General features: G+C 57.8%; 47 protein-coding genes and 1 pseudogene (2 of these 48 only partly in view). 32 read left to right on the forward strand and 16 right to left on the reverse strand.

The genetic code is table 11. The features are described 5' to 3' along the window. From phnA to psrA, 3 genes are all read right to left on the reverse strand, one after another. A protein-coding gene (phnA, locus tag E4P32_RS18985; protein ID WP_116435851.1) for a phosphonoacetate hydrolase crosses the window boundary here: on the reverse strand, positions 1-480 show its 5' end (the start). Its footprint begins 750 nt before the window's first position; 480 of the gene's 1230 nt are visible here — the first part of the coding sequence; the start codon lies at positions 478-480; the stop codon falls past the left edge of the window. 168 nt (positions 481-648) lie between these two features. Continuing rightward, entirely contained in the window at positions 649-1947 is a 1299-nt protein-coding gene (locus E4P32_RS18990) for an MFS transporter (RefSeq protein ID WP_116435852.1), read from the reverse strand. Positions 1948-2247: 300 nt separating this feature from the next. Continuing rightward, positions 2248-3351, reverse strand: coding sequence for an iron-containing alcohol dehydrogenase PsrA (psrA, locus tag E4P32_RS18995; protein WP_116435853.1), 1104 nt, complete (start codon positions 3349-3351; stop codon positions 2248-2250). Between the two features lie 292 nt (positions 3352-3643). On the opposite strand from psrA, the gene E4P32_RS19000 reads away from it, so the two are divergent. Then, positions 3644-4528 (forward strand): LysR substrate-binding domain-containing protein, encoded by an 885-nt coding sequence (locus E4P32_RS19000; RefSeq protein ID WP_116435854.1) that lies wholly within the window; start codon positions 3644-3646, stop codon positions 4526-4528. A 76-nt stretch (positions 4529-4604) separates the two neighbouring features. Here the strand turns inward: E4P32_RS19000 and E4P32_RS19005 are convergent, their stop codons facing one another. Further along, positions 4605-5381, reverse strand: coding sequence for a transporter substrate-binding domain-containing protein (locus E4P32_RS19005; protein ID WP_116435855.1), 777 nt, complete (start codon positions 5379-5381; stop codon positions 4605-4607). Positions 5382-5462: 81 nt separating this feature from the next. Between E4P32_RS19005 and E4P32_RS24315 the strand changes: the two are divergent. From E4P32_RS24315 to E4P32_RS19060, 11 genes and pseudogenes are all read left to right on the forward strand, one after another. After that, positions 5463-5783, forward strand: a pseudogene (locus E4P32_RS24315) (IS21 family transposase); the annotation flags it as partial. 162 nt (positions 5784-5945) lie between these two features. Next, positions 5946-6326, forward strand: coding sequence for a hypothetical protein (locus E4P32_RS19015; RefSeq protein WP_135008764.1), 381 nt, complete (start codon positions 5946-5948; stop codon positions 6324-6326). A 158-nt stretch (positions 6327-6484) separates the two neighbouring features. Then, a complete protein-coding gene (locus E4P32_RS19020; protein ID WP_135008765.1) occupies positions 6485-7039 on the forward strand; it encodes a hypothetical protein in 555 nt (184 codons plus the stop codon). 176 nt (positions 7040-7215) lie between these two features. Further along, a complete protein-coding gene (locus E4P32_RS19025; protein ID WP_348533519.1) occupies positions 7216-7476 on the forward strand; it encodes a hypothetical protein in 261 nt (86 codons plus the stop codon). A gap of 394 nt (positions 7477-7870) precedes the next feature. After that, on the forward strand, positions 7871-9034 hold the full coding sequence (locus tag E4P32_RS19030; protein WP_116435857.1) for a two-component system response regulator: 1164 nt from the start codon (positions 7871-7873) through the stop codon (positions 9032-9034). Between the two features lie 33 nt (positions 9035-9067). Further along, a complete protein-coding gene (locus E4P32_RS19035; RefSeq protein WP_116435858.1) occupies positions 9068-13456 on the forward strand; it encodes a response regulator in 4389 nt (1462 codons plus the stop codon). 63 nt (positions 13457-13519) lie between these two features. Further along, a complete protein-coding gene (locus E4P32_RS19040) occupies positions 13520-15250 on the forward strand; it encodes a methyl-accepting chemotaxis protein (protein WP_116436038.1) in 1731 nt (576 codons plus the stop codon). Positions 15251-15326: 76 nt separating this feature from the next. After that, positions 15327-15899, forward strand: coding sequence for an adenylyl-sulfate kinase (gene cysC / locus E4P32_RS19045; RefSeq protein WP_116435859.1), 573 nt, complete (start codon positions 15327-15329; stop codon positions 15897-15899). 189 nt (positions 15900-16088) lie between these two features. After that, positions 16089-19652, forward strand: a complete 3564-nt coding sequence (locus tag E4P32_RS19050) for an autotransporter domain-containing protein (RefSeq protein WP_116435860.1) — start codon at positions 16089-16091, stop codon at positions 19650-19652. 17 nt (positions 19653-19669) lie between these two features. Then, a complete protein-coding gene (locus E4P32_RS19055; RefSeq protein ID WP_116435861.1) occupies positions 19670-21766 on the forward strand; it encodes a tetratricopeptide repeat-containing sulfotransferase family protein in 2097 nt (698 codons plus the stop codon). Next, the gene (locus E4P32_RS19060) at positions 21763-22947 is read left to right on the forward strand and encodes a branched-chain amino acid ABC transporter substrate-binding protein (protein WP_233526726.1); all 1185 of its coding nucleotides are present in this window, start codon (positions 21763-21765) and stop codon (positions 22945-22947) included. Before E4P32_RS19055 ends, E4P32_RS19060 begins: the two co-directional genes overlap by 4 nt. A 395-nt stretch (positions 22948-23342) precedes the next feature. Here E4P32_RS19060 and E4P32_RS24385 read toward each other — a convergent pair whose 3' ends face one another. After that, the gene (locus E4P32_RS24385) at positions 23343-26399 is read right to left on the reverse strand and encodes an autotransporter outer membrane beta-barrel domain-containing protein (RefSeq protein ID WP_158559744.1); all 3057 of its coding nucleotides are present in this window, start codon (positions 26397-26399) and stop codon (positions 23343-23345) included. A gap of 197 nt (positions 26400-26596) precedes the next feature. Here E4P32_RS24385 and E4P32_RS19070 point away from each other — a divergent pair, with 197 nt between their 5' ends. The 4 genes from E4P32_RS19070 (at position 26597) to E4P32_RS19085 (ending at position 31599) form a co-directional block, all read left to right on the forward strand. Continuing rightward, complete coding sequence (locus tag E4P32_RS19070; protein ID WP_116435863.1) at positions 26597-27430, forward strand: response regulator transcription factor; 834 nt, start codon at positions 26597-26599, stop codon at positions 27428-27430. Further along, a complete protein-coding gene (locus tag E4P32_RS19075) occupies positions 27340-29259 on the forward strand; it encodes a 7TM diverse intracellular signaling domain-containing protein (RefSeq protein ID WP_116435864.1) in 1920 nt (639 codons plus the stop codon). The genes E4P32_RS19070 and E4P32_RS19075 overlap by 91 nt, the downstream gene beginning before the upstream one ends. A gap of 128 nt (positions 29260-29387) precedes the next feature. Continuing rightward, positions 29388-30383, forward strand: a complete 996-nt coding sequence (locus E4P32_RS19080; protein ID WP_116435865.1) for a GNAT family N-acetyltransferase — start codon at positions 29388-29390, stop codon at positions 30381-30383. A 142-nt stretch (positions 30384-30525) separates the two neighbouring features. Next, positions 30526-31599, forward strand: a complete 1074-nt coding sequence (locus E4P32_RS19085; protein WP_116435866.1) for an AI-2E family transporter — start codon at positions 30526-30528, stop codon at positions 31597-31599. Positions 31600-31734: 135 nt separating this feature from the next. On the opposite strand, the gene E4P32_RS19090 is transcribed toward E4P32_RS19085, so the two are convergent. Next, positions 31735-31974: a hypothetical protein gene (locus tag E4P32_RS19090; protein ID WP_116435867.1), complete on the reverse strand. Its 240-nt coding sequence runs from the start codon at positions 31972-31974 to the stop codon at positions 31735-31737. Between the two features lie 112 nt (positions 31975-32086). Between E4P32_RS19090 and E4P32_RS19095 the strand changes: the two genes are divergently transcribed. Continuing rightward, on the forward strand, positions 32087-33493 hold the full coding sequence (locus E4P32_RS19095) for a PLP-dependent aminotransferase family protein (RefSeq protein ID WP_199525676.1): 1407 nt from the start codon (positions 32087-32089) through the stop codon (positions 33491-33493). A gap of 38 nt (positions 33494-33531) precedes the next feature. On the opposite strand, the gene E4P32_RS24230 is transcribed toward E4P32_RS19095, so the two are convergent. Both E4P32_RS24230 and E4P32_RS19105 read right to left on the reverse strand, forming a co-directional pair. Then, the gene (locus tag E4P32_RS24230) at positions 33532-34362 is read right to left on the reverse strand and encodes a nuclear transport factor 2 family protein (protein WP_199525677.1); all 831 of its coding nucleotides are present in this window, start codon (positions 34360-34362) and stop codon (positions 33532-33534) included. A gap of 77 nt (positions 34363-34439) precedes the next feature. Next, positions 34440-35093, reverse strand: coding sequence for a hydrolase (locus tag E4P32_RS19105; RefSeq protein WP_116435868.1), 654 nt, complete (start codon positions 35091-35093; stop codon positions 34440-34442). Between the two features lie 222 nt (positions 35094-35315). On the opposite strand from E4P32_RS19105, the gene E4P32_RS19110 reads away from it, so the two are divergent. The 4 genes from E4P32_RS19110 to E4P32_RS19125 all read left to right on the forward strand — a co-directional run bounded on the left by E4P32_RS19110 (position 35316) and on the right by E4P32_RS19125 (position 39569). Further along, positions 35316-36212 carry a LysR family transcriptional regulator gene (locus E4P32_RS19110; protein ID WP_116435869.1) on the forward strand — a complete coding sequence of 299 codons (897 nt, stop codon included), beginning with the start codon at positions 35316-35318 and terminating at the stop codon, positions 36210-36212. Positions 36213-36224: 12 nt separating this feature from the next. Then, positions 36225-36764 carry a hypothetical protein gene (locus E4P32_RS19115; RefSeq protein ID WP_135008767.1) on the forward strand — a complete coding sequence of 180 codons (540 nt, stop codon included), beginning with the start codon at positions 36225-36227 and terminating at the stop codon, positions 36762-36764. A 184-nt stretch (positions 36765-36948) separates the two neighbouring features. After that, positions 36949-38040, forward strand: a complete 1092-nt coding sequence (locus E4P32_RS19120; protein WP_116435871.1) for an alkene reductase — start codon at positions 36949-36951, stop codon at positions 38038-38040. A gap of 140 nt (positions 38041-38180) precedes the next feature. Continuing rightward, entirely contained in the window at positions 38181-39569 is a 1389-nt protein-coding gene (locus E4P32_RS19125; RefSeq protein ID WP_233526727.1) for a hypothetical protein, read from the forward strand. Positions 39570-39677: 108 nt separating this feature from the next. Here the strand turns inward: E4P32_RS19125 and E4P32_RS19130 are convergent, their stop codons facing one another. Together E4P32_RS19130 and E4P32_RS19135 are read right to left on the reverse strand one after the other, a co-directional pair. Next, entirely contained in the window at positions 39678-39926 is a 249-nt protein-coding gene (locus tag E4P32_RS19130) for a DUF3297 family protein (protein ID WP_116435872.1), read from the reverse strand. A gap of 87 nt (positions 39927-40013) precedes the next feature. Beyond that, positions 40014-41336, reverse strand: a complete 1323-nt coding sequence (locus E4P32_RS19135) for a 2-hydroxycarboxylate transporter family protein (RefSeq protein WP_116435873.1) — start codon at positions 41334-41336, stop codon at positions 40014-40016. 171 nt (positions 41337-41507) lie between these two features. On the opposite strand from E4P32_RS19135, the gene E4P32_RS19140 reads away from it, so the two are divergent. Further along, positions 41508-42428 carry a LysR substrate-binding domain-containing protein gene (locus E4P32_RS19140; protein WP_116435874.1) on the forward strand — a complete coding sequence of 307 codons (921 nt, stop codon included), beginning with the start codon at positions 41508-41510 and terminating at the stop codon, positions 42426-42428. A 40-nt stretch (positions 42429-42468) separates the two neighbouring features. Here E4P32_RS19140 and E4P32_RS19145 read toward each other — a convergent pair whose 3' ends face one another. Next, positions 42469-43350, reverse strand: coding sequence for an aldo/keto reductase family oxidoreductase (locus tag E4P32_RS19145; RefSeq protein ID WP_116435875.1), 882 nt, complete (start codon positions 43348-43350; stop codon positions 42469-42471). 139 nt (positions 43351-43489) lie between these two features. Here E4P32_RS19145 and E4P32_RS19150 point away from each other — a divergent pair, with 139 nt between their 5' ends. Both E4P32_RS19150 and E4P32_RS19155 read left to right on the forward strand, forming a co-directional pair. Further along, positions 43490-44416, forward strand: coding sequence for a LysR family transcriptional regulator (locus E4P32_RS19150; RefSeq protein WP_116435876.1), 927 nt, complete (start codon positions 43490-43492; stop codon positions 44414-44416). Between the two features lie 30 nt (positions 44417-44446). Beyond that, complete coding sequence (locus E4P32_RS19155) at positions 44447-44890, forward strand: hypothetical protein (RefSeq protein ID WP_116435877.1); 444 nt, start codon at positions 44447-44449, stop codon at positions 44888-44890. 9 nt (positions 44891-44899) lie between these two features. Here the strand turns inward: E4P32_RS19155 and E4P32_RS19160 are convergent, their stop codons facing one another. Together E4P32_RS19160 and E4P32_RS19165 are read right to left on the reverse strand one after the other, a co-directional pair. After that, a complete protein-coding gene (locus tag E4P32_RS19160; protein ID WP_233526728.1) occupies positions 44900-45949 on the reverse strand; it encodes a TRAP transporter substrate-binding protein in 1050 nt (349 codons plus the stop codon). Between the two features lie 21 nt (positions 45950-45970). Continuing rightward, positions 45971-46819 (reverse strand): alpha/beta fold hydrolase, encoded by an 849-nt coding sequence (locus E4P32_RS19165; protein ID WP_116435878.1) that lies wholly within the window; start codon positions 46817-46819, stop codon positions 45971-45973. Positions 46820-47008: 189 nt separating this feature from the next. Between E4P32_RS19165 and E4P32_RS19170 the strand changes: the two genes are divergently transcribed. Continuing rightward, positions 47009-47935: a LysR family transcriptional regulator gene (locus E4P32_RS19170; RefSeq protein ID WP_116435879.1), complete on the forward strand. Its 927-nt coding sequence runs from the start codon at positions 47009-47011 to the stop codon at positions 47933-47935. 18 nt (positions 47936-47953) lie between these two features. On the opposite strand, the gene E4P32_RS19175 is transcribed toward E4P32_RS19170, so the two are convergent. Beyond that, a complete protein-coding gene (locus E4P32_RS19175; RefSeq protein WP_116435880.1) occupies positions 47954-48514 on the reverse strand; it encodes a hypothetical protein in 561 nt (186 codons plus the stop codon). 206 nt (positions 48515-48720) lie between these two features. On the opposite strand from E4P32_RS19175, the gene E4P32_RS19180 reads away from it, so the two are divergent. Beyond that, positions 48721-49239: a YgjP-like metallopeptidase domain-containing protein gene (locus E4P32_RS19180; RefSeq protein ID WP_116435881.1), complete on the forward strand. Its 519-nt coding sequence runs from the start codon at positions 48721-48723 to the stop codon at positions 49237-49239. Between the two features lie 170 nt (positions 49240-49409). On the opposite strand, the gene E4P32_RS19185 is transcribed toward E4P32_RS19180, so the two are convergent. After that, a complete protein-coding gene (locus E4P32_RS19185) occupies positions 49410-49628 on the reverse strand; it encodes a hypothetical protein (RefSeq protein WP_135008768.1) in 219 nt (72 codons plus the stop codon). Between the two features lie 343 nt (positions 49629-49971). Here E4P32_RS19185 and E4P32_RS19190 point away from each other — a divergent pair, with 343 nt between their 5' ends. The 4 genes from E4P32_RS19190 to E4P32_RS24150 all read left to right on the forward strand — a co-directional run bounded on the left by E4P32_RS19190 (position 49972) and on the right by E4P32_RS24150 (position 53521). Further along, on the forward strand, positions 49972-51105 hold the full coding sequence (locus E4P32_RS19190; RefSeq protein ID WP_233526729.1) for a sensor histidine kinase: 1134 nt from the start codon (positions 49972-49974) through the stop codon (positions 51103-51105). 79 nt (positions 51106-51184) lie between these two features. Next, entirely contained in the window at positions 51185-51535 is a 351-nt protein-coding gene (locus E4P32_RS19195) for a response regulator (protein ID WP_158559745.1), read from the forward strand. Between the two features lie 463 nt (positions 51536-51998). Then, entirely contained in the window at positions 51999-53195 is a 1197-nt protein-coding gene (locus E4P32_RS19200; RefSeq protein ID WP_116435884.1) for a CocE/NonD family hydrolase, read from the forward strand. Between the two features lie 158 nt (positions 53196-53353). Further along, positions 53354-53521 carry a hypothetical protein gene (locus E4P32_RS24150; RefSeq protein WP_167735769.1) on the forward strand — a complete coding sequence of 56 codons (168 nt, stop codon included), beginning with the start codon at positions 53354-53356 and terminating at the stop codon, positions 53519-53521. A 94-nt stretch (positions 53522-53615) separates the two neighbouring features. Here the strand turns inward: E4P32_RS24150 and E4P32_RS19205 are convergent, their stop codons facing one another. Further along, the gene (locus E4P32_RS19205) at positions 53616-54017 is read right to left on the reverse strand and encodes a VOC family protein (protein ID WP_116436045.1); all 402 of its coding nucleotides are present in this window, start codon (positions 54015-54017) and stop codon (positions 53616-53618) included. A 369-nt stretch (positions 54018-54386) separates the two neighbouring features. On the opposite strand from E4P32_RS19205, the gene E4P32_RS19210 reads away from it, so the two are divergent. Both E4P32_RS19210 and E4P32_RS19215 read left to right on the forward strand, forming a co-directional pair. After that, positions 54387-54857, forward strand: coding sequence for a cupin domain-containing protein (locus E4P32_RS19210; protein WP_116435885.1), 471 nt, complete (start codon positions 54387-54389; stop codon positions 54855-54857). A gap of 596 nt (positions 54858-55453) precedes the next feature. Next, positions 55454-57671, forward strand: partial view of a glycoside hydrolase family 94 protein gene (locus E4P32_RS19215; protein ID WP_233526730.1) — the beginning only. Its footprint extends 6572 nt past the window's final position; the window shows 2218 of its 8790 coding nt (coding positions 1-2218); its start codon is at positions 55454-55456; its stop codon lies beyond the right edge, outside the window.

Raw genomic sequence — 57671 nt, forward strand, 5'->3', positions numbered from 1 at the left:
CTCCACGCCGTTGCTCTCCAGCGTGGCCTGATCCGCTTTTTCCGCCGAAAAGCAAATCCCGCGCATCTTGTTGCCCAGCAGGCTGCGCAACTTGTCCTTGGCGGTGATCACGGCCACCCGAGCGCCGGCATCGGAGAATGCGGCAAAGATGGTCCCGGCGCGCAGATATTTGGCGTCGTTCATCATCACTTCCTGATTCGCTTCGCGATCCAGAAAATAGTTGCCGCAGATGCCGTGAACGGAAGGAGGAACGCCGGTGACGATCGACAGATTGTTTGGATTGGTGAAACTCGGCACGACGCAATCACCAGTCAGTACGGTCCCCTGCTGAGCCATTTTTTTGAGGAACGGCGTGACACCGGCCTGAATGGCCTGATTGATGTATTCCTGCTCACAGCCGTCGACGCAGACGACAACGACAGGTTTCTTCATCCATGGATAGCTGCGTCCATTGACTTGCAGGTTTTGAGGGGTCGACATACATCATCCTTTCGGTTTTGGAAGTAATCAGACGAGGATCAGCGGTGGCGGCATATACATGCTGCGGTCGCTAGCGCACAGTGACGTCATCGCGCCCGCAATGAGCCGATCCTCTTGGGTGTTGAACTAAGTTTTAAAAAAGCCGGCGGCGGGCGCCGGCTTGTATCGTCAGCGTTTGATGAAAAAGGCAACCACCGCGCTGATTGCACAGCTCACCGCGACAATCGGGAAGACAAGCGACGTGTCTCCGGACGTATCCAGCATCCGCCCGATGAGCGGTTCGCCGAGGCCGGCAAACAGATACGATGAGAAATTCATGATGCCGGTCGCCGTACCCGCACGACGCGAGCCGACCAGATCAGGACACAGCGCCCAGAATGATGATGCCGGACCATACACAAAGAAACCGCAGAGAAACAGGGCGACGACGCCCATGATCGAGTTGCCTGGAATCGTGAACATCCACATGGTCGTAATCGCACCCAGCACCATGTAGAGCATGATCGCCTTGTACCGCTTTGATCCGAACAATTTATCCGAGATCCAGCCGTTGCTCAGCGCACCAATCGCCATCCCGACGGGAAGCGCGATGCTGATCCACTTGGGATTGATGAATGCGTCCGGCGACTTGGCCCAGTTCGATCCAAAGAAATGCACCGGTACCCAGACGATCAGGCCGTATCGCGCTGCATTCTGAAAGCCGAGAGAAAGAGCCGCGATGTCCAGGCGCCAGTTTTTCAACACCGCCTTGTAGCGGCTCCAGGATGATTCGGTCTGATCGTCCTGGACGGCATGCGCCTTGTCAACTTCATCGGCGACACCGGTATCCAGCGGCTTGAAGCCCATGTCTTCCGGCCGTTCGCGCGCCACCAGGTAAAAGAATATGCCGCCGGCCAGCATCAGCAAGACCGGGATGCGGAAGATCCAACGCCAGTCGAGATGGAAGACATCAAGTACGGCAATCGATGTGACGTAGGACAGTACCGAGGCGCAGCCTGCGGCAAAGACGTAGAAGCCATAGACCTTTCCGCGTTCACCGATACCCCACCAATTCGACAACAGGCGGCTGCCGGGCGCCCAGCCCAGGGCCTGGAAGTAGCCGTTCACGGCCCATGGAAAGACGAGAGTCACAAAGCCGCTGGAAAAGCTGACAACCCAATTGGCGAAGCAGGAAAGAACTGCGCCCAGACTCATGATCCGCCGGCCGCCGTATTTGTCCGCCAGATTGCCGTTGATGGCCTGACCGATGGCATAAGACCACAGCATGGCGCTGGAGACCCAGCCCAGCATTTCCTTCGAGAGCCCAAACTCTTTCTGGATACCTGGAATCGCAAAACCAAAGGTCTGTCTGCCGGTATAAAAGAACAGATAGCAGAGCATCGCAGCAAACAGCATGCGCCATTGGGCGCGACGAAAGCTCGTAGTACCTGCCACGAACGCAGTTGACGACGTATGTACATAACTCATTGCATGTCTCCTTTTTAGAGGATAGCCGAGTTAAGCCCGGCAACCTCCCTCCTGCTTAGTTGGAAAAGGGTATTTTTTATTTGTATAAATTATTCAGACACTAAGATCCTGCCGGTTCCAGGCCTCCAACCCGGAAGAGTGAACATGACTTGATTTGAAAAATTGCTGATTCCTTTTTGCGCCAGAATTTCCTCTTGCTCTTGCACATCAGGCAATGGTGTTGATTCGGTCACCGGGATGGACCGGAGGCCCCACGATGCAAAGATCCTCAGTGCAGAGACGATTGGCGCGCGCTGGTGCTCAAGGCAAGGCGGCGATGCTTTTTGCGCCGATGAAGTTTTTCCCGCGTGCGCCCTGCATTGCGCCTTGCACCATTTCCAGCGCTTCCGGCGATGAGACGCCGTAGTCGGAAAACTCGGTCTTCACATCCAGCTGATGCAGGAAATTTCGCAAGCGCGCGACAGCTGTCTGGCAGTCACTGTTGAAGACTTTTTGCAATACCGCATCCCGCTCGGGCGTTTCGCCCCAGGCCATCTTCAGCACCAACGGCAACGTGAACGAGCAGGCGATGCCGTGCGGCAGACCGTGACGCAAGGTCATCTCGTAAGAGATCGAATGCGCCAGCGCGGTTTTTGTATTGGAAAATGCCAGGCCGGCCTTCATCGCCGCCAACGCCATGGAAGAGCGCAGGGCTTTGTTGTTCAGATCTTTCGCCAGCAAGGGAAGGCAAGTCATGATGTCGTTGATTGCCGAGATGGCGAAAGCATCGGAGACTGGATTGGCGTTGACGTTCCAGATCGACTCCAACGCATGCGACAGGGCATCCAGCCCAGTCGAAATGGTGACATGGCGCGGCAGGCTCAGCATCAGGTCAGGATCGACAATCGCGGCCTTGGGCCAGGTGCAATCCAGGTGCAGTGAATATTTTTTTTGTTTCTCCGCATCCCAGATGGTGGCCCAGGGAGTCACCTCGCTGCCGGTACCGGCCGTGGTCGGAATGGCGATGAGCGTCTTCACCCGATGCGGCGTAAATGGCTTGCCGTCCGCCAGCAAAGCCAGCAATTCTTCGAAGCGTCCACTTTGGGTGCCGACGATCAGGGCCTTGGCGGTATCGATTGCACTGCCGCCGCCCAGCGCCACGACGGTATCGCATGCATCATCGTTTTGCCAGAAGCGGTCATACATGCCGGCCAGGAGCGCGACATCGGGATTCGGACTCACGTCCTCGATGACGTATGCCAGTTGATCCCCCAGCAACTGCTCGATTTTCTGAATCAGTCCCAAGCCGCGTGCTTCGGGAAAAGCCACCACTACCACCCTGGCGCCACCAACGATGCCGGGTAATTCCGCAAGGCTGCCCGGGCCGAAATGCGTCGCGACAGGATTAAAGAATCGCTGCGTCATGCGTGTCTCCTTTTTGTGGTCATCCGTTTTGTTTGGAGCGATTGTCAGCGTGGCGGCGATAGCGGGCAAATCGAATATTTCGCGTCTTCTATCGGTTGAGCCGATAATGCAAGAAGCGTCATTTATTGTTATTGCCTGCATCGCAGCGCTGAAGTAAGGTAGCAACGCCTGTTGCAATCAGGCTGCCATCACAGTGCTCTGGCCAGCAAAAAGAAGAACCGGGAATCGTTCACCGATCGGGCCAGCGGCAAGCTGATGGATATAAAGGAGAAGGCGTTCTTGGGGAGACTTTATGTACCAGTACCACAAATGGATACGGTCGTTTCACGCGGTCGCAAAGACGCGCAGCTTTACTGCCGCTGCGACGTATTTGCAAATCGGCCAGCCGACCATCAGTGAACAGGTCAAGGCATTGGAAGACCGATTCGCCGTGGAGTTGCTATACCGCAGCGGTCGCCACGTCGAACTGACTGATGCCGGCCGGCGTTTGTATGAAATTACGGAAGGAATTTTTGGCCAGGAGGATGAGGCCGTTCAGCTGCTACAGAGTCTGCACTCTCAAAAAACCGGGTTGTTGCGCATCGGCGCGGTTTCTCCGCCGGTGGTCATGAATCTGACTTACGATCTGATGCACAGACACCCTGGCATCGAGTTCGCGATTTCGATCAATTCGGAAAAGGAGACGCTTTCCCGGCTTTATGATTTTACGATCGACATTGCGATATTGGCGTACGTAGATCCGGATAAACGCTTGCATGTGACTCCTTATCGCACCTACCCGATCGTTGCCGTAGTGCGAGACGACCACGCCTGGGCAAACAAGGCGTCCGTACCGCTGAAACAGATTCAGCATGAAGCGATCATCATGCGGGAATCCGGCTCCAAAACGCGCGAGTTGCTGGAACAGGCATGCAGCAAGCAAGACATCCGGATCAACTGCGTCATGGAACTCAACAGCCGTGAAGCCATCATGCATGCCATTGCCGAAGGCCTTGGCATAGGATTCGTGGCGGAGATCGAATACACCGCCATACCGGGGACGAAAGCGATTCGACTGCGGGACGCGGAGGTCAATATCAATTACTACATGTGCGCGCTTGCAGTTCGCAAGAATCGTCCTCTGATAAAAGACGTACTTGACAGGGGATACGAACAAAAGAGCGGTCGCAAAAAATGATATCCGAATAGATGTTTTGACAAATCGATCTTTCGGATAGAGGTAGTCGCATGCGTTTCTACGGAACCAGGCATTGTCAATTCGTTCGCTTGGGGAGGAGTGCTATATGCTTGTCTAGTATCAACTTCAGTTTGCCTTCGCGACGCATGCTATCCAATTGAAGATTCAGGGCCTTCAGGTGTTTGATACATGGACTTGACTTAATGATTGCGATGAAATTGTCAGACTCCGAGACATACGGCTTCAGGGCAACGAAACTGTCATTCTGACCAGACGCGGCTAAGTAGACTAATCCGCTGTAATACCCTGTAATCAAGTAATCGATACGGCGTAGTTCGAGTTTTTTAAAATTCATATAGGCCTTTTGCTCGGCCTCCACCTGTAAATGCCCTCTCAGAAATTCATCGAAGCCATTCCCGAACTGATTGCCAAGCGTAACTCCTCCTTTTTTTCCGATCAGGTCGCTCCATCCCGAGTAACTGAAGCTTCGCTCCCTTGCAACGAATACGGCAATGGGATTGGGAAATAGCGCGACGTTTGTGTAGGTCAGATACTCGCGTCTTTCGGGCGTGTCTTTGAGGGATGAGATCATATCGATCTCACCTTCCTCTGCGCTTTTCAGCACGCGATGGAAAGGACCGACGTAGCGAACCTCGTAAGGGATGCCGAGGGCGCTCAAGGCGCTCGTCGCGATTTCGATACTGGCGCCGGTAAGATTTTTTCCGTCGTACCATTGCAGGGGAGCATAGTCGGAGTCAGCCGAAATAACCACTTTTCGACATTCCTTTTCCTGCGACCATGCGACCAAGGGGGCGAGCGCAATGAGCAAGGCGCATCGGATGAGAATAGGCATGAGCGGTCTCCCAGCGAATTTTATGTAATATTCTGCCGTATGGTTTCTGCACTATAAACCGAATAAAACCTATTGTGGAAGCTGAATCCCCTCCCCAATTGTTGGGGGCTGATTTTTCCCTTGCCGATTGCTCTCTTGCAAGAGATCGCCAGACGTTTAGGCATCTCACGCGACACCGTCAGGCGGTACATTTGCGCTGAATCCATCGAGCCAGCCTATGCAGATAGGCGTCCCTGGAGCTCTCTAGATAGATACACACTAAAACTCTCAGCGTGGTTAAAGACCGAGGAGGTCAAATCACGCAAGCAGCGCCGTACCTTAAAGCAGCTGCACTTAGAGCTGCGATCCTTGGGTTATGAGGGGTCGTACGATCGCGTCGCAGCCTTCGCAAGACGCTGGAAGGTGGATCAATTGGAGGGGGTCAATTCCACGAGCAAATCAACAAACAAAGCTTGCAAAGTCGTTTTCATAAGCAATAGTGGGGCTGCAATTGTATTATTCGAAAGTCCGCAACCGGCCAGAAGCGGACCTTGGATATCCTGTTGAATATACGAAAGTCTCGGCATGGAAAAATTGACCGTTATCTCAGTTGAACCATTTACACCAGGTGATGAAAGTGCCTCCGTCACGGTAAGTAGCGGCAGTCATGAAATCGTAGCGTTTTGTTGGCCCTGCAGCCTTAGTGTCGGTGACATCATTGAAAATCGACTATCTATTCTAGACGGAAATGCCGTAGCTACTTACCTTGCAGATTGGCCGGAAGATGAAAAAACGGCTTTATCGTCGGAATGGATTGAGCGTACCGAAAATTATTCTTACCGGGGACGTGGACGTGTGATTGACGAGTCAGACGGCCTCGTCGAAGTGAGGGGATTTGTGATTGATTTTGGGGATATTTTAGGTCAAGGGCATGTCGATTTCGAGATTAACCGCCTTGATATCTGACGTTAGTCTGCCCTTGCACAGGAAACTGTCCTTGCCCTTCTCGGACGGCCGCTACCGGCCAGAAGCAGACTTTGGTCGTGGTCGTGTATTGTTCTGGCACTTGTTCTAAGAATTCCTCTTTTTAATCATTCTGTTTTGACACTCATTTTTATTTAACGATGAAACTTATTTTCTCCATCGCGCTTACCGCTGCGGTAATCACATCGATTGTTGCGACCGCTTCGGCGGCCCAGCCTTCTTCGCAAGTTTTGTCCTCAAACGAAATTGCAGCTAAGGCGGCGGTCACGCCTCCATTTTCAGAAGAACGAAATGCGGCAGTCGGTTTTGTCGCAACCCAGAATTTTTATATAGGACGTATGGCGTTGACATGTAAGCCACTACTGGGACAGCCAGATTCGTTTCCTTCGGATATGGTCGCCAAATGGCGGACAGCAAACGGGCAATACGTCCGTGCTATGACAGTTTATTTATCCGATTTAGTCAAATCCATTCCCGACCCCACAGGCGCCAAGGACTTCGTGAATTACATCAACAATACTGTCCAACGCAACGGTCAGGGTGCGGTCAATGACGCTATTAAGGGGACAGATGAAGAACGGAAAACGGCTTGCATGCAGTTCGTCATAAATTTTGCAGATGGCCGTTTAAACATTACAGAAAAATCCCCATTTTTTGCAACTTTGCAAAACTTGGCTAGCGAATACGGCCGATGAGAGCGTCCCTATGGGTGTTAAAGGGCCTCTGTTTCGACTTCGTGAGAGCACTCGCGATTCTTTGCATGCGTCAGTTTTCGCAAATAATCCGTTGCCCCCAATCGGCCAAGCGCGGACGCTCACGATAAACCGGGTATGCCAATATTCAGGGGGCTTTGTTGGAAAAGTACATAAGGGTGCAGTGGCTACACGATTTCGAATCGGAGCCTGTGATGATATACGTCGAACTCGACGAAAATCGTAATGAACTCCGCAAGGTTGAAGTCTACCGCGACGGCCATCATGATTTTTCCGATGGTTCTAGGTCAACAGGGAATACTAAGCTCAGTGAAGAGCCAATCCCTCCTATCCTGGATATCAATCAGGATGCGCAGTTTGAAGCCTCTCCGATACAACAGGAAGAGTTCGAAGCTGTATGGAAAAACGCTTTGGTTTAATGAAGTCGAAATGGTCCGCTATCGGCCAATAGCGGACGTCTAGGCCTCGTAAAAATCCGTCTTCATGAAAAAAACGAGTTCGAGCGTGCGGGGGAGATCATGTTTTTCATGGGAAATTATTTTGTTTGCCTCCATGAGATAGCGCTAAGAATGCAGCTACAGCGGGTTGCGGAGATCAGAAGACACCCAAACATCCGACACACATAAATAAAATTTTCAGATATGTCGCTGAACAAGCTATGAAGCAACTGTTGTTCTGCTACATTACTTGTAACCAAGCTTGCAATAATCAACCTCAGCGGTTAACAGCCAGTAACGTAGGTGATGAAGGATGCTGGCGAAACACGCAACATCAACATAACAAATAACAGCCGCCCCTGTACCGGAGCAAGCCATGGAACCTGCACTCGAGTTTTCCCGCAAGCCGATCATTCTAATTGTCGACGACAGCCCGGACAATCTGTTGCTGATGGCCAATCTGCTCAAAGAGGGCGACCGGTACGTCGTCAAGATCGCCAACAATGGCGAGAAGGCCTTGCGCATCGTACAGTCCAATCCATTGCCTGACCTGATCCTGCTCGACATCATGATGCCCGGCCTGTCGGGGCACGAAGTGGCGCAGGTCCTGAAGAGCGACCCGCACACACGGGACATCCCCATCATCTTCCTGACCGCGATGGCATCGACTGCCGACGAGACGCGTGGACTTACGATGGGTGCTGCGGACTACATCACTAAACCCATCAGTCCACCGGTCGTGCTGGCGCGCGTGGAGACGCAACTCAAGGTCAAGGCGGCGGCAGATTTCCTGAAAGACAAGAGCGACTATCTGGAGCAGGAAGTCGCCCGGCGCACACTCGAAGTCCTGGCCATTCAGGATGTGACCATCCACGCGATGGCCTCGCTGGCCGAAACACGCGACAACGAAACGGGCAACCACATCCGCCGCACTCAGTACTACATGAAGATATTGGCCGAGCATCTGCGCGACCATCCGCGCTTCCGTCATTTTCTCGATGATGAAACGATCAAGCTGCTGTTCAAGTCGGCGCCTTTGCACGACATCGGCAAGATCGGCATTCCCGACCGGATTCTGCTCAAACCGGGCAAGTTCACGCCGGAAGAATTCGAAATCATGAAGACGCACACCACCCTTGGGCGCGATGCGATCGCGCATGCCGAGCAACAACTGGGCATGAATGTCGAATTTCTGCATCTCGCAAAGGAAATCGCCTACGGCCATCAGGAAAAATGGGACGGCTCCGGCTATCCCGAAGGCAAAGCGGGAGACGACATCCCCATTTCCGCGCGGCTCATGGCGGTGGCGGATGTCTACGATGCCCTGATCAGCCGGCGCGTTTATAAAAATGGCATGTCGCACGACGAAGCCGCACGCATCATGCGCGAAGGACACGGCAAGCATTTCGATCCCGACGTCTGCGATGCTTTCTTCGCCTGCGTGGATCAATTTCGGGCGGTCGCGGCACAATTCGCCGATTCCGATCACGACATGGCGCAAAAAGCCGCCGCCCTGCAATTCATTTCCGGTGCCGAATGAATTTTCCGCTGACTGCATGACATGGGAGCTCGCATGAGTTCGGCTTTTCAGATCCTGGAGCGCTTGCCGCTTCGTCATAAGCTGGTAGTTGGTTTTGTGTCGCTGTTGCTGTTTTCCCTTGCCCTCGGCATTCAAAGTCTGCAAACGCAGGCCGACCTGAGCAGGGACCTGAAGCGGCTGCAGGAAGAAGGCATCATCGGCATCGCCAGGGTGCAGGAGGGCAGAATCCATTTTGCACACATGGTGCTTGCGGCCCATCGCATCGTCAGTGCGGAATCGGTGGGAGAACGCGACGAGGCCGTGCAGGAAATGGACGATGCATACCAGTACGTCCAGCAAGCTATTCAGTCGACCCGCCCGACGCTATTCAAGTCGGACAATGTCGAACGTCTGGACCAGTTCGAGATACTCCTCTCCCGCATGCGGCGGACCATGTCGGAGGCGCTGGATCTCTCCAAGCAAGGCATGCGACGCGAAGCCGCATCGCTGGTCGAGAGCATCAGCTTCAAGGAAGTCAACCGCAGCGCCGATAGGCTGCTGGCGGAAATTGCCACCGTCAAAGAGTTTGGCGTGCGCGACACGGCGGTGAATGTCCAGACTTTCGCCTTTACCCGCAACGTATTGACGTACGCCCTGCTGCTCGGAGGACTGGTCCTGGCGCTGGCCTTTTCCTGGTTGATCAGCAGATCCATCAGGCGCCCCATCAACCGGGTCAGAATCGCGGTGGAAGAGCTGGCCGCCGGCAAGCTGCACCTGGATATCCCGCATACGGATTATCAGAACGAGACCGGCGATCTGGCCCGTGCCATCGCTTCCTTGCAGACCGAATCAATCCAGCTCGAGGCCCAGCGCTGGATCAAGTCGCAGGAAGCCATGATTCAGTCAGCACTGCAGCAGGCGGACTCACCGGAAGAACTGGCGGCACTGTTCTTCCAGCATCTGGCCCCGCTGCTGCATATCGGCCAGGGCCTGCTCTACCGCTGGGACAGCGCACGCGAAGTACTGACCCTGGCGGGCGGCTACGCCGTCAGCGGCGATCACGCACCAGCCGGAAAAATCGAACCGGGCGTCGGCCTGCTCGGCCAATGCGCCAGAGACCGGTTGCCCAGAACAATGCAGCAGGGTGGCGACGGCGCTTGGCACATCCACTCGGCGCTTGGCGAGATTGCCCACAGCGAGATCATGGTGCGACCAATTCTTAATGGCGACAAGCTGGCAGGCGTGCTGGAGCTCGCCTGCTTCGAGACGGCAGACGACAGCGCCAGGTCCTTGCTGGAAGAAGTGTTGCCGCGTCTCGCCATCAGCATGGAGATACTCGATCGCTCCCTGACCGTACAACATCTGCTGACGCAGTCACAGGAGCAGGCATCGCGTCTGGAAGAGCAGGCGACCGAACTGGAAGCTCAGCAAGCCGCTCTCAAAGAGACGGAAGCCTGGTTTCGCGGTGTGGTGGAGTCGGCCCCGGACGGCATGCTGGTGGTCGATGAACACGGCAAGATCATTCTCGCCAATACTCAGCTTGACGGTTTGTTTGGCTATGAGACCGGCGAACTGCTCGGCCTGTCCGTGGAACAATTGGTGCCGGCCTCGGTTCGTCCCCGTCATGCCGGGCTGCGTAAAGGTTTCACTAGAGAAGAGGGCACCCGACAGATGGGCGGAGGCCTGATGGATCTGCAGGGTGTTCGCAAGGACGGCAGCCTGTTCTCTGTCGAAATCGGTTTGGCTTCGTTGCCAGCAGTGGGCGAATACGGTCAGTGCGTTTGTGCGTCGGTGCGTGACACGAGTGAGCGCCGCGCCATGGAGGCCAAGGTTCAGGAAAGTGAAAAACGCATGCGCCGGGTGCTCGACAGCAGCCCCGTGGCCATGTCCATCGAACGGCAAGACGACCGTTCGCTGATCTATTGCAACCGGCAGCTGGAAATCCTCACGGGCATGAGCGCGGATGAATTGTTTTCCCGGGACAAGGCATCCGGCTTGTGGGCCGATGACGGATGCAGGCAGCGCTACGCGCAGGCGATTTCCGCCGGCGATGTTCTCAATTTTGAAGCCGGCTTCCTCCGCCCTGACGGTTCGGTCGTGGAGGTTCTGCTGAGCGCCATCCAGGTGCCGCTGGCGTCCGGCGACATTACGGTCGAATGGTATTACGACATCACCGATCGCAAGCGCGCCGAGGAAGAGGTCCGCCGCGCCAAGGAGATTGCCGAGGGCGCCACCCGCGCCAAGAGTGAATTCCTCGCGAACATGAGCCACGAAATCCGTACGCCGATGAACGCCATCATCGGCATGAGCCATCTGGCGCTGTCCACGCAGCTGGACAAGAAACAGCGCAACTATATCGAGAAGGTCCATCGTTCTGCAGAAAATCTGCTGGGAATCATCAACGACATTCTTGACTTTTCAAAGATCGAAGCCGGCAAGATGACTGTGGAGCGCATCGATTTCCGGCTCGAAGACGTGATGGACAACTTTGCCAGCATGGTCGGTCTCAAGGCCGACGACAAAGGGCTTGAATTGCTGTTTGACAGCCCGTCGGATATACCGACTGCCCTGATCGGCGACCCCTTGCGACTGGGTCAGGTGCTGATCAACCTCGGCAACAATGCCACCAAGTTCACCGAAAACGGAGAGATCGTCGTCGGCATCAAGCAAGTTTCCGTGACGCCGGATGAGGTGGAGTTGCATTTCTGGGTACGAGATACCGGGATCGGCATGACGCCGGAACAATGCAGTCGCATGTTCGAGTCATTCAGCCAGGCCGATAGCTCGACGACCCGCAAATACGGTGGGACGGGACTGGGTCTGGCCATCTCCAAGCGTCTGGTCGAGATGATGGACGGCCGCGTCTGGGTGGAGAGCGAACATGGAAAGGGCTCGACTTTCCACTTTCATGCGCGCTTCGGCCTTCAGCGCAATGCTGCGCCGCGTCGCATGTTCAAGGCGGAAGAGCTGCTCGGTCTGCGTGTTCTCGTGGTGGATGACAACGCCAGCGCGCGCGAGATCCTCTCGACCATGGCGCGCAGCTTTGGGCTGGAAGTGGACATGGCCAGCAGCGGCAGCAAGGCACTACATCTTCTGAAGGATGCCGAGCGCAGGGAGCTGCCTTACGATCTTGTCTTGATGGACTGGAAAATGCCGGGAATGGATGGCGTGGAAACGGTACTCCAGATGAACGCGGGCGAGATTCGTTCGGTACCTTCGGTCATCATGGTTACGGCTTTCGGCCGCGATGAGGCACAGGAAGAAGCTGCGCGCATGCAGGTTCGGCTGTCGTCGGTGCTGACCAAACCGGTCACGCCGTCCACCTTGCTCGAGGCAATCGGCGAGGCGCTGGGCAAAGGGGTCGTGACCGAGACCCGCTCCACCGAACGGCATGATCAAAGCGCCGGCAATGTCGCGCTCCTGGCCGGCGCTCGCGTACTGCTGGTGGAAGACAATGAAATGAATCAGGAGCTGGCCGGCGAGTTGCTGACGGCCGCCGGCATCTCCTTCATGCTTGCAGAAAACGGCCAGCAAGCGCTCGATATTCTTGCCGGCGACGAAACCTTCGATGGCGTGCTGATGGATTGCCAGATGCCTGTCATGGATGGATATACGGCGACGCGCGAGATCCGTCAACAGCCCCGGTTCTCCCGATTGCCCGTCATTGCAATGACCGCCAACGCGATGGCCGGCGACCGAGAACAGGCAATTGACTGCGGCATGAACGACCATATCTCCAAGCCGCTGCATGTCGCGACGATGTTTACAACGATGGCGAAGTGGATACGTCCATCCTCTCCTCGATCGACGACGCCGCAAACGGAACGGCCGGAAAATAAGACCGCAGAGTTTCCATCGCTTGCCGGAATTGATCAGGCGGCCGGCTTGGCTACCTGCATGGGAAAACCGGATCTGTATCGTCGCATGCTGCTTAAGTTTCAGGAATCGCAGCAAGGCTTCCCGCAGTCCTTCGCCGATGCGTTGGCGGCCGGCGATCTGACAGTCGCCACCAGGCTCGCCCATACCTTGCGGGGTACCGCCGGAAATATCGGCGCGATGACGCTTGCCCAGTCTGCCGCAGACCTGGAGGCCGCCCTCCAGCAGACGGGGGGCGATGTCACATGGGCGCCTTTGTCGGCGACCGTCAACGATAAGCTGCGTACCGTTTTAGCGGGGATCACGCAACTCGGATCTGCTCCGGATTCTGGCGCGGCGCTGGTCGCAACTACGATCTCCGGACCGCGATTCCAGCAATGCCTTGATGAGCTCAAACGTCTGCTGGCCGACAGCGACGCAGCTTCGCTGGATTCGCTGAGCGAACTGGAAGGCATTGTTGCCGGAAGCAGCGAGGCAATTCAGTTGCGCGAGGTCGCGGCGAAGATTGAAACCTTCGACTTCGATGAAGCTTTGGCCTTGCTTAACACCGTGTCTTTCGTGCGATGAACATGCTTTGTCATCGACCAGAAATGATCCGATAAATATATTTTTAATCAACAGGGGATGGTCATGACAATTTCAAAAAAGCTTCACCTTCTGATTTTTTCCGTGCTTCTGGGATTGGTTATTCTGACGGGGATCAGCGTATACCAGATCGACAGAGTCAATCGGGCCGCCAGTTATGCAACGGTCAAAACGGTTCCCAGCATCCTCACCATACAGGATGCCTCTGACGCCGCATATTCCATTCGGGTAGCGCTGTGGAAGTACATTGCCGATGCCGATCCTGCGGTAAGAAGCTCGACGGAAAAGGCGATGAGTGCGGCACACGTCAAAGTCATCGAGGCATTGAACAAGTACGAAAAAGAAAATATCGCAGACAAGAACGATGCCGAACTGCTGCGCGCTGCCCGTGAGACGTTTGCCGTTTATGAAAAGCAGCGAGAAATCGTCATGGCTGTGGCTGCAGCCGGGAAGATAGAAGAAGCGATGAATTCGATGCTGGCGTCACAAGGCGCCGTCGACAAGATGATGAACGCCTTCGCAGAACAAAAAAAGTACAACGAAAAACTCGGAAAGCAAGGCGCTGAGACGGCGACAGCAACCATGCAGAACGCCAATATTCTCGCGGTTCTCGTCAGCGTGATAGTCGCTTTGGTGGTGGCAATAACCGGCTTGATGCTGTCCCGGAAAATAGTGAGATCGCTTCTTGAAGCCGTCAACGTCGCAAAGGCAGTTGCCGACGGCAATTTGACGATGAATATCCGGGTGACCTCCAAAGACGAGATAGGTCAGCTGATGCAAGCCATTGATCAGATGAATAGCAGTCTTGTCGCCATCGTCAGCGATGTCCGTCTTAGCGTGAACACGATCACTGCAGCCTCCAGTGGGATTGCGTCCGGCAATATGAATCTTTCCGTTAGAACAGAACAGCAAGCAGGGTCACTGGAAGAAACAGCGTCCGCGATGGAAGAACTGACTTCCACTGTTAAGCAAAATGCCGACAATGCCCGTCAAGCCAATGAGTTGGCGGTTTCCGCTTCCGAGGTGGCCACCGAAGGGGGTAATGTCGTCAGCCAGGTAATCACCACCATGGACACGATCAATACTTCTTCACGCAAGATCGTGGACATCATCAGCGTCATCGACGGCATCGCCTTCCAGACCAACATCCTCGCACTCAATGCGGCGGTAGAAGCTGCCCGTGCCGGCGAGCAGGGCCGCGGCTTTGCAGTGGTCGCATCCGAAGTGCGCAACCTTGCGCAACGCAGCGCGACTGCAGCCAAGGAAATCAAGACGCTGATTGATGACTCGGTCTCGACCGTCGAGAACGGTAGCAATCTGGTTGCGCAGGCCGGCGCCACCATGGAGCAAGTAGTCACCAGCGTGCGCCGAGTTACCGATATTGTCGGTGAAATCAGTTCCGCCAGTGCCGAACAAAGCAGTGGTATCGAGCAGGTGAACCAGGCTATTACCTCGATGGATCAAGCGACCCAACAAAATGGGGCGTTGGTCGAACAAGCTGCCGCCGCCGCGCAGTCGTTGCGGGATCAGGCGCAACATCTCGAAAAGACGGTCAGCGTGTTCAAACTTGACCCTGAACGTGGATCCGCCAATGGCTTCGCTCACGCCGCCGCGCCCACGACCCCGACTGCCGCGATCCGCAAGACAACCGTGGATATCACGCCCAAGCCTGCACCGATCCAGAAAAACACTGCACCCAAGCCTGCGCTTCCGAAATCTTCCGCTCAGAAGGACATCGCCGAAAAAGACGGCAGCGGATCCTGGGAGGAATTCTAAGGCGCGCGATGTTGGCAAAGTGGAATGAACAACTTACGCGTGCACTCTGATTGATCTTTTACGAGATATCCTGCCCATGGATACCACCGCTCAAAAGTCCTGCTGTTACTGGCTCACAGGTTTGTCCGGGGCTGGAAAATCAACGATCGCAAACCTGATCGATGAAACTTTGCGCGCTCAGGGCTATCGATCCTTTGTGCTGGACGGCGATCAATTGCGGCTTGGGCTGAACAATAATTTGTCGTTCACCAAAGCTGACCGATCAGAAAACGTGCGTCGCATCAGCGAAGTCGCCAAGCTGATGGTAGAGGCCGGCCTGGTTGTTGTTGTAAGTGCAATTTCCCCATATGAAGATGATCGCCAGGCGGCCAGGCGGCGTTTTCGCAATGACGAATTCTTCGAGGTGTTCATCGATACGGATATCGAGGTCTGCATGGAGCGAGATCCGAAAGGATTGTATCGGCGGGCCAAGGCAAAGGAGATTACACACTTTACAGGCGTAGATGATCCCTACGAACGACCGACTCATCCTGAATTTCTGATCGGTACCGACCTGCTTTCAGCCAGGGCGGCAACTGATCAAATCGTTAAGCATTACCTCGCGCTGAACACATCAACGGGAGTACAGCCGGGTCGCAACGTTCGTTAACGGCAGGGCGTGAATCAGCGGGATGACATCGTTTTTGCAGCAAATCAATAAATGATGGTAATACTCCACGCAATTCATTGGTTTAGGGTATGTGTCTTCTGCGTAACATGCCTATATCGCGGATGACTGTTGGGATACAACGAATTCGCTGCGGAGACGTAATTAACTCCCTCGTAGAAGGGTATCGATATGAAATATCCCGGATCCATGAACCATGTATACCGCCTGGTCTGGAGTGAAGTTCAGGATGAATGGGTTGCGGTCGCCGAGGTTTCGCGCGGAGGCGGCAAAGGACGCAAGCGTGTTCTCACCATCCTGATTGCGGCGACGCTGGCAAATACAGCCGTGGCTGCTCCTCCGGCCGGAGTGACCGTCAACGGGGGCACCGAAGGTGTGGAATACACATTCGACGCGAGCTCGCCGCAGAACATGACGGTGTCAGCGCCTATCAACACGAGCGGCGTCACCGCCATTGTCACCGACGGCACAGCCACACTTGGCACGCTGACCAATGATGGCGTCATCAACAGCACCGGCAATGTCTACGGCGTCAGCCAAGGTGGCGCGCTGGGGACACTGACCAACAACGGCACCCTCAGCGGCGGCAACACTTCGGGAGGGGGGGCGCTCAACAACACCGCCGGCATCGGCACGCTGACCAATAGCGGCGCCATCAGCGGCACTTACTATGGCATCAACAACTCCGGCACGATCACGACACTGACCAACGACAGCGGCAAGACCATCAGTGCCACCGACGGTTCAAACGGGGTGGCAGTCAACAACAGCGGCACCATCAGCACGCTGAACAACAGCGGCACCATCAGCGCAACTCAATCCGGTATTGTCAATGCTGGCACCATTACTACGCTGCTCAATAACGCCAGCGGTGCTATCAACGCGAGCAACAATGCCATTGTAAATACCTTCGGCGGCAGGATAGATGCCCTGACCAACGACGGCACCGTCGATGGCGGTAGTAACGCCATCTTCAACCACGGCTCCACCGGCGGACCGAGCAACGCCGTGATCGGTACGCTGACCAACAATGGCACCATCAATTCGGCCGGGACCGCCATCACCAACGACGGTATGATCACTACCCTGGTCAACAACAGGACTATTTCGGGTGGATTTGTCGGCATTTCCAACGACCTGTCAGGGACGATAGGCTCGCTGATCAACAATGACACCATCAGCGGTTCGCCCAGCGGGCTGAGAGGCGCGGGCATCGTTACTGGCGGCAGCATTGGCAGCCTGCTCAATAACGGCGCCATCAGCGCCGATGCAATCGGCATTCTCGTCAATTCCGGCGGCGCGATAACCGGACTCACCAACAACGGCACCATCAGCGCCAGCGAAACAAACCTCAGCAATGCCAGCACCACATTTGTATTAACTCGTTTCGGTATCAGTAACGGCGGCACGATCAGCACGCTGACAAATTTGAATACCCGGGTCATCAGCGGCAGCGACACAGGGCTCAGCAACACCAGTACGATCACCGCGTTAGGCCATATCGGCCTGAACAATACCAGTGCGATCGGTACCGTGACCAATAGCGGCATCATCAGCGGCAGCAATACCGGCTTCGTCAACAGTGGAACGGTCACCACGCTGAACAATACCGGCCTCGACAACTCGGGGACGATCACTGTGCTGACCAATGACGGCACCATCAGCGGCAGCGACTCCGGTCTCAACAACACCGGAGCAATCGGTACGCTGACAACTGCTGGCATCAACAACACCGGGACGATCACCGCGCTGAACAATAACGGCACAATCAGCGGCAGCAATACGGGTCTCACCAACACGGGAACAATTACCACGCTAACCCCTACTGCCGGTATCAACAACGCCGGCGCCATCAATGCGCTGACCAATGCCGGTACCATCAGCGGCGGCGATATCGGCATCAATAACACCGGCACGATAGGGCCGCTGACCAACAGCGGCACCATTACCGGTGCCGTCAATGCTATCTACAATGACACTGCCGGCGCGATCGGTCCGATTACGAACTCCGGTGTGGTTGCCGGCAATATCCAGAACCTCAGTACGCAGAATCTGACCTTCAATGGCGGCACCGGTACGACCTTCGGCACCCTGACGGGTTTTGGCGGCGGCAGCACGATCGGCACGATCACCAACGTCAACTCGAATATCATATTCGGCTCAGGCAACCTGCTGCTGAACGACAACATCAACGTCGGCGTCAACGCGGTGAACAATACCGGCACCGCTGTGCTGCAGGTCAATCAGCCGGTGATCATCACCGGCAACTACAACCAGGGGGCCGGTGCAAGCCTGCAGATCGGCGTCGCCGCTGGCGCCACAACGTTGGGCGCGATCACCGACACGGGCTACGGCAGATTGATCGTGACCGGCGACACCACAATTGCCGCAGGCTCATCAATACGACTGCAGTCAAACGGCTATGCCTTCGCCGCCGGACAGCGTTACGTGGTGGTGGATACCGCCGGCACCGCCAACTACAATGCGGACACGCTGCGTTACTCGATCAATGGCAATTCAGGCACCGTGACCGGCTCGGTCGTCGCCAACGGCGCCAATAGCGATCTGGTGCTCAACGTACAGGGCGTCGCGCCAACGCCAGAATTTGCGACTGCACCGAATGCCATTGCGTCTCTCCGCGGTTTGTTGCGCTACACCGGTATCAGCAATGCCGGGCTGCTGAATCTATACAACGCCACACTGGGTTCGCTAAGCCAAGGTTCGGTGGCGAGCGCCAATCGCATCGGCAAACAATTGGCGCCTGCCCAGGCCAACTGGGCGCCAGACGCGCCTTTCTTTCATGCTCTGGACATGGTGGGCGAACACGTTGACGGACTTCGGCGCGCGGAGGACGGCGGCGACGACGGTGTCGCAACCGGCGAAAGTGCAGTTCAGCGGACCATATGGGGCCAGGCCTATGGCGGCCATGCGCGCCAGAGTGAGCGCGATCAGGTGGATGGCTATGGTGCCAATTACAGCGGTCTGCTATTTGGGGTGGATCAGGCGATCAACGACGGTTGGCGCGCCGGCGGCGCGTTCAGCTACAGCAATACCGCGATCAACAATACGGGGGACACCTCCGGCAGCGACACGCGCGTCGACGGCTACGGTTTGATTGCTTACGCGAGTTATGACGGTAATCCTTGGTACGTGAAATACTCCGGCGCAGCGGTGCAGCAGCGCTACAAGACTCGCCGGGCGATCAGCCTCCCGGGATTTTCAGACTCGGCTTCGGGTAGTTTCAACGGCCGGCTGTATGTGGCGCGTGCCGAGGCCGGCTATCCGCTGGCACTGGGCAATGCAACACTCACGCCGCTTGCCGGCCTCATGTATAGCTACCGGACGCAGGCCGGCTACACGGAGAACAGCAGCAACGGCGCGGCCCTGGCGGTGAGCTCCGCGCATGCCGGCTCTCTGAAAAGCGCACTGGGCGCAAAACTGGAGCAGGACTTCACTACCAGCTACGGCAAACTTGTATTGAGTGGCCGTGCGCAGTGGATCCATGAATATCGCGACACCCGGCAGACGGTGGGCGCCAGCTTTGTCGGCGACGCCACCGGACAGACAGCGTTCACGACGGTGAGTGCATCGTCGGTGTCGAACCTCGCAGATATTTCACTTGGCGCCACGCTGCAGCGTTCCGACAATCTGAGCCTGGCGCTGCGCTACGATCTGCAGGCCGGCCGCGGCTTTTTGTCGCAGACAGCGTGGCTGCGCCTGCGCAAGCTGTTCTGAGCTGTTCTAAGCTGTTTATGCCTCTTATGTCCACCTTACCCGATCAGACAATCCTGACTATTGCAGAAGCAGTCAGCCATGCCCATGCCCACTGGAACGCCGGTCGTGCGGATCAGGCTGGCCAGCTCTGCCGCCAGGTGCTGGTCGTCTGGCCGGGTCATGCCGATGCGCTGCATCTGCTGGGCTTGATGGCGCTCGCGCAGGGGCAGCTCGATACGGCAATTACGCATCTGCAGCAGGCGTGCATGGATTCCAGGGCACCTGCGATCTATTTCAGCAATCTCGCAGAAATGTACCGCCGCAAAGGACTGCTGGCCGATGGCGAGGCAGCGGCCCGTCAGGCCGTGACGATGGACCCGGAGCAGACGTCCGGTTGGAACAACCTGGGTATCCTTCTGCAGGAGGCGGGCAAGTTTGAAGAGAGTCTCGACTGCCTTGAGCGAGCGATCGCGCTCCGGCCCGACTGGGCGCAGGCGCATAACAATCTGGCCAACACTTACCGCCGTCTGGGCCGGATGGATCGCGCTGCGCAGCACTATCGGCAGGCGCTTGCGCTGCTTCCTTCCTATGCAGAGGCGCATAGCAACCTGGCCTTCCTGTTGTCCGCGCAGGGCGTTCACGATGAAGCCGTTGCGCATGCTCAGCAAGCCATTGCCATCGAACCCCATTTCATCGATGCCTATCTGAACCTGGCTGACGCGGAAATTTCTCGCTGTCGTCATGACGCGGCATTGCGCGCACTCGACCTGCTTTCCGCCTTTGCGCCTCAACATCCTGCCTCGCTGATTGCACGCGCTAAGGCGCTCAACCGGAGCGAGCGCCTTGACGAGGCGCTCGGTTTTGCGCGCCAGGCGGTGGCCTTGGCGCCTGGTAACGCCGAAGCGCACCACACGCTCGCCATGGTGCTTCAATCTTTGGGACAGACTGAAGAGGCGCTCACGCAATTCGACCAGGCGGCGCAACTGCCGGGTACGGTCGCCGAGGCGGCGCTGGTCGGACGCGCCGTTCTGCTCACTGAAGCCGGCCGCAACGACGAAGCAGGCGCAGCCTTTGAACAGGCGCTCAAAGCCTTCCCGAGGTCGGTAAAGGTGCTGGCCGGAAGGGCCGACGCCAGGACATTCAGAGCCGGCGACCCTGATATCGGTACCCTGGAAGATTGTGTCGCCGAAGGCGAGCGCAGCTCTTTGTCCGATCGGATCTCGGCCCATTTCGCACTCGGAAAGGCCTATCTTGACACCGGGGATGCGGCACGGGCGTTCCATCATCTCGACCAGGGCAACCGACTCAAGCGCGCGACGTTTTCCTATGATGCCGATGCGATCAGTCGCTGGGTGTCGGACATTGAAAAAATCTTCACGCCCGAACTGTTCGAGAGAGCAAGCGACAGTCATGCAGGGTCGGCATTGCCAGTTTTCATCGTCGGCATGCCACGCTCAGGGACCACGCTCATCGAGCAGATCCTGTCGTCGCACTCGCAGGTGACTGGCGCCGGCGAGTTGTCGGCGCTACGCTTGGTCACAGAGAGCGCCGGGGCGTTCCCGGCCAGCGTTGTCAACATGACAGAAGCGGACTTTGCCGGGCTGGGACAGGCATACCTGCAACGTACCGAAGTGCTGGCGCAAGGGCGTGCGCGTCTGGTGGACAAGATGCCGGGGAATTTCATGTATGCAGGATTGATTCCGCTGATACTGCCGGGCGCACGTATCATTCACGCCCGGCGCAATCCGGTCGACACCTGCCTGTCGTGCTACACCAAGCTGTTCGCCGGCGAGCAGCCATTCGCCTATGACCAGTCCGAGCTGGGGCGATTCCATAGCGACTATGAGCGCCTGATGACGCACTGGCGCGCGGTGCTGCCTCCCGAGCGTTTCATCGAAGTCGACTATGAGGCCGTAGTTGACGACCTGGACGGCGAGGCGCGCCGTCTGATCGCCTTCCTTGGTTTGCCCTGGGAAGATGCCTGCCTGAGTTTCCATGACAATCGCCGGGTCGTGCGCACGGCCAGCGTCAATCAGGTGCGCCAACGGATCTACAAAACTTCGAAGGGGCGCTGGCATGCTTACGCAGCCCATCTTGAACCGCTGCTCAAGGCGTTGGAGATCGATACGCCATGAATAAGTTGAGCAATCATTTGGGGGAATACATGCGCAAAGAAAAAGCCAGATCCATTTTATTTCACGCGACGATCATTTTTCTCTCGATCACCCTCGGCATGACAACGATCGCATCGGCAACAGAGCCTGAGCAAACTGCGCTGGTTGGCGTGATTGGTCCTGTCAGCCAGCCACGCTGGAAATCCACGCTCGATGGCGTGCAGTTTGCCGTCGAGCGGATCAATCAGCAGGGGCTGCGCATCGACGGCAAGAACACCATCCTCAAACTGCTCATCATTGACGACAAGAACGACAAGAACCTCGCCGTTCTTGGCGCCCATGCCGCCGTGAAAGCAGGCGTCGTTGGCGTGATCGGACACCTGACCACCGATACAAGCATCGCGGCTTATCCGGTCTACAATGCCGCCGGAATTCCTCAGTTGTCACCGACGGCGGCAGGACGGGAATTCACCCAGAAAGCTTACGGCAACGTGTTTCAGATGCTCGGACACAGCGGCCACACCGGTCAGTATCTGGCTCTGGAAGCGACCAAGACCCTGCATGCGCAGCGCATCATGCTGGTCGATAACAATACTGTTCTCGGACGAGAGCTTACGGCCAGCTTCGGAGCTGCCGTGACCAGCGGAGGTGGAGTGATCGTCGACAGTGATCGGATCAGCGCCAAGACCTCTGATTTCAACGCAACCATCGCCAAGATCCAGCAGGCCAAGCCCGACCTGATTTTTTTTGCGGGAGTCAACCCGCAAAGTACCGCCTTTGCCGTCCGTTTGCAGCAAGTCGGTGTGCGTGCAAATCTGTTGTTGGCAGGCGGCGCGACCAATCCGGAATTTCCCGACAATACCGGCGACTACCCTGAAGGAACGTTGATGTTGGCAGGAGGGAGGCCCGTCGATAAAGCTCCTGATTTCAAGCGTCTGGAGAAAAGCTACAAAGAGAAATTCAGCTCCCCGTTGATTCCTTTCACTTGGTTCTCCTACGATTCGGTGAGCGCCTTGATCGAAGCCATGAAGCTTGCAAACTCAATTGAGCCAAGCCAGCTTTCAGTCGCCTTGCACAAGATTCAATTCAAGGGCATGTCAGGGACCGTTGCCTTCACTTCTGACGGCAGCGCGCAGTATCAGGCATACACGCTATATCTTGCCCAGCAACGCCGTTGGAAAGTTATCAATACTTTGCCATGAATTAATTTGATCGTCCTCTGTGCGGTCGCTGATTGTCACGTCAACGCATACGTCATGGATTCGATAGAAATCCAGATGAATTTTACGGACGTCGTGGATGGGGATGTCCGCAATCGGCCAAAAGCGGACGTTCCCGCCCAAAGAAAAAGCCTGCTAAAGCGGTTTTTTTCATGTGCAGACCTCCTGATAACAAGTCAGAACTAGATTTCATTAAAAGCAAATATCTGGATCTTTTTTTGCTCTGCAATCAATGAAAAGACACACCTCTCACGAAATAAAAAAGATTGCGTTTTGGTTCGCGGGTGTCACCTCGCTGTGACATGAACCCTCAAGAACGAGCAACTCCAAGAGCAGCCTAGTTCTGCGTCAAGGTCCGATCGTTACGCTCGCCTCACTTACCACCACCAACGCACGCCCACGGAAGCACTATAGCTGGCATACGCTTTGCCGGTGACCACCGATAGTTGTCCGAAGGCGCTGGTGGTGTCGTTGATCGCATAGTTCAAGCCGCCGCTGACGACAGCTTCATCGCGTGCCTGGGCGACACCGCGTACAGTGAAGTCGAACGCGCTGGCATTGGCGAAAGCAAGCTGCATCGTTTCGGCGTTGTTGCCCAGACGATGGCGCCATGCCAGATCGGTTTGCCATCCCAGCGGTGATCCGGCGACAGGCATGCGGCGCAAGCGAACGCCGAGGCTCGCAGAGGTTTGGGTGCTGTTGCTTGCACGATAAGCCAGCGCCAAGGCGTCGTTGCCGCTTTCAGTGGTCTCCGTATAGGCAGGACGATGCAAGCGCGCCACCGAAATGGCTGCGTAGGGTTCTACGGTCAGCGTCGCCATTGGTAGCGCCATACCCGTTTCGGCATACATGGCAAGACTTTGCACGTTGAATTGTCCGCGCGTCTGGCTGCTGAGAGCACCAGCCGATACCTGGCGATACTGCACGTTTTTCCACCAGCCGTAGCTGACAACGCCTTTGAAGAAGACATTCGACGCGTCCGGCCGATAGCGCACATACATCGCAGCCTGGCCACCGTCGCTACGTCCGCCGCCGCCGGCATCGGTATAAGACAGCGAGTCCGCATTGGCAGTGAAGGCAAGACCCAGCAACCAGTTCGACGACAATGCATGATCGTGGCCGAATGCAAAAGCAGTTGAATGGTTGCGATAGCCACTGGCGCCCGAGCTGCTGCTCGACTGGTTTTGCTGACTGATTGAGGTACTGATCCAGGGATCTGCATCAACCGTGGTTGCCGACCCGGCCACGGTTGCGTCAACCGCTGCCAGGCGTTGCCCGATGGCCGCGTTCCCCTGATTTATATTGGCAACGGCATTCACGGAAGCGGCGCCGGCTGTATCGCCGCTCAGACTCGCCAGGTTGCGTTGGGCCTGCGCATCGGAAGCACCCAGCAGATTGGCAGTGACACGATTGCCACCGGCAGCATAGATGCGGTCCAGGGCGTTGGCCACCGCCTGCTGATTGGAGGAGCCTGCATACGAACCAAAGCCCTGCGACTGGAATCCGGCATTGCCGACCAGTTGCACGTTAACGGTATTGCTGCCGTAACTGACGACGGGGACCAGATAGGCAAAATTGTTGGTGATCGTACTGAAGGTCCCGCTGCGCGTGCCGCTGTAGCTGGCGACGGTGTAGCTGCTGCCATCGCTGTAATTGCCGCTGCCGGCGACCAGTCTGAGCGCGCTGCCGCTGGCGAGGTTGAGATTGCCGTTGACCGTCAATTGACCTGAATTCCCCGGTGCGACTCCCAGCGCCACAGCGTAGGTGGCCCCGGCGCCGATACCGAGGTTGCCATTGACGTGCAGACCGCTGCCGAGGGTAGTGGACGCGAGCGTGGCGCCGCTGCCCAAGGTCACTGCACCTACTGTGCCGCTGCCGAGCAAGGTGGCGCCGTTCAGTACAGATATTGTTCCCGCAACCGTGCCATCAACCTGCAGCGCTCCGCCATTGATTGTTGTCGTGCCGGTGTAGGTATTGGTGCCGCTCAGGATCTGGGTGCCACTGCCGGTTTTAGTGAAGCCGCCGGCGCCGCTGATAGTTCCGCCGAAAATCGTGTTGCTGTTGTCACCGCCCGCAGTCAGCGTGCCCGTGCCCAGCGTGACCGTACCGGTCCCAGCCAGCGAAGCGACGCTCTGGTCGTATCCGTTCAGATCAAGCGTTCCGAACGATAAGACCGTCATCGCGCTGTTGGCTGAAAAGGTATTTGCACCGCCAGCCCTTAAGACTATTGATTGCACTTCAGTGGCCCCACTGTAAGTGTTCGCGCCGGTCAAAGAAACCACGTTCGAGCCGTCGAAGCTGACTGATCCGCTGCCGGAAATATTTCCGGCAAGGGCGAATGGAGTTGATGCAACGAAGGATAATTGCGCGCCGCTTCCAACGATGAAGTTATTGCTCAAGCTGACGATGCCGCTGTTGACAAGGATGTTCGCCGCAGTTCCTCCCGTTAATTCGATATTGCCCGTGATGATGGTGCCGCTGGACAGTATTAGCTGGGCGCTGGATCCGGTAAAAAGAATGGCGTTGGCGCGCGTCGTTCCGTCCCCTGACATACCCCCGGTGATTGCACCGGAATTCTGGATCAATACACCCGTGTCCGCTATGATGCCGGCGCCACCGAGGGCGTTCCCGCCGCCACTTCCACCGGTGATTTGTGCCCCAGCCCCGTTGTTGATGATGACGAAGGGACCGGCCCTGACGCCGGCGCCGCCGCTACCGCCAGAGCCACCCGAGCCCGAGCCCGCATCGCCACCGGTTCCGCCAGTGATCGTTCCGAAGTTGAGGAGGAGACCCGACGTCGACAATACGGCGCCATCGCCACCGCCACCGCCACCGCCGGCGACAGTGCCGCTGCCGCCATTGCCGCCAGCCCCGCCGCGGACAATCCCTCCGGTGCGAACACTGACAGTACCCCATCCGGTGTTCGATAACAGACCGGCACCGCCGCCGCCGCCGCCGCCTGCCGTGGGGTTGTCCCCGCCGTTACCACCAGCACCACCGCTCACGCTCATCAGGTTCGAAGCCGTCCCCCCCGCCCCCCCAATCAGGTACAGCCCGGCGCCGCCGCCGCCTCCACCGCTCCCCCCTGGTCCACCATTTTGCCCCGCGCCACCGCTAATCGGCGTAGCCGAGTTCATGCCAAGCCACACCGTTGCTCCGAGAGCGCCGCCACCACCGCCGCTTCCTCCCCCTCCGGAACCGCCCGTGCCGTCGGAGGCCGAATCCGCCCCTCCATTGCCGCCACTGCCATTGCCAGCGCCGCCGTTTGGCAAACCACCGTCTGCCCCCGCCGCCCAGACGCCTTGCGAGCCCAGTAAGTTGATTGTCAAGGTGCTCAATACAGCGAGCAGGAGAGGCGCCATGCGCCATTCATCAGGACCTCGTTTCGACTGACTTTTTGTATTGTTGCGTGAAGGTGTGACGCGCGCGTTCATAGTTGTCATTCCGTTTATTATCCTGACAAGGGTATGCCGGCGACAAACTGGGATAACGGCGCGTGTCGCAGCGATCCAGCCAAGCAGACGTAAAAACGTGATGCTGACATCCTGTCTGCGCGCCCACAATCCTTGAAAATAGGTAGATTGCGACAGTGTCCTGGACACCAGAAGCCCCCAGAAGCTCCTGCGGTGGCATGAAAGACAACATCCTTAGAATTGGGTATTGCGGCGCCGGCCGCGATTGGCTAACTTGTAGCGGTTCGGGCAAGGCGTCGATAAAGCTTGCCCTCTTCAGTCCCCATTTACGGTATCCATTCTTGACTCAGCCATTGCCTTCCGCCGGCATCGAGCCGGCATCGATTCTCCCCAGTCCTCTGCTGATCGTGGAGGACGAAAACGCCATGCAGTTGCGACTGCGCGGCATCCTCAGCATCCTTGGCTACGACGACGGAGCAATGTCGTTTGCCGCCAGCATTGCCGACGCCAATGCGCTGTTGGCGTTGCAACCCTTCGCGATGGTGCTGGTCGATGTCGGTCTTCCCGACGGCAATGGCATTGACCTGATCCGCGCCCTGCATGCGGTCGACGCTGCTTTGCCCATTCTGGTAATCTCCACGTGGAGCACTGAACAGACCATCGTCAGTGCGCTGCAGGCTGGCGCCACCGGTTATATGCTCAAGGATCGCGACGACTTCGAGATCGGTTTATCCATACGCAGCGTTTTGCGCGGTGGTGCGCCGATTGATCCGTTTGTCGCGAAGCACATCCTTCAACTGATCGATCCGGGCGCGGGGAAAGCGCAACAACATGCGCCGTCGCCGATGCCTTTGCGGTCTCCTTTGAGCAAACGCGAAATCGAAATTCTCGAACTGGTCAGCAAGGGGCTGGCCAATCTGGAGATATCCGGCTTGCTGTCACTTTCACGATCGACTGTCGAATGCCACATCAAAAACATTTACAAGAAGCTGGCCGTGAACTCCCGCACCCAGGCCATCTTCGAAGCGCGCGCCCATGGTTTGCTGCCCTGATCTCCGTCCTGTCCGGCGTCGTTCTGTTCCTGTTTTCTGGAATGACGATTGCCGCCGCTGCGTCGGCACCGTCATTTCAGCGCATTGAAGCCGTGCGCGCGAACTGGGATGCGCAGATGCCTCCCGATGCCGGTTGGACCGACGTTGCGTTGCCCGACGACTGGAGCTTGCGCTGGCCTGGCTTTGACGGCGTGGTGTGGTATCGCCTGACCTGGGAACAGACCGATGCGACAGCGCCGGTCGGACTCATGATGGATTATCTGAACATGGCCGGCGTGGTCTCGCTCAACGGTGTCCAGCTCAGCCGCGACCAGAATCTGACCGAACCGTTGACGCGTGCCTGGAATACCCCGCGCTATTGGCAGGCTTCGCCGCCCTTGCTCAGGAGCGGACAAAACATTCTGCTCATCCGCGTATCCGGTCTTGCCGCCTATCAGCCGGGCCTTGGCCCGGTGACGCTCGGCGCGCCAGCCGACATCGGCATCCGCTACACGCACGAATATTGGCTGCGGCATGATCTGCAGTTATTCAGCTTGGCGGTGAGCGCGACCCTCGGCTGCTTTTTTCTGGCGCTATGGATATTGCGGCGGCGTGAAACGGAGTTCGGCTGGTTCGGCCTGATGTCGCTGACATGGTGGCTGTATGCAAGCAACCAGGTCAAATTGACCCCGTGGCCCTTCTCCAGCACAGATGCCTGGCAAGCCACCGTATCGATTCTGTTCCTGGTGTACAGCGCCAGCTTCACCATGTTCGTATTACGCAACGGACCTCGCCGCTACCGACGCACCGAGCTTGTCGTCGGGGCGATGGTTGCCGCCGGCAGCGTCGCCATGTGCCTCACCCCGCATGCAAGGATGCAAGAGGCAAGGGCATGGCTGGCATTGATTCCCGCGATGACCTATATCGGCAGTTGTTTCTTGTTCTTCTATTTCGCCTGGCGCCAACGGCGTGTCGAGCAACTGATCCTGGCAGCGTGTCTCGCGGTATGTATCGGCGTCGGCATTCATGACCTGCTGGTCTTCCTCAAAATATTGGACAGCAATATCTATTACACTGCGCTCGCATCGCAACTCCAGATGGTTGCCATGGCGCTGGTGCTGGGATGGCGTTTTGTGAGCAATCTGTCTCGTATCGAACGCTTCAACGAAGAGTTGCATGTCAAGGTCGAAGCCGCCAAGGAAGCGTTGGCCCAGACATTGAAGCGCGAGCATGAACTGCAAATCGTCAACGTCCGTCTGGGTGAGCGCCTCAATCTCGCCCACGATTTGCATGATGGTCTGGGCGGCACGCTAGTGAGCAGCATCGCTACGCTGGAGCATGCGCCGGGGAGCATCCCCTCGTCGCGCTTCCTGACAATTCTCAAAGAACTGCGCGACGATTTGCGCATCATCATCGACACGGCTTCCAGCTATCAATTGGCAGAAACTTCGCTGGCCGAAATGCTGGTGCCATTGAGACATCGGCTGGGCGTTCTCTTTGAAAGTCAGAACATCGTCTGCCGTTGGCAGTTGTCAGGTATTGAAGACTGTCATCTGCCGACGGCGCAAAGTCTGGACATCATCCGTATCCTGCAGGAGGGCCTGACCAATGTGCTCAAACACAGCCATGCAAACAGCGTTCACGTCGAATTGCGCGATGATGCTGACAGGCTGACGCTGCAGATCAGGGATAACGGTGTCGGTTTCGATCCAGTGGTGCAGAAGGAGCCGACCGGCACGGGTATGAAAAGCATGCAGATGCGTGCGAACCGCCTCGGTGGCACTTTGGAAACACGACGCGTCGAAGGTGAGACCGTGTTAAAGATTGCGATTCCCCATCGACGCGCTTGAATCAAACGTATTGCATGTCCGCAATCGGCCAGAAGCTGACCTCTGCTACGACATTGCCACCTTAGCCCAAGTTATGATGAGATTTCGGTCACTCCCCCCCCCCCACTTTCGATAGCCATAAGAACTCAATGTTTGCTGTCTTCATTCAATCCCAAGAATCGGATCTTGAACGTTTTGTCGATATGCGCATCGCTGCCATGCGGGAGAGTTTGGAGAGGGTCGGGCGATTTGACGCGCAGCGGGCGCGTGAACGTTTTACATCGACGTTCACGCCAGAAACCAGCTATCTCATCATGATCGATGGCCATGCTGCCGGCTTTTTCTCATTGGATCGTCATCATGACGCCCACACCCTCCGACATTTTTATATCCTTCCGCAATACCAGCACCAGGGAATCGGCGCGCAGGTTCTTAAACGCATTCTCGCCGATGCTGGCCGCAAGGGATGCTCCGTCAAGCTCACTGCCTTGCGCGAAAGCGATGCCAATCGTTTTTATCGAAACAATGGTTTTGTGCAGGTGAGCGAGGAGGAATGGGACATTTTCTATACCCACAGTCCCAAGGGGATAGCTCTATCATCGGCTAACAACGAGATTGGATCCATCAGATGGCTGGGCCGGGCAGACCTTCCGCCTCTTGAGGTTGTGTTACGCGAGCACGTGCGCGATCTGCACACTGGTCAAATTGTAGAGTCGGAGATTGCTTCGATCAAAGCCCACATGGCAGGTGGTGCAGACGATGAGGGGCGTCGCCGCAGCTATCTGGTCGCTTGCGATCCGTCAGGATCGCCGGTCGCGTGCATGGGTCTTTCACGGCCGGACGCGCGAATGAGCGCCCATGTTTCCATGAATGCGCCGGATGCCTTGGAATTGCTCAATGTGTTCGTTCGTCGTGACTTCATGCGGTCCAAGGGAGTCGGACGATCGTTGTTATCGGCAGTATATGAAGAGGCCAAGGCGGCTGGCGCCTCTCGGCTACTGGTCAACAGCGGCCCGCGCTACCTGGCGAGTTGGGGATTCTATGATCGCATGTTCGATGAGGCTCACGGCATGCTTGTGGATTATTACGGAACGGGGCGTCACGCGAAGGTTTGGAGCAAGGTTCTCCAAAAAAATGGAATATGAAGGTTCGCAACCGGCCAGAAGCGGATGTCCGAATTCAGTATCCGGATGGCAGCGTCGCCAGAATCAATTTCAGCGTCGATAAGCAGGGATTGAACGACTGTCCCGTGACCTGTCCCGACGCATCAACCACAAAAGAAATCCCATGATCCAACACAAACCAGACGAAACGGAAGCCCTCGGCGACAAGAACCAACGCGCCGCATCGATCACTCTATATGGATTTCTGGTGCTGCTGGCGCTGTGGGTCATGCGCGATTTCATCCCCGCAGTGGTGTGGGCCGGCGTCATCGCCATCGCCCTCTGGCCGCTGCTGTTGCGCCTGGAAACGCCGCGCGCTTCGCACCTGCGGACGATAGGCGTGGCGTTGCTGCTGACAACGGCGGTCGCCTTGTTCGTGGTGCTGCCCTTCTTGCTGGTGATCACCCAGGCTGTTCACGAGTCGCACGAATTTATCGCCTGGTTCAAGCAGGCCGAGGCGAACGGCTTGCCACTGCCCGCTCTGATCAGTCACTTGCCCTTCGGTGCGCAGCAAGTCACGGCCTGGTGGCAAGAAAACCTGGCCAGGCCTCTGCACGATTCGCCCTTCCTGAAAGGCTTGCATGTCGAAGCGGCTGTCATCACTGCCCGGCATGTCGGCGCTCTGGCGGTACATGGATTGATCTTGTTCGGCTTTATGCTGATGAGCTTGTTTGTCATCTTCCTGGCCGGTTCCAGGATGAGCGGCAATCTCGTCAAAATTACTTACCGCGGCTTCGGCGTCTCTGGCGCCCTGCTGGCGCACCAGATGACCGCGGCCGTACGCGGCACGGTCGCCGGGTTGGTGGTGGTCGGGATTGGTGAAGGTGTACTGCTGGGCATTGCCTATGCCATCGCCGGGGTACCGCATGCCACCCTGCTTGGCCTGCTGACCGCGATCGCCGCGATGCTGCCGTTTTGCGCACCGATCATTTTTTGCGGTACTGCACTCTGGCTGTTGGCGCAAGGAGCGACTGTCAGCGCCATCAGCGTCGCTGTCTTTGGCTTCGCCGTGGTCCTGATCGCCGAACATCTGGTGCGGCCGCTGCTGATCGGCAACTCAACTCGCCTGCCTTTCCTGCTGGTCTTGTTCGGCATCCTCGGCGGCGCCCAGACTTTTGGCCTGCTGGGTCTGTTCATCGGACCAGCGCTCATGACCGTACTGACAGTATTGTGGCGCGACTGGGTTGTACAAGACTGACCTTTGATCCTGTTGAATTCTAATTTGTGGGACACGGCCAATATCGACAATTTTCCAATTCGTCCGCTTCCGCCCAATAGCCGCATCGGAAAATTACCGCCGCATCACTGAATACCGGCCGACTATTATTTGCCATCATGGGAAGGTCAAGTCCAGACCGAGCGTCCTGGCAAGGGCGAAGGTGACAAGCCCCAAGCCCAGGAGCGATAGCACCACGACTGCGGCCACCTTGCCGCCCGCGCGTAGCACCGCGCGCTTCTCCGCCACCGTCCCCTTCTTCCCTTGATCGTAATGCCACTTGATGGCGAAGAACATGCCCGTGCCGAGCACGAGAACCTTGAATACAACGAAGACTACAGGGACCCAGTCCATCATTTTCAGTACTTCCAGAGAGAGGAGACAACGTCAGCGACTGCCATGCGAGGATGGTGTTGCTGCACGTCCTGACGCATACTACTTGAAAGCAATTTCCATACATTGAGACAAAATGTCCCAGCCGAAAACCATACAAGATGAAAATTTGCCGATCTGGTTGCCGCGATTGGCCGTGCATGGCGGGCCACGTTTTTTGCAGATTGCGGATGCGTTGCAGGCGGCGGTGGCGGACGGATCGCTGAAACCGGGCGACCGCCTGCTTCCGCAGCGCCGGTTGGCGGCGCAGCTGGACGTCGACCTGACGACGATCACGCGCGCATATGACGAAGCCAGACGCCGCAACTTGTTGGAGGGCCGCGGCGCCCGAGGGACGTATGTCGCGGCGCCGAAAGTCGAATTGACCTCGATCCTCGACCTGAGCATGAATACCCCGCCACCGCCGGATGGCGTGGACTTCGACGACATGCTGAAACAAGGCCTGTCTCAAGTATTGATGAGCGCAGATAGTGAATTGCTGATGACTTACCACCTGGCCGGAGGAAGCGACTCCAACCGGAAGGCTGGAGCCAAATGGCTGGCACCGATGTTTGGACATCTGGATTCCCGGCAGCTTGTCGTCTGTCCGGGCGCGCAAGCGGCGATCGCCGCATTGATCCTTGCGCTGACGGAGCCGGGCGATGTCATCCTGACGGAGCCAATGAGTTATCCAGGCTTGCGTACCGCAGCGACCCAATTCGGTCGGCGCATCATTGCGGTGGAAGCGGACAAGCACGGGATGGTGCCGGAGAGGCTTGAGGAAGCGTGCCGCCGGCACAAGCCCCGGCTGGTCTACCTCAATCCGACATTGCAGAATCCGACCGCCATCACCATGCCGCAACGCCGGCGCAAGGAGATCGCCGGCGTCGCGAAGCGCTGCGATGTACGCATCGTCGAGGACGATCCCTACTGGCTTCTCGCCGATGCCCCGCCGCCGCCTGTCGCCACGTTTGCCCCGGAACAGGTGGTCTACATCTCAACCCTGTCGAAATGCCTGACGCCGGGCTTGCGCGTCGCGTTCGTGCTGATACGCGACCCGGACGAACGCACGCGTTTCCTGGTCGCGCTAAGATCATTTGCGCTGATGGTCGCTCCCCTGACGGCCGCACTCGCCACTCAGTGGATCCTCGACGGTTCGGCTGACAGATTGATGGAAGGCGTACGCAACGAGGCGCGCCTGCGCCACCGCATGGCGCGGGATATTCTGGCGGGGCGATACAGCGGCGCCGCAGCCGAAGATGGCCTGCATGCATGGCTCGAGTTGCCGACGTATTGGAGCCCCTCACAGCTTGCACGTGCAGCCGAGAGCGAGGGCATCGCCGTCACGCCGGCGGAGGCATTCGCAACCGGCAGCGGATCCGTGAACGCGATCCGGATCTCTTTGGGTAGCATCAAGGACCGTGGACGCCTGCAGGCGGGTCTTCAACGGCTGTCTTATCTGCTTGCACGGCGGCCCGAGTCGTTTGGCGGTGCTGTGGTTTGACTGCCCGGGAACCACTGTGCTTCATCCGGAGAGTTCTCTCAATCTGTTGTTCGCAGCTGAACGCGATACGCCCCTTCCGCGGGATCGAACATCGCAAGGCCCCCGAGGGCTGCCGTAACCGGCACGTCGTTCTGCAATACGTCCCAATGCTCGGCCAGCTTTCCTCCTTCTATTCTGAAGAGATCGACCACGACTTGCGGTACTTCCGCCCAACCGCGGATGCGGCCATGGATTGCAACAAAGTCGCCTTCGGCAACGACAAGACCGGGCTCGTAGAAAACGTCTTCTGATAGGTCGGCGACGAGCGCTTGCAGGGCATCGCGACCTTGCGGAATGCCGGGATTGTGCTGGACGTAGCCGGGAGCGTAGAGCCGCTCAACTGCCGAGGCATCACGGTGCTGGAACAGTGATGTCATTGCCTCGACAACGAGCGCTTTGTTGCGCTCCGGACGATCGTCGGAGACTTGGTCGGCGGGACGGGTAATCGCAAATGTGCCGGTCATTCGAAGAAACCGGCCATCAGACAGCGTGGCGTGCGAATGAATCAGACAGCGATCGTAATCCTGGACATTCGTGACCGTCGCGCCATCCTGTTCCTGCCAGCTGACGGCGAACATGCTGTTCCCGAGCGGCACAACATGAATGTCGACGATCTCGGCATGCGCAAGCGGCCCTTCCTTGATCTCGAATTTCATTTGCTTGACCGAGAGTAGTGACAGGCTGACGTTGAAAGCCGGATAGGCAACGTCCATTTCTTGTCCGACTGGGAAGCGATCCAGTGACATTTTTATCTTCCTTTCCATGAAACGACGGTGAGGCTGGATAAGCGACTTCAATGGCGGGCGGTATAAAGAAAGACCAGTGATCATGCCGGCTGCCCTCCGTTCACGCGGACAGCCGTTCCATCGCGGGGGATGGCGCAAGACACTCGCCCCCCCCGCAAAGATCAACCGGCGATCTTCGGGGCCGGCGTGTTGAGCAACTGCTGCTCCCACAGATACGCGATGCCGCTACCGCCCGCATGCTGGATGATCACTTCCGTCAGCGCGACGGCACTCTCGGCCCGGGCCCAGTCGCGTTGCCATTCAGCCGCCACCGCCAGCCACGTCATCATGTTCGCGCCGGCTCTGATCATTCGCTGGATGGCGATCTGGTGCGCCTCGTTTGAAACGGCTCCCGAGGCGTCGGTGACTACCGTCACATCCCAGCCTTCGCCGAGAGCCTGGATAGCCGGCATCGCAACGCAGACTTCGGTCCAGAGGCCGGCAATGATCAACTGCTTGCGTCCCGTCTTTTTGACTGCGTCGACCACCTTCTGGTCCTGCCAGGTGTTGATGAAGGTGCGATCAATCACTTCCTGGTCCGGGAACACGTCGGTGATCTGAGGAAAGAGCAGACCGCCTCGCTCAGCGATCACGGACGTCAGAATGGTCGGAACGCCGAAGGCTTTGGCGGCCTTCGCCAGGCCCGCCGTATTGTTGATCACCATCTGCGGTTCGTGGCTGTTCACGTTCGCGAGTTGGTAGGGTTGGTGGTCGATCAGAACGAGTACCGAGTCTTCTGGGCGAAGAAGCGAATCAAGGCCGTTACGGAAATTCATTGGTCTATCCTTTGTTGCCGTTGTGAGCGGCATGGGTTTTGGGAACGTGCGCCGATGGCGACGTCGCTGGAAGCCGCATTATGTTGTTCACAGGATGGACGAGGTAGCGCCATTACGCGGGAAACTGTGTCGCGCAAAGAGGAACGCCGAATTGGACAGGAAGTGGTCGTACGGTAGTACCATTCCGTGGCGGGCCTTGTCGCAAATTGGGGGAGATCTGAATTGGATATTGAAGAGCTGCGGACCTTTGTGGAAGTTGCCGATGCCGGTGGAATTTCGCCTGCTGCGCTACGGCTCGGTGTGTCCAAGTCCATCGTCAGTCGCCGGCTCTTCCGCCTTGAAGAAGAACTTGGCGTCCAGCTGCTGGCCCGATCCACCCGCGGCGCGGCGCTCACGGAAGCCGGCGTCACGTTCCGGGACTACGCGGCAAGAGTCTGCGCCGAAATCGAAGCGGCCAAGGAAACGCTCCTGCCCGCCGGCGATCTTCGCGGCCGCTTGCGAGTTGCCGCGCCGCTTTCTTTCGGTCCGACTCACCTGGCTCCCGTACTCGCGGAAATGGCCCGACGCCACCCCGAGCTCCATATCCACACTTCTTACAGCGACCAGGTCGTCGATCTGATTGCTGAAGGGTACGATTGCGCGATTCGGCTGGGCCATCTGGCGGACTCCAATCTGCTCGCAAGATGCATCGGGCCGATCCATGGGATCGTGGTTGCAAGCCCGGACTACATCAAGGCCCATGGATCACCGGAAACGCCGGACGAGCTGCTCTCCCACGAGGCCCTCATGCAAGGAACGGATCCCTGGCAACTCATGGATGGCGACAAGATCCTCACGGTTCGTCCCCAGGGTCGCTTCAAGGCAGACAACGGCACCGCTCTGGTCGCTGCCGCCCTGGCCGGGCTTGGCATTGCCTATCTCCCGACTGGTCTGATTCATGAGCACCTGGTCACCGGGGCGCTTATCCCGGTAATGACACGTCATCCGGTACCTGTGGCAGGCGCCTATGTCGTGCGCCCACCGGGGCAGCAGGCGACACGCAAAGTGCGGGTCCTCACCGAAATGCTGATCGAATGTTTCAAACAAGCGCCATATCTGGCGACACCTTCCGTTGCCTGAATGGCGTACCGAATGAAAAATTTACTCCAGATTTTCCTTCGCCAGCACGGCCCTGCCGCCAACCACCTCGTGAAACTCAACCGCCTCCTGCTCACCGCACTATGCTCCCTCTCGCTGGCAGGATGCAGCACGCTGACGGAAGTAAAGCTCTATGACGGACCACCGCAAGATCCCAGTCGCATCGCCAGGTTGTATCTGGACCCGCACGTCGCGGTCACCGATGTCGATGACATCCGTACACATCCCACGGACAAATCTCGCGTGCTCGCGCATTCCGCAGGAAAGCGGCGCGAATACATTTCCCTTGCGCCGGGCTTGCACTCCTTGCATGCCCATTTCTTTGTTCTTTGCTTACGCTCTGAAGGAGCGTTTCCTCTGCAGTTCAATGCAGAGCCAGGAAAAAAATATCGCCTGAAGTCCAGCGTGGATGCTCGCCTTCAGAAATGGCGACCGGAGATTGTCGAATTCGACGGGACCGAAGTGGAAAGCGATTTCCCTTGGATGAAGGCGATGTGCCCGCCCGACGTGACAGTTTTCATATTGAGGCGTTAGCGTCCTTGTACGGCTCGTGGCTCGGTTCATTTTTTAGGAAATGGCACGAAGCGCCGTAGCATTGATGTCACATTGACGTCGACTTTGTCCGCAGTGTCCGGAACTGCGGCCTCTTTATCCTGAACGCATGCGTCCCTACCATGAGGTCAACAGCATGTGGCTGTATCCCTTCAGGAGAATTTCCGTGTCCAAGCTTTTTTCGCCGTTCCAACTCGGCCCTTATCCCCTGGCGCATCGCGTGGTGCATGCGCCGACCACGCGCCTGCGCGCCAATGCCGACGACAGCCCCGGCGAACTGATGCTGGAGTACTACCGCCAGCGCGCCTCGACCGGCGGCCTGATCATCACCGAATCGACTCACGTGTCCTTCGACAGCCGCGGCTATCTGGGCGCGCCGGGAATTTACGAAGACGCGCACATTCCCGGCTGGAAGAACATCGCCGACGCCGTGCACGCCAAAGGCGGCCTGCTGTTCATGCAACTGGGGCACGACGGCCGGCAGTCGCACGTCGACCTGACCGGCGGACCGCTGCCGATTGCGCCGTCGGTGGTGCCGTTTGAAACCGACGTGCTGACGCAAGACGGCTGGGTGCCGGCGTCGCCGCATCGCGCCATCGACATCGATGAAATCCAGCTGGTGATCGGCTATTACCGCAAGGCTGCCGAGCGCGCCAAGGCAGCCGGCCTGGATGGCGTTGAACTGCATTCGGCCAACGGCTATCTGTCGGATACCTTCCTGCAGGACGGCACCAACAAGCGCACCGACGCCTACGGCGGCAGCAGAGAAAAACGCGCGCGCTTCATGCTCGAGGTAGTGGAGGCGCTGGTGTCGGTATGGGGTGCGGAGCGCGTCGGCGTACGCCTGTCCCCGAGCGGCCAATGGGGATCGATTTCGGATTCCGATCCGGAGGCGACTTTCACCTACGCGGCGCAACAGCTCAACCGCTTCGGCCTGGCGTATCTGCATATCATCGAGCCGCGCGTCAAAGGCGTCGAGACCTTGGATGAACATCAGCAACCGGTGGCGTCGGAGTTTCTGCGCAAGGTGTTCACGGGGCCGATCATTTCGGCCGGCGGCTTCACCGGCGACGGCGCGGAAGAAATTCTGCAAAAAGGCGATGCCGATCTGGTCGCCTTCGGTCGCCATTTCGCATCCAACCCGGACCTGCCGTTCCGCCTGCAGCACAAGCTGCCCTTGAATCACTATGACCGTTCGGCGTTCTGGGGCGGCACCGAAGTCGGCTATACGGACTACCCTTTCCATCAGGCTGCCTGACCCGCCATGCAATGCAAACCCGGCTTGTCGTCGAAGTAAATTTGCAGGCGGCATTGAACATTCTGCAGTGCAGCGTGTTCATACCTGCTTTTGAGCGGGAAAATTGCATGCCATTTATTGCTACAAGAACAAACTTCTCCATGCGAAGACGCATGCAATCGCTGGCGGCGCTCATGCTGCTGTCCGCCTCAGGCGCCGGGTCGTTGGCGCAAGCGGCGGATGCCGCAGGCTTGTGCGCACCCAATCTGCAAGTGGACAAGGAGAAGCTGGCGGCGCGCCTGCTTGCCACTTATCCGGTAAGCACTGCTTATCTCGCTGTAGGAGAGCACCCTGCGCCGCTGTCGTCATACCGGGCGCTGGCGTCATGGCTGCTCAAGAAACGCGCCGCCGAGAAATCAGCGGGCGGCGCCTGCAAGGGTGACAGTTGCAACGCCGATCACATCGCCGATGACCTGCAACATCTGCTCGACGGCAAGGATGCGCAGTTCAAACCGGCCGGCCGCGCTGTCGCCGCTTCGTTCTTCGACGACGGCAACCCGGGCAGTCTCGCCTGCGTGCAGAGCGACGCGCAGCTCAGCTTGCCGCATGCGGCATCGGCCGCCACCATGAGCGCTGCACCGGCTGCTGCTGGGGCTACAGCTGGAGCTACGGCCGGCGCTGCTGGCTCTGCCGCTGCCGGCGCCACTGCAACCCCGCCGGCAACGCATGAGCCGAGCTGGATGGATCCGGTGCGTGTGCGCGGCAATCCCGACCAGTTGTCCATCGACCGCAACAACCAGGCCGCCTATGCGTCGGTCGAGCGTGCGCATCTGACGCTGGCCAATGACGATGTGGCGCAGTCGCGCACCAACGACATCGTGGTGTTCGCCGGCTATTCCTTCGACAAGCGTCCCCTGGACAGCATCGGCAGCACCTACGAGGCGGTGCCTTACGTCGGCTTCAAGCAGAATCGGGTCACCAATTACAACGGCGGCGCGATCACCGTGGACACTACGCGCACCGGCCAGACCGGCGTGCTCTCGTCGTTCCACTTCGCCCATCCGGGCTCGGCCAATACCGAAGACCTGACGGCGCGGCCGGACTACCTCATCAACAGCTCCGATGGCAGCCGCCTGCTCACCGTCAACTTCACCTACACGATGGTGCGTCCCGGCATCCTCAACGATTTCATCCGCTGGAACAACGGCCTGGCGTTCAAACCTATCCTGATCGGCCAGAGCCGCAACGGTACCTATCTCAATCGCGGCAACGCCACGGTCTACGAGCAGCATCAGGACTTCATCCGCCTCGGTGCACAGGCCGGCTTCACGCTGGCCTCGACCAATCCGAAACTGCCGTTTGACTTCACCACCACCTATACCGGCCTCAAGGCTCTGGAGGGCTCGCGCAGCATCCATTACTGGAAGGGCGCGCTGACCTACAACTTCAACCAGAACGTCGGCCTGAGCCTGGATTATTCGAACGGCCTGCTGCCGGATACCGGCGATGCCGAACGCAAGTGGGGACTGGGTATTGCGACCAAGTTCTGAGCCGGACTTGTGCGTCTGTCGTCAACAGCAAAAAGGGCACGTGCAATTGATGCACGTGCCCTTTTTGCAAACTATCCTGAAAATAAAAATGTCGTTACAGCAATATTGTTACTTGTAAAAAGCTTCGACCTTGCCCTTGACCTTGGTCAGCAGCGGATTGCCTTTGCGATCCAGCGCCTTGCCGGCCGGGACTCTGATCCATCCTTCGCTGATGCAGTATTCGTCGACGTCGGTGCGCTCTTTGTCATTGAGCTTGATGCCGACTTCATGTTCGAAGATGGCGGCGTTGAAATGAGGGCTGCGCGGATCGATCGAGAGCCGGTCAGGGAGCGGGGGGCGTTGTGTAGTGTCGTTCATGGCGACAATTATCGACGATAAGATTGCGCAAAACAATGCAAAAAAATCCTTTGTCGAGATCGCCGCATTTCCCCACCCCCGGCCACCCTAGCTGAACACCTTCAGCAAAATGGTGGCGCAGACGATCATGGCGGCGCCGCCGATACGCGTCGAGATTTGTGCGAACGGCATCAGCCCCATGCGATTCGAGGCGGACAGGATGGCGACGTCGCCGGTACCGCCCAGGCCGCTGTGGCAAGCCGTGACGATGCCCGATTCGACGGGATACATGTTGAGCCACTTGCCGACGAAGAAGCCGGACGTCACCAGCGCGATCACGGTTGCCGCGCAGACGGCGAAATAACCGGGCGTAAAGGCCGCAACCAGATCCTTCCACGACACGAACAAGGCGCCCAGTCCGACCAGGATCGCGAAGGTCAGATTGGTCGAGACGAACTTGTACATCTGATACGCGCCCAGCTCGAGTTGCTCCGGGATCAGCTTGAAGACTTTGAGTAACGCGGCGCTGACGATCATCAGGATCGGGCCCGGGATGCCGGTGGGCTCCGCCAGCACCGCACCGAGGATGAAGAAGGCGCAGCTGATCAGCAGGCCCGCGCCCATCAACTGCAGGTCAATCGGGACATTGGTGTGATCGGTCCTGAGCAGTTCCGCATCGTCGCCGGACTTCACCAGGAAGCCGTTGCCGTTGAGATGCGGCTTCTTGTCGCCGATCCAGCGCAGCACCCCGCTCGACAAAATGGCCACGACATTTCCCAGCAGGGCCGCCGGCACCAGCATGGCGATCAGTTCCGCCTGCGGCCTGCCGAGGATTTCGGAGTAGCCGATCGACAGCGGCAGGATGCCCTCGCCGATGCCGCCGCCGACAATGGGGACCACGATGAAGAAAAACGTATGCCGGGGAGAATAGCCGAACAGCAATCCGACCGAAATGCCGAACACGATGGCCGCAAGCGTGCCCGCCAGCAAGGGCAGGAACATGCGCATGAAGCCTTGCACCAGCACCTTGTGCCGCATGCCGAGAATACTGCCGGCAACCAGGCAGGCGATGTACAGATACTGCAGGTTGGCCGTCTTCATGGTGGTGGTGATGGCCTTCAGTATCTCGGGATCCATGAGCTTGAAGCCGATCAGCGCCGACGGTACAAAGAGACAGAGGATCGCTGCGCCGCCGATGTGTTTGAACACCGGCAGTTTGCTGCCGATCTCGCCAAGCAGAAAGCCGGCCAGCATCAGCACTGCCAAGCCGCCGATCATGTCGTTCGGCAATTTTTTATTCAGCGCGGCGATGATGGTGATCGCGGCAATCACCGCGTAAATCGGCCATGGCAAAGGCCCGATCTTGCGACTGCCAAGATTTTTCCATATCGCCCGCCGAGCGGTCGGGGCTTCGATAGATGTTGCTTCCATGCTTGTCTCCGTTGATTGAGGGCGATCGCTGAGATCGCCTCTTCTTGTGTTTTTTTGATCGATGCGAGATGCGCACGTATTACGCACACATCTCGTTGGGAAGAAGTGTAATAATTCCATCGATCTTTATAGTTAATAATTACTACATCCATTATTTAGTCAGGCTTAATAATGAATCGACTTTCCGATCTGGAATTTTTCATCCAACTGGTGAAGCAAGGCTCGCTCGCGTCACTCGCGCGGGAGCTTGGCGTCACGCCGCCGGCGGTGACTTCGCGCCTGGCGCAGATAGAAAAACGCCTCGGCGTACGACTGCTCAACCGCACCACGCGACGCATCAGCGTGACGCACGAGGGCGAGGTGTATCTGGCGACCGGCGCGCGCTTGCTGGCGGAATTGCAGGAGTTGGAGCAGACAGTGTCGAGCAGCCGCGGCGTGCCCAAGGGTGTGTTGCGGGTCAATGCCACATTTGGATTCGGCCGGCGGCACATCACGCCCGCCATCGCGGCATTCGTCAGGCGCTACCCCGAAGTCGAGGTGCAGCTGGAACTCACGGACAGGTCCATCAATCTGGCCGACAAGGCATTTGATATCGGTATCTGGTTCGGCACCGTGCCCGATTCGCGCATGGTCGCCCGCAAGATCGTCTCGAATGAGCGATTGCTGTGCGCCTCGCCGGCTTACCTGAAAAGAGCCGGCGTACCGCAGGTCCCGCGCGACTTGCAGACGCATCAATGCATCGTGCTGCGCGAAAGCGATGCCGCTTATGGCACCTGGCATCTGACGCGCGGCAGGAAACAAGAGACCATCAAGGTCCGCGGCAGCCTCAGCACCAACGACGGCGAAGCCGGCGTGGTGTGGGCGCTCGAAGGCCTGGGAATATTGATGCGCTCCGAGTGGGACGTGCATGCCTATCTTGAAACCGGTCGATTGACGCCGGTGCTGAGCGATTGGAGCCTGCCCGGCGCCGACGTGTTTGCGGTCTACCCGGAGCGCGCCCACCTGTCCGCCAAAGTCAGCGTTTTCATTGACTTCCTGACGGCGTGGTTCGGCAAGAATGCGGTATGGACGAAGGCAAAACCGGCGCGTTGATTTTCGCGCTCTTACCGCTCTTACCGCTCATTACCGTTCATTACCGTTCATTACCGCCGATGGCATCAAGCTCCGCCAATACCTCAGGCGGGATCGACACCTGCGAAGCCTGCAGGTTTTCGCGCAGATGCGCCACCGACGCCGTGCCGGGGATCAGCAGGATATTGGGCGACCGATGCAGCAGCCAGGCCAGCGCGACTTGCATTGGCGTGGCTTGCAGGCGTGCAGCAATAGCCGACAAGGCCCCTGACTGAATCGGCGTAAAACCGCCCAGCGGGAAGAACGGCACGTAGGCGATGCCTTGCGCTGCCAGCGTGTCAATCAGCGCGTCGTCGTCGCGATGGACCAGGTTGTACATGTTTTGCACGCAGACGATGTCAGCCCGCTGTTGCGCTTCCTCGACCTGTGCGGCCGTGACATTGCTCAGGCCTATGTGACGGATCAAACCTTCTTCCTGCAACTGCAGCATGACCTCGACCTGGCGCCCGATGCTGCCCTGCGTGAGCCCATGACCGAAGATGCGCAGGTTGACCACGTCCAGCACGTCGAGGCCCAGGTTGCGTAAATTGTCCTCAACCGCGCTGCGCAATTCCTGCGGACTCGCCGCCGCCAGCCATTCTCCTTGGTCGTCGCGACGCGCACCGATCTTGGTGACCATGGTCAGCTTGGCCGGATAAGGATGCAGTGCTTCGCGAATGATCTGGTTCGTCACGTGCGGGCCGTAAAAATCGGACGTATCGATGTGGTCGACGCCGGCGTCGATCGCCGTGCGCAGCACCGACAGGCAGGCGGCGCGATCCTTGGGCGGACCGAACACATGCGGGCCGGCCAGTTGCATGGCGCCATAGCCCATGCGCGAAACGGTGCGACCGGCGAAATGAAAATGGGTGGCGATGGTTGATGTACTTGTAGATGCGCTCATGGATGCTTTCCTTCCGGAACAGTTGTGCAGCCAGGGAGAATTCCCTTGGACGCTGCGGCCAGTCCAGTATCGGAGCAATTGCATTGTTTGATAATCCCATCTAAAGTTCACAGGTTGTTTAATTTAATGAACAGTCTAGATGAAACTGAATGACATGGCCGCGTTCGTCGCGGTGGCGCGCGCCGGGGGATTTCGCGAAGCCGCGCGCAGCAACGGCGTCTCCGCCGCCAGTCTCAGCACCGCCGTGCAGCGCCTTGAGACGCGGCTGGATTTGCGCCTGCTCAACCGCACCACACGCAGCGTGGCGCCGACCGATGCCGGCCGCCACTTGCTGGACCGGCTGGAGCCGCTGTTTTCTGAAATGGAAGCGTCACTCGACGTGCTGAACGGTTTTCGCGACAAACCGTCAGGCACATTGCGCCTGAACGTACCGGCCAGCGCCGCGCGCATCACGCTGCCAGAGGTCATTGCCGGCTTCCTCAAACGCTATCCGGACATCCGCATCAAGGTGACCGTGGAAGACGGCTTCGTCGACGTGCTGTCGGCCGGCTGCGACGCCGGCATCCGCTATGACGAGAGGCTGGAGCAAGACATGATCGCCGTGCCCATCGGTCCGCGCGTGCAGCGTTTTGCCACAGCAGCGGCGCCGGGCTATCTCGATGTCCATGGGCGGCCGAAACATCCACGCGAATTGCTCGAGCACGCGTGCGTGCGAAGTCAGTTCTCCGGCGGTAACAAACCGACATGGAAATTCGAACGCAACGGCGAGCTGATCGAAATCGATCCGCCCGAACGCTTGCTGGTCACGCCAAGCAATGCGCTCGACCTGACCATCGATGCGGCCATCGCAGGCGTGGGCGTGGTCCACCTGTTTGAAGACCTGCTGCGGCCCCATCTCGACAGCGGCGCGCTTGAGCCCATCTTGCAGCCGTGGTGGCAGACGTTTTCAGGACCGTTTCTGTATTATCCCGGACGACGCCATGTGCCGGCGCCGCTGCGCGCGTTCGTCGACTATGTGCGCGAACAGCAGGCGGTGGGCCAGTCGGCTACCATTCCCCTTCGATGAAATCAAAGACAAGAAAGAAAAGAAACCACCATGGGCATACTTGACGAAGCAATCCGCGAGATACGGCTGGAAAAGCAGGCGGCGGAAGATGACGCCCGGCAGGCGATGGAGGATTTCGACATGATCACCTCGCGCGCCGTGGATGCGGTGAAGAACACGGTCGCCGCGCTGCGGATTGAATTACAGGCGGCGAACTGGTGGAGCGAGGAACTGCACGAAGACAGCCAGAAGCCGGAATATCTGAGCCTGAGTTTCCGCGTGCGCCGCCATGCCGATGCGCCTGATTCCGCAGCCAATCCCGACTATTTCTACTCCATCCGATTCGACGCCCTGGGCGGCGCTGTCCGGATCACGGATTCCGTCGAGCCCTTGCTGGAGCCGCAGGAGTTTCGCGGCGTGGCCAGGCAGGATTTCGGCGCGGATGTGGAAAAGGATCTGAAGCTCTTCCTGAAGGCGATTCTTTATAAGCATTAAAAAATCTGATCAGGCCAGTTTCCCTGTGCTTGCTTCCAGCAAGGACCATGCTTCGTCACCCATGCGGCGCTTCCACTCGCCATAGAAACCGGCCTGGCGCAGCTTCTCCTGGAACGGCGCCCGATCGACCTTGGTGAACTGCACGCCTTTGGTCCCCAGGTTACCGGCGAGTTCGCCATTGAGCTTCTCGACATCGCTGCGCTGTTTCACTGCGGCTTCGTTCATCGCCTTGACGACGATATCGCGCGACGAGGCCGGCAGCGACTCAAAGGCCTTCCTGTTGGCGACCATCCAGAAGCCGTCCCACATGTGGTTGGTGTAGGAAAGATGTTTGGATATCTCATACATCTTGGAGAAGTAAATGGTCGCCAGTGCGTTCTCGATGCCGTCCGCCATCCTGGTCTGCAACGCCGAATAAGTCTCGGCCCAGGGAATCGACACCGGCGCCGCGCCGAGCGACTTGAACAGCGATGTCCAAAGCGGGCTGGGCGGAACGCGGATCTTGAACGCCCTGATGTCTTCGGGAGTACGGATCGGCCGGGCCGACGACAGCATCTGACGGAAGCCGTTGTCCCACATCTTGTCGAACGCAATCAGATTGGACTTCAGGAAAGCGGTCTGGATGTGTTTCCCCAACGGCCCGTCCATCGCCTGCCATACCTTCGCATAGTCGGAGAAGGCAAAGCCGATGCCGTTGATTGCCGCCACCGGCACCAGCGCCCCCAGGATGAGACCGGACTGCACGAAAAAATCGATCGCTCCGGCGCGCACCTGCGACAACATATCCGCATCGGTGCCGAGCTGGCTGGAAGGAAAAATGCTGATGTCGACCTGGCCGTTGGTCTGCTCCCTGATCCTGGCGCTTGCCTCCGTGAGCCGTATGTTCAGCGGATGATCGCCCGGCATGATGTTGGCGCACTTCATCTTGAACTGAGCCTGTCCCCACGCCAGCGAAGGAAATGCCATTGAGGCGACTGTCGCTATTGAGGCGCCTGCCGCGCCGGTGATGATGAGCTTGCGTCGGGTGGTGTCAATCTTGTTGTCCATCTTGGTGTCCATATTTGTCTCCTCGATTTTTTGTCAGTTTTCAGCAAAGAAATTCAGGAGTTCAGTCGCGATGAACTCCGGTTGCTCCTCCGTCACCCAATGCCCGCTGTCGGGGATCAATCCTCCCCGGACGTCTTCCGCCACGCGCTTCAAGGATTCCAGGGTTTCCATCCCGCGACCGAATCCCTTGGCCCCGCCCAGCGCCAGCACCGGCATGCGCAACTTCCCGTCTTTCCGGAGCATCGCCTGGTTGTCTTCGGCGTCTTGAGGCAGCGCACGATAGAAGGAATACATCGCACGCATCGCGCCCGGTTTGACATAGGTGCGCAGATATTCCTTGCGGTCTTCTTCGCTGATGCAGTCCGGCCGGTAGCCATAGTTTTCAAAGAACCAGTTGATGATCAGATGCTCGCGATCCTGGAACAGCGCTTCGGGCAGATCCAGGGTGCGAAAAAGCGGGTGGTGCCAACGCCGGCCGTTTTGCGAAAAGTCGGCGCCGTCGCCGGGAATCGCGACGTCGAGAATCGCCAGCTTCTTCACCGCATCGCGATGCTGCGCCGCCAGCGAGAACGCCGTCGGGCCGCCCCAGTCATGCCCGACCAGATGGAACTCGCTGATGCCCAGCGACGCAAGCAGCCGCCACACATCGTTCGACACGGTCTTCTTGTCGTACCCCGTGGCCGGCCGGGACGAGTCGCCCAGGCCGCGCAAATCGGGAGCAATAACGCGGTAGTGTTTTGCCAGATGCGGCATCACGTATCGCCATTCATGGGAGGTCTGCGGGATGCCATGCAGCAAGACCACGGGAAATCCGCTGCCGGCGGTAACGTAGTGCAATGTGACCTCGTCGAGGTCGGCAAAATGATGGCTAAGCTGGGTCACAACGTCTCCTGATGAAATCTCTTCTGCACGGCTTCCGATCGCGCCTATTTTTCTTCTTGCCGCTTTTTCCTAAAAAGTGATAATCATCATAGTTTCCAAATTTGCTGCTTGCTACAGCAGAAAATGGAAGATGGTTATGCAAATATGGATAGCTCGGAGATAGCTAAGCCATGACTGAGGGAGACAAAAATGAGCAATTTCGATTGGGATGATTTCAGGATATTTCTTGCGGCTGCGCGTACGCAGTCGGGACTAGAGGCGTCTCATCTGCTGAAGATGAGCCAGTCGACCGTGTCCCGGCGGATCGGCAAACTGGAGAAAGATGTCGGCTCGAAGCTGTTTGATCGCAGCGCCCAGGGCCTGCGCCTGACCACGGCAGGCCATCATCTTTTTGAACACGCGGAGAAGCTGGAAAGCACGCTTTCCGTGATCGAGTCGCAGGTTTCCCAGGGCGATCGCATGGAGCTGAGCGGAGAGATAAGGATCGGCGCCACGGAAGCTTTCGGCACGTTTTTCCTGATGCCGCATCTGTCGCATTTTTGCCAGCGCCATCAAGCCGTCAGCATGGACGTTCTGCCGCTGCCGCGGTCGCTGAATATTTCGAAAAGGGAAGTGGATACCTCGATCGCGCTTGACCGCCCCAGGACCAACAGTTTCGTCACCCGAAAACTGGGCGAATATCGCTTGCTTCCTTACGCGACGCCGGAGTATCTGGAGCGGCATCCGCCGATCAGGCGGGTGGAAGATTTTCAGGATCACCGCTGGATCGATTTCGTGGATGACCTGCTGTTTTCGCCGCAGCAATTCCACTTGCACAAATGGAGTTCATCGCTGCCACGCTGCCTGCGCAGCACCAGCGTCGTCGCCCAGGCGCAAGCGGTGAAAGCGGGCCTCGGCATCGCCATCATTCCCTGCTTCCTCGGCAGTGTGACGGACAACCTGGTGCCGATACTGCCGGACAAGGTCGACATCACGCGCTCACTGTGGCTGGTCGCGCCGCCGGAACGCCGCGAGCTGGCGCGCATCCGGGCGCTGTGGGACTACGTACGCGACATTGCGGAGCTCAATGCGGACTATCTTGACGGCAAAACGACGGAGATGAGCTGGCTGAAATAGCCGGACGTGCGGGGCACATCAATCTTTTGCAGAACACTTCGCGACCATTGACGTTTTCACCGGCAACAACCTGACTTCAGCATCTGCAGTGTCAATCTGCGCCACATTCACCTGGCATGTGTCATTGCCATAGTCGAACGTAACCTCATAGTCTTTTCCGTTCTCCGGGATGAAAAATCCTCCGATCTTTTCGCAGCTGTACATGTGGCGGCCCGTGCTTTGCGCCATAGTCGCTATGATTGTCAACGGCTTGTCTGCACTGACCGCATATTCCCGATAAAAAGCTTTGGATAAAATCCCGTCGCGGTCTTTCAGATTGAGGACCTCCGGTGTCTCCGGCATTCCGATGGATATACTTTTCGTACTCCCGAAGAAGCCGCCAAAACCTGAGCGGGACGTTTGCACTCCCTTGCCGCCATAGCAGGATTTGTCCGGATAGAAGGTCATGGAAATCACCGCTTGCCCAAAGAAGCGGACGCGGGCATGGCCATCTTGCGGTGCTGATGCCTCTTCTGCATGCACCAGCTGGCTGCCGTTGACTGCGCACAGCGCCATCAGGATGAATAGTTTTTTCAACATAAGTGCTTCCCCGTTTTTGTAATTGATATCAGGGCAAATCACACCAAAATATTGCCCGGCGATAATTCTAAGAGCTTAATACCGGCGAAACAAGCACATATCTCACGACGCATGTCCATTCAGACAACTTCCTCAATAGTCAAACCAATGAGAAAATGCGCGCTGCCCAAAGCCACCTAGCAGCTTTCCCTTCACGCCCCCCAGCCATGTCATCACTGAAGTACCTGAGCGCCTATTCAGAACAAACCCGCGCGCAAGTGTCGCAACTCATCGCCGAGGATCGCCTGCGCGAGGTGCTGCTCAAACGCTATCCGAAGACGCACGAGCTGCGCACCGACAAGGCTTTGTATCAATACGTGCAGGACTTGAAGAGCGAGTTCCTGCGCAATGCGGAGCCGATCAACAAGGTTGGATACGACAACAAGATTCATGTGATCAACCACGCACTCGGATTGCACACGTCGATCTCACGGATTCAGGGCGGGAAGCTGAAGGCGAAGCACGAGATTCGCGTCGCAACGCTGTTCAAGGAGGCGCCCATTGAATTCCTGCGCATGATCGCCGTTCACGAACTGGCGCATATCAAGGAAAAAGAACACGACAAGGCCTTCTACAAGCTGTGTTCGTACATGGAGCCCAACTACCATCAGTACGAATTCGATCTGCGCCTCTACCTTACGGAAATCGACCATTCCGGGCGACGCATCTGGGGTGAGGAAAAATAGTGGCCATGCAGGTTTTCAAGACGATGGTCTGATCCAACGCTCAGCAGCTTCGCGGCCCTATGCACAGATAAAAAAGCCCGCCGCCGGAATGAGCCGGCTGCGGGCGAGGCAGCCATGACGGGCTGCGAGGAGATGCGGTAGCGGGGTCAAAATCGCGCCGGCCGACGAGGTCATGCGGTGTTCCGGACAAGCGCGTCGCGACCGTACTGCGGGTGCAGTGCTTCAGGAAAAAGTGGAATCAGGCGCAGGCGACGCTCGTCTTCTTCCTCGTTGCGCATGTCTTCTGCGTCAAGGAATTTCAAATGCTTGTCGACCGAAAAACAGGCCCACACGAGGAGCACGTCGAGAAGAATGATTCCGATGCTGGTCAAGCTGAGACTGGAGCCCATGATTGAATCCTTTCGGTCGGGATGTTTCGGTAGGAAACGCTGCATTTGAATCAAGCATACTCAACAGAATGTGTTCGTCATATCAGTCAAATCCTGATTTCCGAGGAGCAACGGCCTGCTTTCGATGCTTTCGCCATGTGCGACGCGTACTCCAATGCGAGACGGTGCGGATCGGTTCAGATCGAAGAAATTGACGCCGAAGCAGTCGGAGAACGCGCGGATTGCGCCGCAAGTCCGCTCTTTATCGGTAGGTCGCTCGAATAATATCGAAACCTTTGTTTGCATTTAGCGAGTATTTACCCCACCCTGTCCGGTTAGGCACTTCGCCCTCATCCTGGATCATATGAAGCTCTCGACATTCATCATCACCAACATGGAACAAGTTCTTGCGGAATGGGATCGATTCGCAAGAACGCTGGAACTGGAAGGGTTGCTGTCGAGGAGGGAAGTTCGGGATCACGCAGAGCAGATTCTGCGGGCAATTGCGCTGGATATAGACACGCATCAAAGCGCGGAGCAACAGCAAAGAAAATCACAAGGCCTGTCGCCAGAAAACATCGTCGCCAGCGGGGCGTCCATTCACGGAACCGCCAGGCAACACGACGGCTTCACTCTATTGCAACTGACCGCCGAGTTCCGCGCGTTGCGGGCCACGGTGCAGCGTCTCTGGTTCGCCCTCGGAAACGCGTTGACGCCAGCCCACAGCGCGGATCTGATTCGATTCAACGAGGCCATCGATCAGGCGCTGGCGGAATCTGTCGCGACCTATGCGGCACAGGCGGCACGGGCCAAAGATACCTTTCTCGCCATTCTCGGCCATGATTTGCGCAATCCCCTGGCAACCATCGCCCTGTCCAGCAGCCTTCTGGGTCAGCCCGGGATGACAAAGGAAGGGATCGCATTACTGGCGCCGCGCGTAAAGCGGAGCGCGTCCATGATGAATTCGATGATCAACGATCTGCTGGAATACGCACGGGCTGAACTGGGCGGCAAAATGCCGATGGCGTTTGCCGATGCGGATATGTTGGATATCTGCCACTCCGCCGTGATCGACGCTTCCGCAGTCCATTCTCAATGTACCTTCGTCGTGGATGCCAAAGAGCCGGTCCTCGGTTGCTTTGACCAGGTAAGACTGCAGCAGGTATTTACCAACCTGCTCAACAACGCCGCCCAGTACCGTGGCGATGAAATGCCCGTCACGATGACGCTGTCATCGGATGCCGACAGTGCAACGATCTCCATCCAGAATTCCGGCGCCTTGATCCCGAAAGAGGCCATCGATGCGATTTTCGATCCCATGGTGCAGTTGGCGATTGTTCCCCAGCAAAGGCAACGGGCAACGACGAGCCTGGGGCTGGGCTTGTATATCGCAAAAAAGATTACCGAAGCTCACGACGGCTCGATAGGTGTCGAGTCCCGCGATTCCACCGGAACGACATTCACTGTCGTCATTCCCAAAGCAAGACCCCGTCATTGACCCCTTGTCCTACGCATTAAGAGCGTTGCGCCTATGGCGACGCAGTAAAGATGATGTCATGGTCGGTTATGGAGAAAATATGAACAAAAGCATTCTGATAGTGGATGACGAGCCGGACTTTCTGGACGTTATCGAAGTGGCGCTTGTGATGGGCGGTTACCGGGTCACGCGGGCCAAGGACGGCAAGCAAGCCTGGGAAATCCTCGACAACGAGACGCCGGGCATCATTTTGTCCGATTACTCCATGCCGAGAATGAATGGATGCGAACTATTCGACCTGGTGAGGAATTCCGGCCGAGGCAAGGATATGCCATTCATCTTCATGAGCGCGACGCCGGAACTGATCAATTCTGTCGGGACCTATTCCGTGCTCCGCAAGCCATTTCAATTCGATGCCCTGATGGCCAAAGTCGATTCCATGTGCTCTTGACGAGCTGCGTTTGAAGCTCAGTCCGGCGACGCCCATCCGGTGCCGAAATCTGCGCGGCCCAAAGATACTGTCTTCCCGCAACGCCATGCGTTCCACTCCAGCGCCACTCCAGCGCGCATGTTCTGCGAGCTTTACTCCCCCAAACCAACCCGTCCCCTCGGCATCAACCTCGGCCAGCCAGACTGCAGGCGAAGCGGAGGACGCGCCTGACATTGCCGTTACCGATAAAGCAAAAGCAAGGCCTCGGTTGTAGTGACTGTCGGTTGTTGTTCGTGACCGCTGCAAAAAACCTCATGGTGATATCGAGGAAATAGAAATGCCCGCTCACCGCGGGCTTTTTTTCGACCTGTCCCCGTCATCAGCATTTCGTCAGAAATGAATGTAAAAATTTTGCGGGGCTGCGACAAAACAATCTACATGACAGGGGAAGGTATATGGGATCAACAACGAGATTCAATACCAAATGAAGGCGCGTCTTCTTGCGACAAACGCCTTGGCGATGTGCTGGTCATACCGGGTTCTGCGCCTGATCACGGCATGGGTGGCATGGGTGGCATGGGTAGCGTGTGTGGCATTGTGGGATGGCGCCGCAATAGCGGAGGATCTGCCTTGGGGCCAGGCCATGCATGAGCAAGTCATCACAATACCCAATCTGAGCGGCACCTTGCAATTGGAGACCACCATCTTCAAGCCGAACGGCAAGGGCCCCTTCCCCGTGGCGATCATCAACCATGGCAAACAATCCGGCAATCCCGCGCGGCAACCACGCGACCGTTCGCCGGTTGTGGCGCGGGAATTCCTTGAGCGCGGCTACGCGGTCATCCTGCCCATGCGCGAAGGCTTCTCACGTTCCGGCGGCGTCTACGCCATTCCTGGTTGCAATCTCGAATACAACGGCAAGTACGAAGCCGACGACATTCACGCCGCCGTGGCCTTCGTCCAGCAACAGCCGTGGGCCGATCATGACAAGATCGTGATCATCGGCCAGTCGCACGGCGGCCTGAGCGCCATGGCCTTCGGCGCGCGCAATCCGGCGCATGTGAAAGCCCTGATCAATTTCGCCGGCGGCCTGCACTATGAGGGAGGCAGCTGCCGCTGGCAGGACTCCCTTGTGCATGCTTTCGAGAGTTACGGCAAGACCACCACCATCCCGAGCGTCTGGTTCTACGGCGCCAACGATAGTCTCTTCAGTCCCGAACTTGCGCGCCGCATGTTCGACGCCTATACCAAGACACACCTCGCCAACGTCAGACTGGTCGCATTCGGTCCTTTTGGGACCGATGCGCATAACCTGAGCGGCAGCATCGCCGGCATCCCCATATGGTGGCCGGCAACAGAAGCGCTGTTGCAGCGCGTGGGCCTGCCGACCAAACGCCTGTTTGTCGCCACCAACGAGGGCGAATTACCGGTCACGGAAATCGTGGAAGGCCAGCCGCCGCCAGGACTGAACAATGTTGAACAAGCGGCCTACGACAGATTCCTGCAGACACCACTTCCGCGTGCCGCCGCCCATTCACCGTCGGGCATCTGGAGCACCAGCTCCGGCGGCCCGGATTTCGTCGAGCGCGCGCTGAACAGTTGCCGGGAGCGCTCGAAACTTCCCTGCAGCCTGTATCTGGTGAATCACAGCGTCGTGCAAAGCGAGTCTGCAGTACACTGAGCCGCCGGCCAGACATGCCCGCTACGGATGGAAGAGGATGCGGAGATAAGAAAGATATCCTGATCGCCGACCGCCGAAAGATTCCCCTATCCCACACCAGCCAAGGGAATTCCCCTTCATGTGTGGTAAAAAGACTAAACCCTTAATCAGGAGTAGCCATGCATCAGCGATACGACGAAAGTACCGCCAATCTGAAAGAATTGATGACGATCGCCCCGATCAGTCATCAGGCCTATGTGGCGCATGTGCGGGCGAAGGTTGATACCCGGCGGCAAATGGAAGATGCGAGAGAAGAGGCCAGGCAACGGAGTGAGGAAGTGCTCTAGCGACGGCGGCCTCAAAAGGGGTATTTTTGGGGTGGAATCAGATTGTCCGATAACGACCGGGAACCGACATGCAAGCGGAACTTCAATCAGTGCTTTATTGACTGAGTCGAGCCTGGGCCGTGACAGTCACCGGAGTAAAAAAATTGACCAGATTCCCGTCCGGGTCCCGGAACAGCAACGAGCGATTACCCCAGGGCATTGTGGTGGGAGCTTGAACCAGATACGGTCCTATCAAGGCGGACAATCGCATGAATTCCGAATCGACATTTTCAACTTGAAATTCGATGATTGCCGAGCGATTCTGTCCCGGATCTGCAATCCCCGGGCCGAAAAATTGAAGGGTGCGAGTGCTGCCCAAAGCCAGGACTGCACTTGAAGTCCTCAACTCGCAGAAGTCTTCTGTGTATATGTGAGCAGAACGATTGACAAGCTGTTCATAAAATTTCCGTAGTCGAGTAATGTCGGCGGTGATCAAACGGATAGATACCAAATTCATGACGACCTTTCCAAAGGGAACACGCATCAAGTGATGCGAGTCGTCGTTTTACACGGGTGCTCCTGACAGCGTGGTGTCAGGAGCGTCGATCACACGCTGCCGTGTACGACCAAGCCACTGAGCGAACGTTTTCGCTCCTCGCCTTTGCAAAAGTCGATATGCGACGGATAGTGTTTCGTTCCTTTCCGGCCAAGAAAAGACATTAAAGCCCCAAGAACACACCATGCTTTGTGCGAGCCGCCAAACAACCCGGCATCAAAGCGATATGCAAGGCGACGCGACTACCGTGAACCGGCGGCGATGCTATGATCGCCACAGCCCGTATCGGCTACCTTCTCAATTCGAAACAACTAAAAAAATGGAGACTCCATGCGTCAAAAAATCACACTCGTCTCGCTTGCCATCGTCGGCGCATTTGCCGCCGGCATTGCGGCGTCGCCGCTGGTGCAACATCTGATCCCGGACGCCCATGCACAGCAAGCGCCGCTGGTTGCAACCGTGATCGATCTGAATGCGATCACGCACGCTGCGCTGCCTGCCACCCCTTATCCGGAGTTGCGCTCGAAGACCCTGGTCAACACGGACAACGCCACCATCAATCTGCAATCCGGCAACGTCGACAAGCACATTCATGCCAAGACCGACGAGATCCAGTACATCGTCGAAGGCAGCGGATCCATGTGGCTGGGCGGTGAACTCAAGGAGTTCAAACCCGGCAGCCTGATCATCATCCCGAAGGGAACGCCGCACGCCGGCGCCGTGGTGACGAATGGCCCGGTCAAGGCGATTGCGATCAAGATCCCGCCGCAGGCCAAGGACGACATCACCTTTGTGCATTAATCACCCTGCTGGTCCGTACCGCGATTGCGTTAGGGACCGCATCTGGCTGTATCTCGGAATGCTGCTGGGCTTGATTGCCATTACCTTCGTGCCCTGGATATCAATCGGTTTTCTTTGACAGATCGATATGACCAATGAAAGCCCCTGTAACTACGGGGCTTTCATTTTTCCATGATCAGGTAAGCGCGGCAGGGCCATATCTGACAGCAGAATCAGCTATCCGCAACCGGCCTGAATGACATCATCAGGCCGGAATTGACGTACACTCCCAGAGGATTGCCGACAACCAGCTGTCCCGACGCAATTCCTGAAGCAATACATCCATCCTCTTTCTGAATCGCCCCGCAACAGCTTGCATGCGCGCGGCGATTCAACTCGCATCGAACCCAGCCATCCTGCGTGTGACCCGGAGCACACAAACCTGGATTCAGCTCTTTCCGCTAGACCCCATTGACCGCTCACTGCGCATGACTGCGTTGTCGGCGGCGTTTATACGCTTGTACCAAACGATTGCTCCCCGCCGCCGCAGATCGCAACATCGCGGCTTCGGGCGAAAGGCATCGGCGTTGGTGCCGGCAGGATGAAAGACGTGAATCATGAATGAAGACCAGAACATCCTCATAGAAGAACTCCCGCTGCGCGCCGAATTGTTCAGCGCCTTGCAAATGGAGCAGCATGGCCGCGTGCTGGCCAACGCCCACAAGCTCAATCCGGACTACGGTCCCGACAAGCTGCTGGTGCGACTGGCCGACAACGAACTCACCATCATCGATGCCTGCACGCGCCTGACCGAGGCCATCAAGGCCGGTCGCCAGGTGACGCCTGCAGCGGAATGGCTGCTCGACAATTACTATCTGATCGAAGAACAGATCCGCACCGCCAAGCGCCATCTACCCAAGAACTACAGCAAGGAATTGCCGCGCCTGCTCAACGGCCTCTCCGCCGGCAGTCCACGCGTCTACGACATCGCGCTGGAGACGATCTCGCACGGCGACGGCCGCGTCGATCCGGAGAGCCTGAGCCGCTTCGTCGTCGCGTATCAGCAGACCACCACGCTCAACCTGGGCGAGCTGTGGGCCATTCCGATCATGTTGAGGCTGGCGCTGATCGAGAATCTGCGACGCGTTGCGGCACGCCTGTCGGCCACGCTGATCAATCGCAACCTGGCGCATTCCTGGGCCGACGCCATGCTCGACGTGGCCGAGAAAAATCCGAGCAACCTGATCCTGCAAGTAGCCGACATGGCGCGCTCGGCGCCGCCGATGGAAAGCGCGTTCGTCGCCGAACTGGTGCGCCGGCTGCAAGGCCAGAGTCCGACTCTGACACTGCCCCTGACCTGGCTGGCGCAACGCCTGACCGCATCCGGCAACAGCATCGAGCAGCTGGTGCAACAGGAAAGCCAGAGTCAGGCCGCCGACCAGGTCTCCATCAGCAACAGCATCGGCTCCCTGCGATTCCTGAGCAGCATGGACTGGCGCGAGTTCGTCGAAACCATGAGCGCAGTCGATCACATCCTGCGCGAAGATCCCGACGATACCTATGCGCGCATGGACTTTGCGACACGCGATCGCTATCGCCACGTGGTGGAAAAAATCTCGCGCGAAGGATCGCTGTCGGAGACCGACGTAGCCCATCGGGCGATCGCCATGGCGCGCGCTGCAGCTACGGTAGCAACAGCGGCACCAACGCAAAACAATGGCGCGGATCGCCGCGCGCATGTCGGCTATTACCTGATCGACGCCGGGCTGCCGTCATTGCAGGCGACTGCCGCCATTCCTGTTACGCCACGCGAAAAACTGACGCGACTGGCATCGACACGTCCGCTGGCAACCTACCTTGGCGCCATCGCCCTGATCAGCGCGCTATCGACGTGGTGGGTGCTGGCCGAGGCGCATCAGCGCGGCGGGCAATATTGGCATCCGCTCTGGCTGGCGGTGCTGGGCGCACTCGCTATCCTGCCTGCCAGCCAACTGGCGCAATCGATCATCAACTGGCTGGTGCCCTTGCTGACGCCGCCGCGGCTGCTCCCGCGCATGGATCTGTCCGGCGGCATTCCACCAGAATGCCATACGCTGGTGGTGGTGCCGACCCTCCTCGTTACCAGCGCCGGCGCCGAGAATCTGGTCGAGGCGCTGGAAGTACGCTTCCTCGCCAATCAGGACGCCAATCTGCGTTTTTGCCTGTTGACCGACTTTGCCGATGCGGCCAGCGAGAACATGCCAGCGGATGCGCCCTTGCTGGCGTTCGCAACGGAATTGCTGAACGCGCTCAATCTGAAATACCCGCGCGCCGGCGGTGACAACTTCCTGCTGCTGCATCGTCCGCGCCGCTGGAATCCGGCACAGGCGACCTGGATGGGCTACGAGCGCAAACGCGGCAAGCTGGGCGACCTCAACGCCTTCCTGCGCGGTGGCGCACAGGAACCGTTCAGCGCCATCGTCGGCGACACCGGCGGCCTCCTCAACACCCGTTATGTCATCACGCTGGACACCGACACCGAACTGCCGCGCGATGCCGCCCGCCAGTTTGTCGCGACCATGGCGCATCCACTGAATCGTCCGGTCTACGATCCGGCGCAAAGGAAAATCAGCGACGGCTACGGCATTCTGCAACCGCGCGTCGCCGTCAGCTCACCCAGCGCGCAAGCTTCGCGCTATGAATTGCTGTATGGCGGCGAGACCGGCATCGATCCGTATACCCGCACGGTTTCCGACGTGTATCAGGATCTGTTCGGTGAAGGTTCGTTCATCGGCAAGGGCATCTACGATGTCGACGCTTTCGAAAAAGTCTTGCAGGAACGCATGCCGGAAAACC

This window comes from Herbaspirillum sp. 3R11, from assembly GCF_004563925.1.
Taxonomy (GTDB): Bacteria; Pseudomonadota; Gammaproteobacteria; order Burkholderiales; family Burkholderiaceae_D; genus Herbaspirillum.

What these genes read in the sequence shown, in the direction of transcription:
- E4P32_RS18990 (WP_116435852.1), bottom strand. Translation starts at nt 1,947, where the DNA reads ATGAGTTATGTACATACGTCGTCAACTGCGTTCGTGGCAGGTACTACG.
- E4P32_RS19140 (WP_116435874.1), top strand. Translation starts at nt 41,508, where the DNA reads ATGAATCGACTTTCCGATCTGGAATTTTTCATCCAACTGGTGAAGCAA.
- E4P32_RS19205 (WP_116436045.1), bottom strand. Translation starts at nt 54,017, where the DNA reads ATGAATTTGGTATCTATCCGTTTGATCACCGCCGACATTACTCGACTA.
- E4P32_RS19150 (WP_116435876.1), top strand. Translation starts at nt 43,490, where the DNA reads ATGAAACTGAATGACATGGCCGCGTTCGTCGCGGTGGCGCGCGCCGGG.
- E4P32_RS19020 (WP_135008765.1), top strand. Translation starts at nt 6,485, where the DNA reads ATGAAACTTATTTTCTCCATCGCGCTTACCGCTGCGGTAATCACATCG.
- E4P32_RS19055 (WP_116435861.1), top strand. Translation starts at nt 19,670, where the DNA reads ATGCCTCTTATGTCCACCTTACCCGATCAGACAATCCTGACTATTGCA.
- E4P32_RS24230 (WP_199525677.1), bottom strand. Translation starts at nt 34,362, where the DNA reads ATGATCACTGGTCTTTCTTTATACCGCCCGCCATTGAAGTCGCTTATC.
- E4P32_RS19095 (WP_199525676.1), top strand. Translation starts at nt 32,087, where the DNA reads ATGTCCCAGCCGAAAACCATACAAGATGAAAATTTGCCGATCTGGTTG.
- E4P32_RS19060 (WP_233526726.1), top strand. Translation starts at nt 21,763, where the DNA reads ATGAATAAGTTGAGCAATCATTTGGGGGAATACATGCGCAAAGAAAAA.
- E4P32_RS19195 (WP_158559745.1), top strand. Translation starts at nt 51,185, where the DNA reads ATGAACAAAAGCATTCTGATAGTGGATGACGAGCCGGACTTTCTGGAC.
- cysC (WP_116435859.1), top strand. Translation starts at nt 15,327, where the DNA reads ATGGATACCACCGCTCAAAAGTCCTGCTGTTACTGGCTCACAGGTTTG.
- E4P32_RS19050 (WP_116435860.1), top strand. Translation starts at nt 16,089, where the DNA reads ATGAAATATCCCGGATCCATGAACCATGTATACCGCCTGGTCTGGAGT.
- psrA (WP_116435853.1), bottom strand. Translation starts at nt 3,351, where the DNA reads ATGACGCAGCGATTCTTTAATCCTGTCGCGACGCATTTCGGCCCGGGC.
- E4P32_RS19090 (WP_116435867.1), bottom strand. Translation starts at nt 31,974, where the DNA reads ATGATGGACTGGGTCCCTGTAGTCTTCGTTGTATTCAAGGTTCTCGTG.
- E4P32_RS19000 (WP_116435854.1), top strand. Translation starts at nt 3,644, where the DNA reads ATGTACCAGTACCACAAATGGATACGGTCGTTTCACGCGGTCGCAAAG.
- E4P32_RS19190 (WP_233526729.1), top strand. Translation starts at nt 49,972, where the DNA reads ATGAAGCTCTCGACATTCATCATCACCAACATGGAACAAGTTCTTGCG.
- E4P32_RS19170 (WP_116435879.1), top strand. Translation starts at nt 47,009, where the DNA reads ATGAGCAATTTCGATTGGGATGATTTCAGGATATTTCTTGCGGCTGCG.
- E4P32_RS19180 (WP_116435881.1), top strand. Translation starts at nt 48,721, where the DNA reads ATGTCATCACTGAAGTACCTGAGCGCCTATTCAGAACAAACCCGCGCG.
- E4P32_RS19115 (WP_135008767.1), top strand. Translation starts at nt 36,225, where the DNA reads ATGAAAAATTTACTCCAGATTTTCCTTCGCCAGCACGGCCCTGCCGCC.
- E4P32_RS19085 (WP_116435866.1), top strand. Translation starts at nt 30,526, where the DNA reads ATGATCCAACACAAACCAGACGAAACGGAAGCCCTCGGCGACAAGAAC.
- E4P32_RS19145 (WP_116435875.1), bottom strand. Translation starts at nt 43,350, where the DNA reads ATGAGCGCATCTACAAGTACATCAACCATCGCCACCCATTTTCATTTC.
- E4P32_RS19135 (WP_116435873.1), bottom strand. Translation starts at nt 41,336, where the DNA reads ATGGAAGCAACATCTATCGAAGCCCCGACCGCTCGGCGGGCGATATGG.
- E4P32_RS19075 (WP_116435864.1), top strand. Translation starts at nt 27,340, where the DNA reads ATGCCACATCAAAAACATTTACAAGAAGCTGGCCGTGAACTCCCGCAC.
- E4P32_RS19015 (WP_135008764.1), top strand. Translation starts at nt 5,946, where the DNA reads ATGGAAAAATTGACCGTTATCTCAGTTGAACCATTTACACCAGGTGAT.
- E4P32_RS24385 (WP_158559744.1), bottom strand. Translation starts at nt 26,399, where the DNA reads ATGAACGCGCGCGTCACACCTTCACGCAACAATACAAAAAGTCAGTCG.
- E4P32_RS19080 (WP_116435865.1), top strand. Translation starts at nt 29,388, where the DNA reads ATGTTTGCTGTCTTCATTCAATCCCAAGAATCGGATCTTGAACGTTTT.
- E4P32_RS19160 (WP_233526728.1), bottom strand. Translation starts at nt 45,949, where the DNA reads ATGGACACCAAGATGGACAACAAGATTGACACCACCCGACGCAAGCTC.
- E4P32_RS19185 (WP_135008768.1), bottom strand. Translation starts at nt 49,628, where the DNA reads ATGGGCTCCAGTCTCAGCTTGACCAGCATCGGAATCATTCTTCTCGAC.
- E4P32_RS19035 (WP_116435858.1), top strand. Translation starts at nt 9,068, where the DNA reads ATGAGTTCGGCTTTTCAGATCCTGGAGCGCTTGCCGCTTCGTCATAAG.
- E4P32_RS19130 (WP_116435872.1), bottom strand. Translation starts at nt 39,926, where the DNA reads ATGAACGACACTACACAACGCCCCCCGCTCCCTGACCGGCTCTCGATC.
- E4P32_RS24150 (WP_167735769.1), top strand. Translation starts at nt 53,354, where the DNA reads ATGCATCAGCGATACGACGAAAGTACCGCCAATCTGAAAGAATTGATG.
- E4P32_RS19105 (WP_116435868.1), bottom strand. Translation starts at nt 35,093, where the DNA reads ATGAATTTCCGTAACGGCCTTGATTCGCTTCTTCGCCCAGAAGACTCG.
- E4P32_RS19070 (WP_116435863.1), top strand. Translation starts at nt 26,597, where the DNA reads ATGAAAGACAACATCCTTAGAATTGGGTATTGCGGCGCCGGCCGCGAT.
- E4P32_RS19125 (WP_233526727.1), top strand. Translation starts at nt 38,181, where the DNA reads ATGCGAAGACGCATGCAATCGCTGGCGGCGCTCATGCTGCTGTCCGCC.
- E4P32_RS19155 (WP_116435877.1), top strand. Translation starts at nt 44,447, where the DNA reads ATGGGCATACTTGACGAAGCAATCCGCGAGATACGGCTGGAAAAGCAG.
- E4P32_RS19210 (WP_116435885.1), top strand. Translation starts at nt 54,387, where the DNA reads ATGCGTCAAAAAATCACACTCGTCTCGCTTGCCATCGTCGGCGCATTT.
- E4P32_RS19040 (WP_116436038.1), top strand. Translation starts at nt 13,520, where the DNA reads ATGACAATTTCAAAAAAGCTTCACCTTCTGATTTTTTCCGTGCTTCTG.
- E4P32_RS19030 (WP_116435857.1), top strand. Translation starts at nt 7,871, where the DNA reads ATGGAACCTGCACTCGAGTTTTCCCGCAAGCCGATCATTCTAATTGTC.
- E4P32_RS19200 (WP_116435884.1), top strand. Translation starts at nt 51,999, where the DNA reads ATGAAGGCGCGTCTTCTTGCGACAAACGCCTTGGCGATGTGCTGGTCA.
- E4P32_RS19005 (WP_116435855.1), bottom strand. Translation starts at nt 5,381, where the DNA reads ATGCCTATTCTCATCCGATGCGCCTTGCTCATTGCGCTCGCCCCCTTG.
- E4P32_RS19175 (WP_116435880.1), bottom strand. Translation starts at nt 48,514, where the DNA reads ATGTTGAAAAAACTATTCATCCTGATGGCGCTGTGCGCAGTCAACGGC.